Origin of the sequence: Chenggangzhangella methanolivorans (genome assembly GCF_042648545.1) — a bacterium.
In the GTDB taxonomy this organism is placed as follows: domain Bacteria; phylum Pseudomonadota; class Alphaproteobacteria; order Rhizobiales; family Methylopilaceae; genus Methylopila; species Methylopila methanolivorans.
Map to the genome: position 1 here is coordinate 1 of NZ_JBHRXS010000004.1, position 56,215 is coordinate 56,215.

Below are 56,215 nucleotides of genomic sequence, written 5' to 3' on the forward strand. Positions count from 1 at the left end.
TACATATCAGCGACTTCCGCACCAGCACGCCTCAGTTGCGAACAGCAGCCGGTCCATACATACGGGTCACGGGTGGCCAGTAGGCCTGATGCGCCAACCACCGCAACGTCTAGATCGCCTTCGTAGCTGCGGAACGTGTGCTCGATCCAGCGCGCCGATGTCGCTTGGCGCCGGCGATAGCTGCCTGGTGCGCGTTCCTCAGTTCAGGCGTAGCCGCGCCGATCGGTACAGGTCCTCTCCGAAGACCGGCATTTCAATCTCGTAGGCGTCGATAAACGCCCGGATCTCAGGCTTGGCCATCGGTTCGCGGAAGATCGAGCCGTTTCCATAGAGCTTCTGAAACGCCAAGCAAAAATCGTCGAGCCGCTCTTCAGCCAACGCCGCCTGAAAATTTTCCGCGCTCGGCTGCACGTACTGTCCCCAACCAACGCCGCGTTCTAGCTCAGCGCGAACGCGCCGAACGATTGCCTCGGGGGTGACTTCAATTCCGAGGACAGCGAGTTCCCTCGGCGCTTCTTCTACGATTCCGCAGAGCCCTCTCACGCTTAGTGGTTCGATAACGCCCGTCCTGCGCTGCTCGAGAATGCAGGGGGAGACAAGGAAATCATCATCGTCGATGCCAGCAAAGTCGGTCATTCGGGGATCTCTAGGTTTGCCAAACTGGAGCTACGCTCGAAATTCGTTGTTAGAAGGACTCATACAAACTCTTGAGTTTTTCAATTGGTGCGCAAATATTGCTGGCAGCTTGAGCAAAATAGGCCGCTCTAGAGCGATGTTTGCTGAGATTCCAAGGTCACCCGCCCGCCCTCACGGCGCCCGAAAATGCTTGGAGAGCTTCAACTTCTGGCCCTGGTAATTCGACGTCTTGAGCTCGCCGTAGAGCGTCGCCGGGCGCTCCAGCATGCGCTCGTAGACGAGGCGGCCGACCGTCTGGCCGTGTTCGAGGATGAACGGCACCTCGTGGGAGCGCACCTCGAGCACGGCGCGCGCGCCCGAGCCGCCGGCCTCGAAATGGCCGAAGCCGGGATCGAAGAAGCCCGCATAGTGCACGCGGAACTCGCCCACCAGCGGATCGAACGGCGTCATCTCGGCGGCGTGGTCGGGCGGCACCTGCACGGCCTCGCGCGAGGCGAGGATGTAGAACTGGCCCGGATCGAGGATGAGGCCGGAACGGCCGGCGCGGATCGGCTCCCAGAAATCCTCCACCGCGTTGGCGCCGGGCGCATCGACGTCCACGACGCCGGTGTGGCGCTTCGCCCGCCAGCCGACGAGGCCTTCGCCGTCGCCCTTGAGGTCCACGGTGACCGCGACGCCGCCCTTCACGTCGGCCGCGTCGTCGTCGACGAGGCGCGCGCGCGTCTGGAGGTCGGCGAGTTCGGCGTCGGTAAGGCGCGCCTCGCCGCGGCGCAGCCGAAGCTGGCTGAGGCGCGAGCCGGCGCGCGCCAGCACCGGGAAGGTGCGCGGGGAGATTTCAGCGAACAGCGGGCCGGAATAGCCGGCCGGGATCTGGTCGAAGGCCCGCGCGCCGTCGGCGATGACGCGGGTGAAGACGTCGAGGCGACCCGTCGAGCTTTTCGGATTGGTGGCGGCGGCGACGTCCGCCGGCAGGGCGAGCCGCTCCATCAGCGGCGCGATGTAGACGCAGCCGGTTTCGAGCACCGCGCCCTGTTCGAGGTCGATGGTGTGGAGCGTCAGCTCCTTCAGGCGCTCCGCGACCGAGGCCCCGCCCGGCAGGAAGCTCGCGCGCACGCGGTGGACGACCGGCCCGAGCCGCAGGTCGAGGCTCGCCGGCTGGATCTGGTCGGCGGCGACCGGGCGGTCGAGCGCGATCGCGCCCTCGGCGATCAGTCTTTCGATCGCCTGCGAAGGCAGAATGCCGCCGATTTGATCCGAACCGAGCAAGGCGCGCTCCCGAACTGTCGCCGTCATGCCCGAGCTTGTCTCGGGCATCCACGACTTTGCATCGCCTCGCTCTACGCCGAAGTCGTGGATACCCGGCTTCGCCGGGCATGACGGGCGTGGGGCGGTCGATATCCGGCTTTACCGACAAGCGGCGTTGACGCCAAGCGCCGCGGGGCGTAACTCCAGCGCTCTCCCGTGGTTCTTTGGGCCGGCCGGCTTGCAGCCACGTTAAACGAAACCGCTAAAAGGCCGGACGCGCGACGCCCAAGGGTTTTCTCACCCGTCGCGGCCCGGCCGATCCTTCTGAGGTCGCCCCCATGGCCCGCGCATCGCTCCCCAAAGACCGCCAGCTCCATGACGCCACCCGCCTCGTGCACGAGGCCGAGGCGCGGTCCGGCTACGGCGAGATGTCGGAGGCGATGTTCCTCACCTCCGGCTTCGCCTACGAGACCATGGAGGCGGCCGAGGCCCGCTTCGACGGGCGCGACCCGGGCTTCATCTATTCGCGCTTCTCGAACCCGACCGTCTCCACCTTCGAAAAGCGCATGATCGCGCTCGAAGGCGCCGAGGCCGGCCGCGCGACGGCCTCGGGCATGGCGGCGGTCACCGCAGCGATGCTCTGTCAGGTCAAGACCGGCGACCACGTGGTGGCGGCCAAAGCCCTGTTCGGCTCCTGCCGCTACGTCGTCGAGGACCTGCTGCCGCGCTTCGGCGTGCCCTCGACGCTCGTCGACGGCGGCGATCTCGACCAGTGGCGCGCGGCCGTGCGCCCGAACACCAAGGCGTTCTTCATCGAGACGCCCACCAACCCGACGCTCGAGGTCTACGACATCGAGGCGATCGCCAAGATCGCCCATGAGGCCGGGGCGCTGCTCGTCGTCGACAACGTGTTCGCGACGCCGATCCTGCAGAAGCCGCTGAAGCTCGGCGCTGACGTCGTGGTCTACTCGGCCACCAAGCACATCGACGGGCAGGGCCGCACGCTCGGCGGCATGGTGCTGGGGTCGGAGAAGTTCGTGATGGACCACCTCCACACCTTCCTGCGCCAGACCGGGCCGTCGCTCTCGCCGTTCAACGCCTGGACGCTCGCCAAGGGGCTGGAGACGCTGGCGCTGCGCGTGGAGCGCATGCAGGCGAGCGCGGCCGCCATCGCGGACTATCTCGCGGCCCATCCGAAGATCACGACCCTGTCCTATTGCGGGCGGCCCGACCATCCGCAGGCGGCGCTCGTGAAGAAGCAGATGTCGGGCGGCGGCACGCTGGTGGCGTTCCGCGTCGACGGCGGCAAACAGGAGGCGTTCCGGCTCGGCAACGCGCTCGAGGTCGTCAAGATCTCCAACAATCTCGGCGACGCCAAGTCGATTCTGACCCATCCCGCCACGACGACGCACCAGCGCCTGTCGCCCGCTGACCGCGAGGCGGTGGGGATCGTGGACGCCACGCTGCGGCTCTCGGTCGGGCTCGAGCATGTCGACGACCTGATCGAGGATCTCGACACCGCGCTGAAGGCCGTCTGAGACGCGTGTTAACGCCTGCTTCACCATGGTCCGTTTCGTGACGTAACCCGACGCGCAGTCGCCGCGTTCGCGGGGTAGAGATCGCTCGCCCGGGAGCCAGGACGGCTCCATGAACGGGGCTTGGAACAAGCGATCAGATCACCGAGGAGGACGACGGCCGGCACGCGGCCGTCTGAGGAGACGCGCGCATGGAGTATCGGGTGTTCCAGAACCGGGGCCGGAAGACCAACGACGACGACCGGCCCAAGACCTTCGGCCGGAGAGCTGTCTATACGCCCACGCCGGCCGAGGACGAGGTGAGCGCGGCGCAGCTGCTGAAGGCGCTCGCGCTCGGCCTCGGCATCGGCGCGCTCGCGGCGTTTTTTGCGCCCGCGCTGTGACCTGAGGGCCGCTTGACCCAGGGGGCTTCGGCGCGATGTCCGGCGCGGCCCGCCGGAACCGGGCTCGTTCGAGGGGATTTCGCATGACCATCCGTTTCGCCCGCATCGCGCCCGGCGCGAGCCTCGCGCTTGCGCTCGCCATCCCGGCGTCCGCGCTCGCCGAGCCGCTGAAGATCGAGGGCGTCGGCATCAGCCGCGAGGTTCCGTGCGGCGGCGAGGACGTCGGGATCTACGGTGCGGAGAACAAAATCGAGCTCACGGGCGCCTGCGGGAAAGTCATCGTCTACGGTTCGGCCCACGAGGTGACGTTCGAGGCGGCGAAGGAGATGCTGGTCTCGGGCGTCGGCCACAAGGTGCGGGGCGGCGAGACGGGCGCGCTCGGCGTCGACGTCACCCAGAACGAGGTTGCGGCGACGATCAAGCCGACCGAGGGCTCGGCCAGGGTCGAGATCGCGGGAGCGCAGCAGAAGGTGACGCTGATCCTGGCCGGCGCCTCGACGCTTCAGGTGAACGGCGCGGACAACGCCGTCGAGTGGAAGACCGCCGACGGCGCCCCGAAGCCGAAGATCTCGTCGATGGGCGCCGCCAACACGGTGAAGCAGGCGAAGTGAGGGGCTTCGGCGGGGGTTAGGGCAGTCCGGACCAGGCGGCGTCGCCTCGACCGTCATGCCGAGCTTTGCTCAGGCATCCACGACTTTGGCGTAGGGCTCTACGATCCCAGAAAGTCGTGGATGCCCGCGCTGCCGCGCGGGCATGACGGCGGTGAGCGAGATTGACCCCATCATACTCTTGGCGAGGCGCTTTCGATCGTCATGCCCGAGCTCTGCTCGGGTATCCACGACTTCGGCGGGCGCTCCGCGATCCCGGTAAGTCGTGGATGCCCGCTCTGCCGCGCGGGCATGACCGCGGTGTTGCGTCAGCGTCGAGCGAGAAAATGCGCCAGCACGCGCGGCGCCCTCACGCCCTCCCGCGCGCGCTCATGGCGGGGCCGACCTGATTCCTCAGCCAGTTGGTGAGCTCGGCGCGCCTCAACGCAGGCTCCAGCACCGAGGTCGAGACGCCGAGCCGCCAGGCGAGGTCCTTGCGGCCGGGCTCGGCGTCGAGCGCCACGAGATCGGCGATGTAGGTCGCGGCCTCCTGCTCGTCGCGGAAGAAGCCCTCCTGCATCATGATCGGCGTGTAGCGGGTGAGGATCCCGCCGAGCTCCGCGAAGGTGTATTCGGGGTGGAACTGGACGCCCCAGAACACGCCGCCGCCATGGCGGATCTCGGCCGCCTGCACGCTGCAGAGTTCGTTGGTGGCGGTGACGGTCGCGCCTTCGGGCAGGCTCGCCACCTCGTCGGAATGGATCGCGGGGGCGTCGAAGACCTCGAGGCGCCCCTCATGCATCGGATGGGCGCGGCCGGCTTCGGTCAGCCGGATCGAGCGCGCGATGCCGATCTCGCGGCCGGCGGGATTGAGCTTCACCTCTCCGCCGGCCGCCGCCGCGGCCACCTGCAGGCCCCAGCAGGAACCGAAGAACGGCAGCCCGCTCGCATAGACCGCGCGCGCGAACTCGACCTGCGCCAGCGACTCGCGCTCGGCCTTCCAGAGGTTGAGGCCGGAGCCGGTGATGGCGACGCCGTCATAGCCCGAAAGATCCTCGCCGGACGGCAGGTTCGCGCCCTCGTCGGCCGGGAAGCAGAGATCGATCTTGGCCTCGAAGCCGAGCTCCTTGGCGAGTCCGCCGAGGACGCCGGCGTAGAACGCGCTCGGGGTCTGGCCGGAGGTTTTCGCATGGCGCTCGCGGAGCGCCGGGGTGTTGCCCTCGGCGACGAGCAGGCGGACGGGGCGGGCGGTCACGAGGCTGCGCCCTTCGCCGCCTCGAGGTCGCCGCGGATGGCGGCGCGGAACAGCGTCTCGAAGTTCGCCGCCTTGAAGGGCAGGGGATTGCCGCCGGTCGACGGGTCGGCCTCGGCCTTCGCGGCGAGCTCGCCGATCCGGCTCTCGTCGACGCCGAGGTCCGCAAGCGTATTGGCCACGAACAGCTTTTCGCGGAACTCCAGCACCCAGCCGATGAAGCCGTCGAAACCGCCCTCGATGTCGAAGGATTTCGCGATCCGCGAGAACCGCTCCTCGATCGCGGGGCGGTTGGCGAGGAACACGTAGGGCATCACCACGCCGTTGGTCAGGCCGTGATGGGTGTCGTAGATCGCGCCGACGGGGTGCGACATCGAGTGGATCGCCCCCAGCCCCTTCTGGAACGCGGCCGCGCCCATGGAGGCGGCCGCCAGCATGTTGGCGCGCGCCTCGATGTCCGAGCCGTCCGCGACCGCGCGCGGCAGATAGGTCTTGATGAGCCGCGCGCCGTTGACCGCGATGCCGTCGGCCATCGGGTGGAAGCCGGGCGCCGAAAACGCCTCGAGGCAGTGCGCCAGCGCGTCGAAGCCGGTCCAGGCGGTGAGCTTCGGCGGCAGGCCGATGGTGAGCTCGGGGTCGGCGACCACCACGACGGGCTGCATCTTCGGATGGAAGATGATCTTCTTCTCGTGGGTCTCCTCATTGGTCACCACCGCCGCGCGGCCGACCTCCGAGCCGGTGCCGGCCGTGGTCGGAACGGCCACGATCGGCGCGATCTTCGCGGCGTCGGCCCTCGTCCACCAGTCGCCGACGTCCTCGAAATCCCACACGGGCCGCGTCTGCCCGACCATGAAGGCCACGAGCTTTCCGACGTCGAGCCCCGAGCCGCCGCCGAAGGCGACCACGCCGTCGGCCTCATGGGCGCGATAGGCCGCGACGCCCGCCTCGACGTTCGCGTTGGTGGGGTTTCCCTTCACGTCGGAAAAGAGCGCGACCTTCAGCCCCGCGCCGTCCAGCAGGTCGAGGGCGCGTTTGGTGATGTCGGCGTCCTTCAGCCCTGCGTCGGTGACGAAGAGCGGACGCGTGATCCCGGCGGTCCCGCAGGCGGCGGCGAGCTCCGAGATCCGGCCCGGGCCGAACAGAACGCGGGTGGGGTAGTTCCAGGAGGAGGTGAAGGTCATGGGCAAAACTCTTTGGGGCGCCGCGTCCGACGATCTCGCTCCGAAACGCTGCGTCATCCTCCGGCTTGTCCGGAGGATCCAGGCCAGAGCGCGGAGCTCTACGCCGACCGTGGATCCCCCGGACAAGGCGGGGGATGACGACTGAGGATCAGGTCAGGGTCACGACGCCTCGCGCAGGTGAAAACTCTTCGGCCGGGTCAGCTGATGGAAGCCGATCTCGGAGAGCGAGGCCCCGCGGCCGGTGTCCTTTACGCCCGTCCAGGCGAGCGCGGGGTCGAGATAGTCGCAGCGGTTCATGAAGACGGTGCCGGTCTCGATCCGGTCGCCGAGCGCTTCGGCCGCGGCGACGTCCTTGGTCCAGATCGACGCGGTCAGGCCGTAGACGCTGTCGTTCATCAGCTTCAGCGCCTCCTCGTCGGACGATACCTTCATGATCCCGACCACGGGCCCGAAGCTCTCCTCGGTCATGACGCGCATGGTGTGGTCGACATTGGTGAGGATCTGCGGCGCGAGATAGGCCGTGCCTTCCTTGTCCGCGGCGAAGGCTTGTCGGTCGAGATGCGCCTTCGCGCCGGCCGCGATCGCCTCCGCGGTCTGGGCGCGCACCACGTCGGCGAAGCGGCGGTTCGCCATCGGCCCAAGCGTCGTCGCGTCGTCGAGCGGGTTGCCGAGCACATATTTGCTCGTCAGCTCCACCGCGCCTTCCACGAAGCGGTCGTAATGGCTTTCGTGCACATACACGCGCTCGATGCCGCAGCAGCACTGGCCTGAGTTGAAGAAGGCGCCGTCGACGAGGTTCTCGATCGCGAAGTCGAGGTCGGCGTCCTCGCGCACATAGGCCGGGTCCTTGCCGCCGAGCTCGAGGCCGAGGCTCGCGAAGGTGCCGGCCGCGTCGCGCTCGACGGCCCTGCCGCCGGCGACGGAGCCGGTGAAGTTGATGTGGTCGATGACGCCGGAAGAGATCATCCGGCCGGACTGCTCGTGGTCGAGCACGATGTTGGCGAAGAGGCCCTTGGGCAGGTCCGCCTTGTCCATGGCCTGCTGGAAGCGCTCGCCGACCAGGATGGTCTGGGCGGCGTGCTTCAGCAGCACCGAGTTGCCGGCGATGAGCGCCGGGACGATCGAGTTCACCACGGTGAGAAACGGATAGTTCCACGGCGCGATGACGTAGACGGTTCCGAGCGGCGCGCGGCGGATGAAGCGCTTGAAGCCTTGCGTTTGCGGCGGGACCACGTCGGCGAGCGAGGCTTCCGCCGTCTCGACGCACCAGCGCACCCGCTCATCGACGCCTCGCATCTCGCCGCCGTAGCGGACGGGCCGGCCCATCTGCTGGGCGAGTTCCGGCACGATCTGCTGGTTGAGAGCGAGCAGCTCGCGCAGGAAGTCGAGCATCTTCGCGCCGCGCTCGGCGATCGGGACCGACGCCCATTCGGCCTGCGCGCGCTTGGCCCCGGAGATCGCGGCCTCGATCTCGGCCGGCGAGGCGACGGGCCTGCGGGCGAATTCGGTTCCGTCGATGGGCGAGATGCAGATCTGGTCGGTCATGTGTCTCACGTCGTCATCCCGGCCGGAGCCGAAGGCGCAGAGCCGGGATCGTTGTCAGGAAGAGGCGCTCATTTCGGAGAACGACCCCGGTTCGGCCTCGCGGCCGTCCGGGATGACGCTCTCCCGTGAGCGCGGCTCAGATGATCTCAAAGTACCGCGCGAGCTCCCAGTCGGTGATCGCCTTGTTGAACTCGCGCTGCTCCCAGTCGCGGGTCGCGGCCCAGTGCTCCACGAAGGCCTCGCCGAACAGCTCCTTGGCAGGCTTTGACGACGCGAATTTGGCCGCCGCCTCGCCGAGCGTGCGCGGCAGCGCGCGCTTGGCCTTGTGCTTCTGCTCATAGGCGTTGCCCTGGACGGGCGCGTCCGGCTCGATCCTGTTCTCCACCCCCCAGAGGCCTGAGCCGATGGCGGCTGCGAGCGCCACATAGGGGTTGATGTCGGCCGCGGCCACCCGGAATTCGACCCGCTGGCTCTTCGGCCCGCCCTCGATGACGCGGAGCGCGCAGGTGCGGTTCTCGACGCCCCATGTGGCGTCGGTCGGCGCCCAGAAGCCGGGGATGAGGCGGGTGTAGGCGTTGACCGTCGGCGAGACCATGGCGAGGACCTCCGGCATCAGCGCCTGCTGGCCGCCGATGAACCAGCGCATCACGTCGGACATCGAGCCCCTTTCGCCCTTGGCGTAGAAGGCCGACTCCCCGTCCTTCAGGAGCGAGACGTGGAGGTGTCCCGATTGCCCCGGCCAGTCGGGCGACCACTTCGCCATGAAGGTCGCCATCAGCCCGCGGCGCTCGGCCAGGATCTTGGTCATGGTCTTGAACAGCGCGCCGCGGTCGGCGGCCTCGAGCGCGTCCGAGACCTCGATCGCGGCCTCCAGAACGCCCGGCCCGGTCTCGGTGTGCAGCCCCTCGATCGGAAAACCCATGTCGTTCCCGAGCTTCAGCAGCTCGGCGTAGAACTCGGCGTGGACGCCCGAGCGCAGCACCGAATAGCCGAAGAAGCCCGGGGTCATGGATCTGAGGTTCTTGTAGCCCTTTTCGCGCACCGAATGCGGGGTCTCCTCGAAGAGGAAGAACTCGAACTCGACCGCGGACTTGACCTCGAAACCCATCGAGGCCGCGCGGTCGAGGACCCGGCGCAACGTTCCGCGCGGGCAGAGCGCCTCCGCCTCGCCGGCGAACTCGGCGAGCACGAACACCATGTCGCCCTCGAGCGGCAGGTCGCGGGCGGTCCCGGGCAGGAGACGGACGGCGGCGTCCGGAAAGGCGGTGTGCCAGCCGGTGAAGCGGGCGTTGTCATAGAGCTGGTCGTTCGAGTCCCAGCCGAAGATGACGTCGCAGAAGCCAAAACCCTTCTCGAGCGCCGAGGCGAACTTCTCGCGGCTCATATATTTGCCGCGCAGCACGCCGTCGGCGTCGGTGACGCCGACCTTCACATGGGTGAGGCCGCGGCCGTCGATCAGGTCGAGCAGATCCTTGGCGGACTTTTGTTGTTTTTTGCTCATCGGGTCCCGCTGGCTTGAACCCCTTGTCCCGGACGTGATCCGCAAACCTGAGAAAGGGGACGAACGGTTCTGCTCGTCTTGGAGCCGCCGCGTTTCCGGATCCCGGACCACGGTCCGGGACAAGAGCGCGGCGGCTCCGGATCTTACTCCATCAATGCGACTCGTAGGCGTCCTTGCCGCCCGACTGGGCGAACTTCTCTTCCGGCGACAGGACGAGCTTGTGACGGCCGACGAGGCCGAAATACGCGGTCATCACCGCAAACCAGACCAGCACCCAGAGCACGCCCTTGGTGAAGTTCGGGTCCTGCACCTGGTAGCCGAGCGTCACCACCGCGATCACGATGGTGGCGACCGCGCCGGGCACGCCGAGAGGGGAGCGGTAGGGCCGCTCGATGTGGGTCGCGTTCTTGCGCAGCAGGATGAACGAGGCCGCCTGCGCGATGTAGGAGAACATCGCGCCGGAGACCGCCATGTTGAGCAGCACCGAGCCGATGGTCGAGCCCGCCTGCTCCGCGCCGAGCGAGAACCAGATGATCAGCATGACGCTCAAGCCCACGGCCGCGCCGACGATCATCGCGACATGCGGGGTCTTGAACTTCGAGTGCGTGACCGAGAGCCCGCGCGGGAAGTAGCCGGCGCGCGACAGCGAATAGATCTGGCGGCCTTGCGCATAGATGATCGTGTGGAAGCTCGCGATGAGGCCGGTGAGGGCCACGACGCCGAGCAGCACCACGCCGGTGTCGCCGTAGATCGCCCGCAGGCCGTCGAGCAGCGGCTCGAGCGAGGTCGAGAGCTTGAACGAGCCGACCCCGATCACCGAGGGATTGAGCAGCACGATCATGAAGGCCGAGAGCATCAGCGTGCACATGCCGAGGATGATGCCCTTGGGCATGTCGCGCTTGGGGTCGACCGACTCCTCGGCCGCGAGCGGAAGCTGCTCGATGGCGAGGAACAGCCACACGGCGAAGGGCAGCGTGGCGAGCACGCCGGAGAAGCCGAACGGGAACCAGGAGCCGCCGCCGTCGGGGAGCTCGACCGCGGCTCCGTCGGGGCCGACGCCGATGTTCAGCGCGAACTTGTTGAAGTCCATGTGCGGGATGGCGCTGATCCAGAAGAAGATGAGCACCGCGAGCGAGATCAGCGTGATCACCATCGTGACCTTGAACGACAGTTCGAGGCCGAAGACGTTGAGCGCGACGAAGATCGCGAAGAACACGATCCATACGATCGGCGAATAGATCGGATCGATGCCGACGATCGAGTTTACGTAGGACGTGATGAAGGTGACGATGACCGCCGGCGTGATGACGTATTCGACGTTTTCGCAGAGGCCGGTGAAGAAGCCGCCCCAGCGGCCCATCGCGGTGCGCGCGAAGCTGTAGGCCGCGCCGGTGTGCGGCAGCGCCGCCGACATCTCGGCGATCGAGAAGGTGAGGCCGAGATACATGACCGCGATGATCATGCCCGCGACCAGCATGCCGCCCCAGCCGCCGGTGGCGAAGCCGAAGTTCCAGCCCGAGAAGTGCCCCGAAATCACCGCGCCGACGCCGAGCGCCCAGAGGCTCGCCACGCCAGCGTAGCGCGTCAGCCCGCGCTTGGCGAAATAGTCCGCGTCGACCTGCTGATAGGTCGCGCCCGTTCCCGTCGGTTCTGCCATTTGGTCCGCCCCGTTGCGGGCGACGGCGGCGCGGTTTCATGTGTCCCGAACATGCCGTCGCGATGCCCCCCGCCGGCCCGTCCCCCTGACGGCGGGTCGCGGTTGGAACGAACGTTCCGTTGACGAAACATTTCTGTCAAGATGTTGTGAAGAGGCCGTCGAGAGCCGAAGCAGGGAGCGTCGTGATGGGACCCAATCCGGAGGGCGCGACCCCGGCGACGGTCGCGCAGGCGCTCGGCGCGATCGCCTCGCAGCTGACGCCGCAGGAGCGCAGGGCCGCCGACCATCTGGCGACCCATTATCCGATCGCGGGCCTCGCCCCGATGGCGCGCTTCGCCCGGTCCGCGGGGGCGAGTTCGCAGACCGTGCTGCGGCTCCTTGCAAAACTCGGCATGGACAATTGGCGCTCGTTGCAGGACCGGCTGCGGAGCGAGCTCGCGGCCGAGCGCGCCTCTCCGCTCGGGCGCTGGACGGCGCATCGCGCCGAGCTCGCGCCGAAGGGCGGCGACAGCCTGCAGGCCTTCGGCGACCATCTCGCGCTCAACGTGCAGGCCGCGTTCCGCGACCTCGACCGCGCCCAGTTCGAGACCGCGGCCCAGCGCCTGGCGGATCCGCGCCGTCGCGTGCTCGTGGTCGGAGGGCGGCTCAGCCAGTCGCTGGCGCGGCTCAGCGTGCGCCATCTCGAAATCATCCGCGGCGGGGTGGAGGAGGTCGGCTCGCTGTCCTCGACCTGGCCCGACAGGCTGATCGACGTCGGCCGCCGCACCGCGGTGCTCGCCTATGACGTTCGCCGCTATCAGCCGGACGTGGTGCGGCTCTGCCGCTTCTGCGCCGAGCGCGGCGCCGCCGTGGTGCTCATGACGGACGCGCCGGAGGCCCCCGCGGCCGCCTTCGCGGAGGCGACGCTCGTCGGCCCGACCGCAAGCGCCGGCGCATGGGATTCCTTCACCGGCCTCGTGGCGCTGACCGAAGCTCTGCTAGCCCGGGTGACGGAGCTGTCCTCGCAGGAGGCGTCCGAACGGCTCGCCCGGCTCGAGCAGATCCGCGAGCGGGTGCTGGACGGGCGGTAGTCTTCTCGGCTCAGGCGGGCGGGCGCTGCATGAAGCCGAAGTAGATCGCGATCCCGACCACCACGACGATCGCGGCCACCAGCATGATGCGGCCGACCGAGCCGCTGCGCTCCTCGGGCTCCTTCGCCTCTTCCGCGGCCGCCACTTCGACGGGGTCGGGAACGTCGGGCACCGAGGTCGGCGCGATCGGCGTGGGCTCGAGCGGCGCGCGCGGCGCGTCCTCGACGGTGGGCGGCGCCTCGAGCGTCGGCGCGGGCTCGGCCGCCGGCTCCTCATGGACGAGCGGCGGGGCGTCGGTGAGCGCGGGGGGCTCGTCGGGCGCGGGCGCGGGCGATCCGCCCGGCAGCGCGCCGGCCGCCGCGAGCTCGGAGAAACGCGTGAAGAAGGCCTCGATCGACTGGCGCGCGACGCCGGTGACCAGGCGCCCGCCGAGCTGGCCGATCTTGCCGCTCGGCTCGATGCGGCCCGAATAGGCCACGAGCGTTTCGGCGCCGTCTTCGGAGAGGGTGATCTCGCCCTCGCCCTCGCCGCCGCCCGCGGCGGGATCGGCCGCGGTCGCCGCGATCGCGAGGCGATGCGGCTCCTCGGCCTGGCTGATCCTCACGCGGCCTTCGAGCGTCGACTTGAGCGGGCCGACCTTGATCTCCGCCGCGCCCTCGAAGCCGCCGCCGCCCGCCGGCGCGAGGTCGCGGCAGCCTGGGATGCAGGCCTTGAGCGTCTCCTGATCCTGCAGTCCCGCCCAGACGGACGCGCGCGGAGCGGGAATGCGGTGGGATCCGGAAATGTCCATCGGGGGTCCGTGCAGACGGTAAGCGGTTCGGGAGGATCTAGGGCGTCGCGACGAAGACGACGGCTGGCGGGGACAAAACTGGGCGAGCGTAGAAAACGGTCCGCCCATGGGCGGTTCGCGTCTTGCCACAGTTCCGGGCCGCTGTTTAGTCGCGGCAGGACTTGAGGCGGGGGCCGGTCATGACTTTTCGCGAAGCGTTGATGCGTGCGTTCGTGGTCGGGGCGCTCGCAGGCGCGCCGATATGCGGCGAAGCTTCGGCCGCCGATCCGCTGCCGGGGGATTGGGCGCAGCCGAAGTTCGACGCGGCCGGGGCGGCCTACAATCCGTTCGAGACCGCGATCTCGACGGACACGGCCAAGAAGCTGGTCCGTGGCTGGAGCTCGAACGCGCAGACGCGGGTCTCCGCCGGCCCGGTGACGGCCAACGGCTTGGTCTATTTCACGTCCGGCTCGCTTCTGTCGGCGCTCGACGTCGAGAGCGGGCGCAAGGTCTGGGTCCACGACTTCGACAACGCCCGCGTCCAGACGACGCCCGCGGTCAGCGGCGGGCGGCTCTATGTCGGCGACGGCGAGCAGGCGTTTTACGCCTTCGACGCCGCGACGGGTAAGCAGAAGTGGCGGGCCTCGCTCAGTTGCTCGGCCTACAGCGTCTCTCCGATCGTGGCCGGAGGCGCGGTCTATTTCGGCTGCGACGACAACCGCCTTTATTCGCTGACCGCCAAGACCGGCGCGCGCCGCTGGTCGACCGACATGAAGGGCCCGCTCGTCGCCGCGGCGGCCACGGACGGAAAGAACGTCTTCGCGACCAACAACTACGGCGTTCTGACGGCGCTCGCGGCCAAGACCGGCCAGGTAAAGTGGACGACGAAGCTCCAGATCCTCTCCGTGGCTACGCCCGCGGTGGTGGACGGGACGGTCTACGTCACCGACGCCGGCGCCGTCTGGGCCTTCAGCGCCAAAAACGGCAAGCGGCGCTGGAAGTCGGCGCCCTTGGGCGCGACCGGCGGTTCTCCTGCGGTCGGCGAGGGCGTCGTCGCGGTGACAGACTCCAACGGCGTCTATGCGTTCGACGCGCGAACCGGAAAAACGCGCTGGACGTTTCAGACCGCGACCAACCTCAACGCGACGCCCGCGATCGCGAACGGCCTCGTCTTCGTCGGCCTGACCGAGGGAAACGTCGCGGCTCTCAGGCTCACGGACGGCCGCGAGATGTGGCGCTCCAAGCCGGGCGTTCCGGCCTTCACGACCTCGCCGGCGATCGCGCGCGGCTCGCTCTTCTTCGGGACGAGCGAGTGGAGCGCCGGGGAGGGACAGGTCTTCCGCTATCTCCTGAAGGAGTAGGCGCGCGCGGCTCCGGCGGCGACAGGCGCGGCCCGGGGGTGCTAAGCAGCCGGGATCGCCGACGCATCAGGGAGCCCGCCATGTCCGACTTCGTCTTCGAGCCCGCGCCGCAGGCCGCTGTCGCGGTGCGCGGAACGTCGGCGCTCTTTCCGGCGCGGCGGGTCTATTGCGTCGGCCGCAACTACGCAGCCCACGCGGTCGAGATGGGCCACGACCCCAACCGCGAGCCGCCGTTCTTCTTCATGAAGACGCCGGACGCGCTGCTGCCCGACGGCGCGACCTTCCCCTATCCGCCCGCGACTTCGGACGTGCACCACGAGATCGAGATGGTGGTGGCGTTGTCGGGCGGCGGCGTCGACGTTGCGGAGGCCGACGCGCTCGGCCTCGTGTTCGGCTACGGGGTGGGGATCGACTTCACCCGCCGCGACCTCCAGGCCGAAGCCAAGAAGCTCGCCCGCCCCTGGGAGGTCGGCAAGGCCTTCGACCACGCCGCGCCCTGCGGCGCGCTCGCGCGCGCCTCCGAGATCGGCCATCCGACCAGCGGCGCGGTGACGCTCGACGTCAACGGCGCGCGCGTGCAGGAGGGCGACCTCAACCAGCTGATCTGGACCGTGCCGGAGATGATCTCCGGCCTCTCGCGGCTGTTCGAGCTGCGCCCCGGAGACCTGATCTTCACCGGCACGCCCTCCGGCGTCGGCCCGGTGCGGCCGGGCGACCGGCTCGAAGGCGCGGTCGCGGGCGTCGGAACGCTGTCGCTCGCCGTCGGCTGAGGACGGTCCGCCTCCATGTCCCTCACGCCGTCGTGAGGATAAACCGTTAACGGTTCACGAAAGCGTCATCGGCCGGAAATAACGTCCCCGTGATCGGCGGGGACGCCGGCGCGAGGTGCGCCGGGCGCCCCGTCACGCGTCCGGAACCCCTCCATGGCTGACACGACATCCCACCCCGCGCTCGCGGCCCCGGCCGGGCCGCGCGGCGGAGCGGCGCTTTTCGCCGGCGGCGCCTTCGTCGCCATCCTGCTCATCGGCCTGGTCTATTCCGGCGCGAGCCTGATCCACGACCTCCAGGTCGCGCCGCCCGCGGGCTCGCTCGTCTACGTGCTGCTGTTCCTGGCGCTGCTCATCGCGCTCGGCTTCGAGTTCGTGAACGGCTTCCACGACACCGCGAACGCGGTCGCGACGGTCATCTACACCCACTCGCTGAAGCCGAACGCCGCCGTGGTCTGGTCGGGCGCCTGGAACTTCCTCGGCGTGCTCACCTCCTCGGGCGCGGTCGCCTTCGGCATCGTGTCGCTGCTGCCGGTGGAGCTCATCCTCAAGGTCGGCACCGACGCGGGCTTCGCGATGGTGTTCGCGCTGCTGCTCGCCGCGATCATCTGGAACCTCGGCACCTGGTGGTTCGGCCTGCCGTCCTCCTCCTCCCACACGCTGATCGGCTCGATCATCGGCGTCGGCCTCATGAACCAGATGATGGCGCCGGCCGGCAGCGGAACATCGGGCGTCGACTGGAGCCAGGCGGCCGGCATCGGCAAGGCGCTGCTGCTCTCGCCGCTGATCGGCTTCTGCGCCGCCGCGCTGCTGCTGCTCGCCATGAAGGTGCTGGTGAAGCGCCCCGAGCTCTACGAGGCCCCCAAGGGCGACGCGCCGCCCCCGCTCTGGATCCGCGGCCTGCTGATCCTGACCTGCACGGGCGTCTCCTTCGCGCACGGCTCCAATGACGGCCAGAAGGGCATGGGCCTCATCATGCTCATCCTCATCGGCACCGTGCCGACGGCCTACGCGCTCAACCGCGCGGTCGAGCCGAGCCATGTCGCGGCCTATGAGATGAACGCCCAGGGCGCGGTTCATGCGCTCGCCGCCCATGCCAACGGCGCTCCGGCGTTCTCGGGCGATCCGCGCGCGGCCGTCACGGCCTTCGTCGGCTCCCGCACGCTCCAGCCGGAGACGGTCCCGGCGCTGCAGAGCCTCATCACGATCACGGCGAACGACGTGAAGGGCTACGGCTCGGTCGCGGCGGTCCCGGCGACCGAGGTCGGCAACGTCCGCAACGACATGTATCTCGCCTCCGAAGCCATCCGCATCATCGCCAAGTCCGGCCAGCCGGCCCTGTCGGCGACCGAGGCCAAGGCGCTGTCGACCTACAAGGGCTCGCTCGACGAGGCCACCAAGTTCATCCCGACCTGGGTGAAGGTGGCGGTCGCGATCGCGCTCGGCCTCGGCACGATGGTGGGCTGGAAGCGGATCGTGGTCACGGTCGGCGAGAAGATCGGCAAGACGCACCTCACCTACGCGCAGGGCGCCTCCGCCGAGCTCGTCGCGATGGCGACCATCGGCGCGGCCGACGTCTATGGCCTGCCGGTCTCGACCACCCACGTGCTGTCGTCGGGCGTCGCCGGAACGATGGCGGCGAACCGGTCGGGTCTTCAGGTCTCCACCATCCGCAACCTCGCGATGGCCTGGATCTTGACGCTGCCGGTCTCGATCGCGCTTTCTGGGGCGCTCTTCTGGATCCTGCGCCATATCTTCTGATGCATGTTCACCTTTCATGACCCGCGGCTGATCTGCGGGTTCCAGGCCTCGGAGACGGGCGACGTCAGGCGGCTCGACTGGGAAACGGTCGACGCCGCGCTGGCGTCGCCCGGCTCCTTTGTCTGGATCCACCTCGACGTCACGGATCTGCGCGTCCAGAAATGGCTCGAGGAGCAGCCGGACCTGCCGGTTCCGGCGCGCGACGCGCTGCTCGACGACGACGAACTCGTGCGGCTGCGCGAAGCCGGCGACGACGGCCTCGCGGGCGTGCTGAGCGACCTCCATCACGATTTCGAGGACGACCCTTCAGCGGTCGGGGCGTTGCGCATCTTCTTCGACGAACGCCGCGTCGTGACGGCCCGCCGCCATCCGCTGCAGGCGACCGACCGGCTGAGGCGCGAGATGGACCGGCCGACCGGCAAGGTCCGCTCGCTCAATCTCGTGGCCGACCTGCTGCAGCATCTCGCCGACGCCTTCCTCGGCCTCGTCAAGGAGGCGACCCACGACCTCGACGCGGTCGAGGCCGCGATCCTCGACGACGCCGCGCGCGGGGCGGCGGATCTCGGACGCGTCCGCCGCCTGCTCGCGCGGTTGCGCCGCCATCTCGGGCCGCAGCGGCTCGTGCTCGGACGGCTCGCGGCGCGCCCGCCCAAATGGGCCCCCGAGGACGACGTCGCGGCGCTGCGCGACGCGGTGGCGCGCATCGATTCGGTCGGCCACGACCTCGACCTCGCGCAGGAGCGCGCCCGCCAGCTTCAGGACGAGCGCGCCGCGATCCTCGCCGAGATCACGAACCGGAACCTCTACGTCCTGTCGATCGTGACCGCGGTGTTCCTGCCGATGACGCTCGTCACCGGCGTCTTCGGCATGAATGTCGGCGGCGTTCCGGGCGTGGAGAGCCCGCACGGCTTCCTCTGGACCATGGTCCTGATGGCCGGGACCGGCCTTGCGACCTACGTGTTCCTGAAGGTCACGCGCATCGTCTGAATCGGCGGGACTGCGCGCTTCGAGACGCCCGCCGCAGGCGGGCTCTTCAGCATGAGGATGGTCTCCGCTCGGCCCGAAACCAACGCGCCTCATGCTGAGGAGCGACGCGAAGCGGCGCGTCTCGAAGCACGCAGTTCGTCTCAATCGCGCGCCGGCCAGTTCCCAAGACGGCGCATGGGGTCTATGGCCACGGCCTCGAAATCAAACCAAGAAAACTGCCGTGTCCGACGCTTCCGCCGCCCCGAGGAACTCCCCCGCCCGCGTGCTGTTCGCGAGCCTGATCGGCACCACGATCGAGTTCTTCGACTTCTACATCTACGCGACCGCCGCGGTGCTTGTGTTCCCGAAACTGTTCTTCCCCGGCGGCGATCCCGCGACCGCGACGCTGCAGTCCTTCGCGACCTTCGCCATCGCGTTCTTCGCGCGGCCCGTCGGCGCGGCGCTGTTCGGGCATTTCGGCGACCGGGTCGGGCGCAAGGCGACGCTCGTCGCGGCGCTGATGACCATGGGCCTTTCGACCGTCGCCATCGGCCTGCTGCCGACCTACGAACAGGCCGGCCTGCTCGCGCCGCTGCTGCTGTGCCTCTTCCGCATCGGCCAGGGGCTGGGTCTCGGCGGTGAATGGGGCGGGGCGGTGCTGCTCGCCACCGAGAACGCGCCTCCCGGCAAGGAGGCCTGGTACGGCATGTTCCCGCAGCTCGGCGCGCCGATCGGGTTCCTGTGCTCGACGGGAAGCTTCCTCATCCTCACCGATACGCTGAGCGACGCTGACTTCCTGTCCTGGGGCTGGCGCATCCCCTTCATCGCGAGCGCGGCGCTCGTTCTCGTGGGGCTCTGGGTGCGGCTGAAGATCACCGAGACGCCCGCCTTCCAGAAGGCGATCGAGCGCGAGGAGAGGGTGCGGGTTCCGATGGCGGAGGTGTTCTCGAACCATTTCCCGACGCTCGCCATCGCGACCGTCGCCGCCGCCGCCACCTTCGCGATCTTCTATCTGATGACGGTGTTCACGCTGAGCTGGGGCACCTCCACGCTCGGCTACACGCGCGGGCAATTCCTGCCGATGCAAATGATCGGCGTGCTGTTCCTTGGCCTGATGATCCCGGTCTCGGCCAAGCTCGCCGACCGTTTCGGCCGCGCCGAGACGCTGATCGCCGCGAGCCTCGGAATCGTGGCCTACGGCTTCGCGTTCGAGCCGCTGTTCGTGGCCGGCGACGCGGTCTCCGTCACCGTCTTCCTGTCGATCGGCCTCGGGCTCATGGGGCTGACCTACGGCCCGTTGGGCGCGGCGCTCGCGGAGCTCTTCCCGACGGCGGTGCGCTACACCGGCGCGTCGGTCGCCTTCACGCTCGCCGGCATCCTCGGGGCCTCGCCCGCGCCCTACATCGCGACGTCGCTCGCCAAGAGCCACGGCGTCGCGGCGGTCGGCTGGTATCTTTCGGCGGTCGCAGGCGCCGCGGCGCTGTCGTTCCTGCTGATCGGCTGGAAGTTCCCGACGAGCCGCACGGTGCGCGCATGATCGCGGCGCGCCCATGATCCCCTGGGAGCAGCTCGACTCCGCCCCGGCGCCGGGCGGCAAGCACGACCTGCGCCTGTTCAGGCGCGGCCAGGAATTCTCCATCCGGCTCGGCCACAACGAGCTGATGAACAGCCGCCTGAGCGGCTCGGAAAAGGCGCTCGCGACGCTGTCCTGCGGGCGCATAGCCGCGCGCAAGAAGCCCAAGGTGCTGATCGGCGGGCTCGGCATGGGGTTCACGCTCGGCGCGGCGCTGAAAAGCCTGCCGGCCGACGCCACGGTGGTGGTGGCCGAACTCGTGCCGTCCGTCGTCGTCTGGGCGCGCGGACCGATGGCGGAGATCTTTGGCGGCAGTCTCGAGGATCCGCGCGTGGAGATCGTGGTCGAGGACGTGGCGCGCGTCATTGAGGCCGGCGGCTGGGACGCGATCATGCTCGACGTCGACAACGGCCCGGAGGCCATGACGTCCACGGGCAATGACGATCTCTACGGCGAGTATGGCCTCGGGATGGCGCGCGCGGCGCTCAAGGGCGGCGGCGTGCTGGCGGTCTGGTCGCAGGGCCCGGACAAGGCCTTCGCCAAGCGGCTGCATTTCGCGGGCTTCAAGGTGGAGGATCACCGCGTCTACGCCAGCGACAGCGGCAAGGGCGCCCGCCACGTGATCTGGCTCGCGACCAAGACCGACGTGCCCGAGCGCGGCCCGTCGCGGAAGCGGCGCTGAGCGAAGGGCGAAGATCCTCGCCGTCATGCCCGGCGAAGCCGGGCATCCACGACTGCGGGACAGAGCGCGGCGCTTCGAGAAGTCGTTGATACCCGCGCGAAGGCGCGGGCATGACGGCTGAAAGCGCTGCGCCTTAAACCACTGCCCGTGCGCCCTTTCCCGGCACGGACTTCGGCTCGAACGGGCACAGGTCCTCGATGATGCAGCGCCAGCATTCGGGCTTCCTCGCCTTGCACACGTAGCGGCCGTGCAGGATGAGCCAGTGGTGGGCGTGGCGGCGGTAGCGGTCGGGCACCACCTTCTCCATCCCGAGCTCCACCGCGAGCGGCGTCTTGCCCGGCGCGAGCTGCGTGCGGTTGCCGACGCGGAAGAGATGGGTGTCGACCGCGATGGTCGGCTCGCCGAAGGCGGTGTTCATCACGACGTTCGCGGTCTTGCGGCCGACGCCCGGCAGCAGCTCGAGCGCCGCGCGCGAGGGCGGAACCGAGCTTCCGTGCTCGGCGATCAGCCGCTCCGACAGCGCGACGACGTTCTTGGCCTTGTTGCGATAGAGGCCGATCGTCTTGATGTGTTCGCGCACCCGGTCCTCGCCGAGCGCCACCATCGCCTCGGGCGTCGCGGCCTCGGCGAAGAGGCGGCGCGTCGCCTTGTTCACGCCGACGTCGGTGGCCTGCGCGGAGAGCACGACGGCCACCAGCAGCGTATAGGGGTCGGTGTGCTCGAGCTCGCCCTTGGGCTCGGGGTCGCGCTCCTCGAAGCGGCGGAACATCTCCTCCACGGTCGCGGGCGGGAGCCTGCGCGGAGCCTTGGCCTTGCGCGGCGCTGATTTCTTCGGGGCGGGAGACTGACGGTCGGCCATCGCGCCCTTATACTGAGGCTATGAGCGAGCGCGCCAGCACCGACGACATCGTCGACCGGCCGGTCTTCGCGGCCGAGATCCGGCCGCACCGCTCGCTCGGCCCCAAGGGCTTTGCGATCGTCATCGGAAGCTTCGCGGCGCTCAACGCGCTCATCAGCCTGCCGTTCTTCCTGATGGGCGCCTGGCCGATCGTCGGCTTCCTCGGCCTCGACGTGCTCGCGCTCTGGCTCGCCTTCCGCTTCTCCTTTGCGCAGGCGCGCGCCTGCGAGCAGGTGGTGCTGACCTATGTCGAGCTGCTCGTGCGCAAGATCTCGCCGAGGGGCGCGGCCCGCGAATGGCGCTTCAACCCGCTCTGGGTCAGGCTCGAGACCGAGCGCGACGAGGATTTCGGCATGACGCGGGTCGCGGTCGCGGCGCGCGGCTCCTCGCTTGATCTCGCCGGCGCGCTCTCGCCCGACGAGCGCGCCGATTTCGCCGACGCCTTCGGCCGGGCGCTCGCAAGCGCCAAGGCCGGGCCGAGGCTCTCCGCGCCGGAACGCTGAGCGGCCCCGTCGATTGCGGCGAAAATCGTCGAATCAGGAAATTAGTCCGGAACAAGCGGGTCACGCGCGCGTTTTTACATGGCGACGGCGCGTAAAATCGGGAGCGAGCCGGCGCGATAACCGTTCCCGAGTGCGTTTCGCGAAAGGAATTTGAGGATGGGTCCGCTGATCGGCATTCTGATCACCGTCCTGGTGATCTTCCTCGTGCTCTATCTCGTCGGCATGCTGCCGATAGACGGCCGGGCGAAGCAGATCGTCCGGGTCATCGTCATCATCATCGGCATCATCTCGCTGCTGAAGTACCTCGCGGTCTTCTGATCGCGCTAAAGTTCAGCGCGGACTTGATCCGGGCATCCGTCAGGGGCGCGTGCGCGCCCGACGGATCGCCGGGTCAAGCCCGGCGACGACCGCCTGGGCTGATGTCTTGATACGCTATCCGGCGCGCCGTCTCGCTTTCGCGGGGCGGCGGGTTTCGTTCGCGCGCCAGCGCTGCTCGAAGCGCAGCGCGTCGCCCACGATCAGGTCGAGATCGGCGCGCTCGGGGCGCCAGCCGAGCGCCTCGCGGATCGCGCCGGCGTCGGCGATCGAGACATATGGGTCGCCCGGCCGGGCAGGCCGGGCGGTCACGGGGAAGTCGACGCCCGAGACGCGCTTCACCGAGGCGATCACGTCGCGCACCGAGTAGCCCCAGCCATAGCCGCAGTTGAGCGTGAGGCTCCGTCCGCCGGCCCGAAGATGGCCGAGCGCCGCCACATGGGCGTTCGCAAGGTCGCGGACATGGATGTAGTCGCGCACGCCGGTGCCGTCCGGCGTCGGAAGGTTCGTTCCGTAGACCTCCAGCCCGCGGTTGAGTCCGAGCGCGGCGCGGATCGCGACGGTGATCAGGTTGGTGGCGCCGGGCAGGCGCTGGCCGGTGCGCAGCAGCGGATCGGCGCCCGCGACGTTGAAGTAGCGCAGCGTGACGAACTCGATCCCGTGCGCGGCGGCGACGTCGGCGAGGATGCGCTCCGACATCATCTTCGAGGCGCCATAGGGCGAGGCGGGGGCGAGAGGCGCGTCCTCGCGCGTCGGCGTCGGCGGCGAGACGCCGTAGACGGCGGCGGTCGAGGAGAAGATGAAGCGGCGGACGCCTGCGTCCCGCACCGCGCCGAGCAGGGCGAGCGTCCGGCCGGTGTTCGCGACGTAGTAGCCGACCGGGTCGGCGACCGACTCCGGCGCGACGATGCGGGCGGCGAAATGCGCGACGGCGTCGACGCCGTAGGACGCCGCGAGCCGACGCACGAGCGCCTGGTCGCCGACGTCGCCGACGACGAGCGGCACGCCCTCGGGCAGGGCCTCGCGCGATCCGGTCGACAGGTCGTCGAGCACCACGCAGGCCTCGCCCGCGTCGCTGAGCGCGTGGACCATGTGGGAGCCGATGTAGCCGGCGCCGCCGGTGATGAGGACCGCCATGGGGACAGGCTCCTTGAGGCGGCCGCTTCCGCAACGTCGGCGCCGTTTCGACCGATATCCCAAGGCTCCTTTCGGTTTCGTTGAAAGTCCAAGCCGATCACACGCGATGGGGGTAGCTAAAAACCGTCTGTTCGAAGCATCAACCGTTCATTCACCCTTCCGAACGACAATCGCACCCTGTGGGAAAAGGCCTTTGCGTGCGGTTTTTGCGATGACAGGTGACGACAGCCGGACCGACGGCCAGCCGCTCAAGCGCTGGTGGCGGGGCCTTGCGGCGCGCGCGACGCTGCTCGTCGGCCTGCTGCTCACCGCGCTTTCGCTCGTCCTCATCCTGACCAACGCCGCCAACGTCCGCGACGCCGGCGAGCGCTCGATCGAGCGCAACGCCGTGGCCGAAGCCGAGCGCGCCGCGGCGGCGATCGAGCGCTCCCGCTTCGCCGAGGAGCGGTTCGGCGACCTCGTGCGGATCGCAGGCTTCGACTACGCCTATCTCGTCGACGCCGAAGGCGCAGTGATCGAAGGCCAGGCGCCCGCGCGGCCCGCGCCGCTGCTCTCCGAGACCGGCGTCGACGGCACCGAGCGCTCCGCCTTTGCGGTGATGGTCCGGCAGGACGGATACGCCCACGGCGCCAAGGCGCTGACGCTCTCCTCGGGCGTCCGCGCGACGCTGCGCTTCGGGGTGTCGCTCGCGCCTGCGGCTTCGGCCGGGTTCGACGCCGCCGTCCACGGGCTGATCACCACGCTCATCTTCCTCGCGCTCGCGCTTCCGGGCCTTGCGATCCTCGTCGACCGCGCCGCCTCGCCGCTGCGCGCGCTGACCCGCGCCGTCATGCGGCCGGGCGCCGGCGACGCCGCTGTCCGCGCCGCGGGCGAGCGCAGCGACGAGGTCGGGGCGCTTGCCCGCGCGCATCTCTCGATCGCCCGCGATCTCGCCGAGAACGCCGACGCGCTCCACCGCCTTACCTTCGACGACCCGATCACGCGGTTGCCCAACCATGCGAGCCTGACGAGCCGCCTCGCGGCCGCGCTTCAGCTCGGCCGCTCGCTCGCGCTGGTGCGCGTCGAGATCGCGGGCCTCAGCCGCATCGCGGCCGGTCTCGGGCAAAGCCATGGCGACGAGACGGTGCGCGCGGCCGCCCGGCGCCTGTCGTCGGCCGTCGAGGGCTGGGCGCGCGGCCGCGGCCTCGACCGCGACGACGGCGAGCCGTCGATGATGGTCGCCCGCGCCTCCGACAGCGGCTTCTCGATCCTCGCCCCCGACGCCGACGCCGACGCCGCCCGTTCGCTCGCCGAAAGCGCGGTGGCGGCCTTCGAGGCGCCGCTCGTCGTCGGCGAGCACCGCATGATGACGACGCTCTCGGTCGGCGTCGCGCTCGCGCCGGAAGACGGCGACGAGGCCGGCGCGCTGATCCGCAGCGCGGCCGCGGCCGTCTCCGCCGCCCGCGTGGCCGGCCCGCAGAGCGTGCGCTTCGCCGGCGCCGAGTTGAGCCGCATGGCCTATGGCCGCCTGCGGCTCGAGCAGGATCTTCGCCGCGCCATCGAGGCCGGCGAGCTCGAACTCCACTTCCAGCCGCAGATTTCGCTCAAGGGCGGCGTCGTCTCGGGCGCCGAGGCGCTCGCGCGCTGGCGGCACCCGACCCGCGGCATGGTTCCTCCGGGCGAGTTCGTGTCGGTCGCCGAGGAATGCGGCCTGGTCGAGCCGCTCGGGCAGTTCGTCATCGCCGAGGCAAGTCGGGTCGCGGCCGACTGGCACAGCCGCGGGATCGACGTGCGCGTCGCGGTCAACGTCTCGCCGCTGCAGTTCCGGCGCGCGGGATTCGCCGAGCGCACGCTTGAGATCACCGGAGCGGCGGGCGCCGATCCCTCCCAGCTCGAGCTCGAGATCACCGAAAGCGCCGCGATGGGCGATCCGCAGCACGCCGCCCGCGAGCTCGCGCCGCTGAAGGCTGCGGGCCTTCGCATCGCCATCGACGACTTCGGCACCGGCTATTCGAACCTCTCGGCGCTGACGCGGCTGCCCTTCGACGTGCTCAAGATCGACCGCGGCTTTGTGCGCGACGCGATCGACGAGGCCGGCGCGCGCGTGGTGGTCGGCACCGTCATCGGCATGGCCGAGAACCTCGGCTTCGAGACCATCGCCGAAGGCGTCGAGACCGAAGAGCAGCTCCGCTTCGTCACCGACCACGGCTGCACCTATGCGCAGGGCTATCTGTTCGGCCGCCCGATGTCGGTCGCGGCCTTCGAGGCGTGGTACGCGGAGCGGCGCGTCAGCGAGCTCCGCGCGGTCGGCGAGCGCCGCGGGAGCCTCCGGCTCGCGGTCGGCGGCCAGCGCGCCTGAAGAGGCTTCTTGCGCGACGTCATTGAGCCGTCGCGAATGACCGTCTAGAACCGCCGGCCAACCGCTTTCCACGCCGAAAGACGCGAGGCCGATGACCGCCGCTCCCAATCCGCACGACACCGCCCGCATCCTCGTCGAGGCGCTGCCCTACATGCAGCGCTACGACGACGCCACGATCGTGGTGAAATATGGCGGCCACGCCATGGGCGACGCGGACGCGGCGCGCTGGTTCGCGCAGGACGTCGCGATCCTCAAGGAGGTCGGCATCAACCCCGTAGTGGTCCACGGCGGCGGCCCGCAGATCGGCAAGATGCTCGACCGGCTCGGCATCAAGTCCGAGTTCAAGGCGGGGCTGCGCGTCACCGACCAGGCGACCGTCGAGGTCGTCGAGATGATCCTCGCCGGTTCGATCAACAAGAACATCGTGGCGTCGATCAACGCCGAGGGCGGCCGCGCCATCGGCCTCTCGGGCAAGGACGGCGGCATGGTGACGGCCCGCAAGGTCACCCGCTCGATGATCAACCCCGACACCAATGTCGAGGAGATCGTCGACCTCGGCTTCGTCGGAGATCCCGACAAGGTCGACCGCACGGTGCTCGACTGGGTGATCGCCTCCGACCAGATCCCGGTCGTGGCGCCGGTCGCGTCCGGCTCGGACGGGGCCACCACCTACAACGTCAACGCCGACACCTTCGCGGGCGCGATCGCCGGCGCGGTCGGGGCGAAGCGCCTGCTGCTGCTCACCGACGTTCCGGGCGTGCTCGACAAGAACAAGAACCTCATCGACCAGCTCTCGATCGAGGAGGCGCGCCGCCTCATCGCCGACGGCACCATCACGGCGGGCATGATCCCGAAGGTCGAGACCTGCATCTACGCGGTCGAGCGCGGCGTCGAGGGCGTCGTGATCCTCGACGGCAAGACGCCCCACGCGGTTCTGATCGAGCTGCTCACCGAAGGCGGCGCGGGCACGCTCATCACCCGCTGACGGGCGCGGACGATCCGCCGGCGGCGGCCGACATCGGGCCGTCGCCGGCAAAACTCATCAATCGACGATAAATATTCGCGCCCTTTCCTCAAGTCGATCTCCTCAACTTTACATGAGGCTCTTGAGCGTTTCGAAGTTCTCGGCGAGACTTGACCTTCCGGTCAACCATCGTCCGGGAGGACGCTATGAAATTGCTGGCGTTTTTGCTCTGCGTCGCGGCTCTGGCAGGCGCGGGGAGCGCGCTCGCCGAAGAAAGCGAAGCCCCGGCCAAGCCGCAGATCGACATGCGCGGCTCCTGGATCGGGACGATCAACCGCCTCAGCCAGCGGTTCTCCATCACGCAGCAGGTCGACGGAAAGCTGACCGGCTTCGGCGATTACGGCCTCTACAGCTGGGGACTCGACGGCGTCCTGAAGGGCCGCAAGGTCACGATGGCCTGGCCCTACAACGAGGTGAAATACACGGTGGCCCTCACCGGCAAGGTCGATCGCAAGGGCCGGAAGATCATCGAGGGCCTCTGGGAGGACACGAACGGCGTTTCGGGGACCTGGGTCGGGGCGCGCTCCGGCGGGACCGACAGCCTCGTGATCCGCGGCAAGGTCTCGAAGGCGCGCCGGGGCGGGGCGACCGTCACGCTCGCGATGCGCGAAGCCGGCGTCGTCTCCGCGGTGCAGCAGGTCAAGCCCGACGAGCAGGGCAAGTACGAGTTCTATCTCGACGGCCCGGGCGCCTATCAGGTGGAAGGCTCGCTCGGCTACTGCGTCGCGCAGTCGTCGCCCTGCGAGCGGCAGAGCGCGCTGTTTGAACTGGTGGACAGCGGCAAGCGCACAGAGCGCGTCGAGACGCTGAACTTCGTCCAGGAAGCGCGCTGAGCGGCGGCTTCGGCGGGCGCGCCTTCGCGGCCAAGCGTCGCTTCGCCTGAAGCCCTGATCTCGGCTAGAGTGCCGGGCATGAACGTCGTTCAGTTCAAGCGGCCCGAACCCAAGAACGCCAAGCTGGCCGTCGCGCGGCGCGGCCTTGCCGAATTCGCGGCCGCCATGGCGGTCATCGGGCTCGTGTTCTTCCTGCTGCCGACCGTGTGGTCGAGCGCGCCGCAGGAGATGCTGGTCGTGATCCATCTCCTCGTCGCGGTGGTCTATTTCCAGCAGGGCCCGCGCATCGCGGCGGGCCTCTGGATGGCGCTGACGCTCGTCTGCCTCGTCATGACGGGCGCGCCGTCGCCCGTCACCTACGGACTGTCGCGCGGGGCCGCGGCTCTTGACCAGGCGGCGACGCCCTGACGGCGCGGCCGCCCCGCCTTGGAAAAGCCGCGGCTCGCGGCGACAACGGCTCGTTCACCATGTCCGGGCGATCATCCGGATGTCGCGACGTCCCGTCGCGCGGGCTGAACGGTCTTCGATGAACAAACCTCCCGCCTCCAACTCCTTCACCGGCGCCACGACGTTGCGCGAGCATGTGCAGGAGGCCGAGGCCAAGGGCTTCGATCACGTCGACACCTGGGTGTTCGACCTCGACAACACGCTCTACCCCGCCTCGAGCCGGCTGTTCGACCAGATCGACGCCAAGATCACGGCCTATGTGATGCAGCGCTCCGGGCTCGACGGGCTCTCGGCGCGCGCGCTCCAGAAATACTACTACCGCCGCCACGGCACGACGCTCGCCGGCATGATGAGCGAGGACGGGCTCGACCCGCACCACTTCCTCGCTTTCGTCCACGACATCGACCATGCGGTGCTGGCGCCCGCGCCCGACCTCGCGGCCGCCATCGCGCGGCTGCCGGGGCGGCGTTTCGTGCTGACCAACGGCTCGCGCCGCCACGCCGAAAGCGTCATCGCAAGGCTCGGGATCTCCGAGCTGTTCGAGGACATCTTCGACATCGCGGCCGCGAGCTTCGTGCCCAAGCCCGACGCGGCCGCCTATGACGCCTTCCTGAAGCTCCACGGCATCGAGCCCTCCAAGGCCGCGATGTTCGAGGATCTGTCGAAGAACCTTGTGGTTCCCCATCGCCTCGGCATGCGCACCGTGCTGGTGACGCCGCGCGACGGCGAGCCCGAGGGCCTGGAGCGCCTGACCTCCGCCACGGACGCCCATGGCGGCCCGCATGTCGACCACATGACCGACGATCTCGCGGGCTTCCTCTCCGCGCTCGCGCTGGTGGCGGCCGACTGAGGCCGCGCGGCCGCGGAGCCGTTCAAGCTCAACCTAAGTGCGCACGGCCGGTCCCTTGCAGCCGGCGCCGCCAGCGGTCTACGGTCTTTCTAAAGAGGGCCGAAAAAGAGCCCCGACGTCCCACGGGAGGACTTCGGATTTGACAGAGGCGCGCGCCGTCAGCCACCGCTGCGGCATCAAGACCGCGTGGGTCGACGGCGCGGCCACGGCGGAAGGCGCCGTCGCGTCCGTCGCCGCAGCGCTGTCTGGCGAGCCTGTCGGCCAGCTTCTCGTGTTCTTCTCGTCAGCCTACGCCGCGGACGAGATCAACGTCGCGTTCTCCCGACGCTTCGCCGGCACGCCGATCGCCGCCTGTTCGAGCGCGGGAGAGCTCAGCCCCGCGGGCAATCTCGACCGCGGCGTCGTGGCGGTGGCGTTCCCGAAGTCGGGTTTCCGGATCGTGTCGGCCTCGCTCCCCAACGTCGACGAACTCGACGTCGAGCGCACCGCCGACATCGTGCGGTCGCTGCGCCGCCGGCTCGACGCCGCGCCCGACGCCAAGGCCGGGGCGAGCCGCTTCGCGCTCTCGCTCATCGACGGCCTCGCCAACGCCGAGGAGCGGGTCGTCTCGGTGATCGACCAGGCGCTCGACGGCATTCCGCTCGTCGGCGGCTCGGCCGGCGACGACCTCGCGTTCCGGCGGACCGCCTTGATCCATGACGGCGAGGTGAAGCTCACCGCCGCGATCCTGATGATCGTGGAGACCGACTACCCGGTCGAGATCTTCAAGACCGACAATTTCGAGCCGACAGACGTCAAGTTCGTGGTGACGGCCTCCGACGACGGCGCGCGCACGGTGCGGGAGCTCAACGCCGAGCCCGCCGCGACCGAATACGCCATGGCGGTGGGGCTCGACCCCGAGAACCTGTCGCCGATGAGCTTCGCCTCGCATCCGCTCGTGGTGCGGGTCGGCGGCGAGTATTTCTGCCGCTCGATCCGCCGGCTCAATCCGGACGGTTCGCTCTCCTTCTTCTGCGCGATCGACCGTGGGCTGGTGCTGACGCTCGCGCGCCCGCTCGACGTCGTCGAGGTGACGCGGGCCGAACTCGAACGCCTCGAGGCGCGGCTCGGCGGCGTCGACCTCGTGATCGGCTTCGACTGCGTGCTCCGACGCCTCGACGCCGAGATCCGCCAGAAGCGGCGGCCGATCTCGGATCTCTACCGCCAGTACAACGTCGTCGGCTTCGAGACCTATGGCGAGCAGTACCGCTCGATGCACCTGAACCAGACTTTTACGGGCGTCGCGATCGGCTATGCTGGGGCGGCCTGAGCCTCGCGGACGTCCAATGAGCCTTGCCGAAATCCCTGACGACACGGCGGAGCTGAAGCGGCGCATCGCCAAGCTCGAGCGCATGAACGCCGCGCTCATGGACCATGTCGAGCGCTCGACCGACCGCCAGGGCTCGGCCTATTCGCTGTTCCAGACCGCGATCACGCTCGACACGCGGGTGCGCGACCGCACCGAGGAGCTCACCAACCTGATGCTTAGCCTCGAGCGCTCCAACCGGGCGCTGGTCGAGGCCAAGGAAGAGGCGGAGTTCGCCAACCGCTCGAAGACGCGCTTTCTCGCGGCCGCGAGCCACGACCTGCTGCAGCCGCTGAACGCCGCGCGGCTCTCGATCTCGACGCTCGCCGACATGCCGCTCGGCGTCGAGGCGCTCGCGATCGCAGGCCAGGTGGAGCGCGGCCTCAAGACCATCGAGGACCTGATCAAGGCCCTCATCGACATCTCCAAGCTCGACGCCGGGGTCGTGCGCCCGAACGTGCGCTCGATCTCGCTCAACGACGTGCTGGAGGACGTGGTGGCGACCTTCGAGCCGGTCGCGAGCCGCAAGGGCCTGCGCTTCGTGGTCAAGACCGGCCAGCTCGCGGTCGAAAGCGACCCTGTGCTGCTGAAGCGCATCCTGCAGAACCTCGTCTCGAACGCGGTGCGCTATGCGCGGCGCGGCGGCGTGCTCGTGCGGGCGCGCTCGCGCGGCGGCTCCTGCCTCATCGACGTGGTGGACACCGGCCCCGGCATCACGCCGGCCGACCGCGCGCGCATCTTCGAGGAGTTTTATCGCGGTGAGGGCGCGAGCGGCGACGCCGAGATCGGACTCGGGCTTGGGCTCTCGATCGTGCGCCGCATGACGCTCGCGCTCGGCCACAGCCTCAAGGTCTCGTCGAAGGTCGGGCGCGGCTCGCGCTTTCGCCTGCGCCTCGCGCTGGCGCAAGGGGAGGTGCGCGAGCGCAACGAGACCGGCGCCTTCATGCCGCCGGTCTCGACCACGCTCTCGGGCTCGCGCATCGTCGTGGTCGAGAACGACGTCGGCGCGCGCGAGGCGCTCGTGCGGCTGCTGGTCTCCTGGGAGGCGACCGTCGTCTCCGCCCACGGGCTGGAGGAGCTGAAGCAGGCGCTCGCCGGACAGTCCGAGCCGCCGCACATCGCGCTCATCGACTACCACCTCGACGGCGGCGTCTATGGCCTCGAGGTCGCGGCCTGGCTGCGCGCGACCTACGGCGCCGACACGCCCGCGATCGTGACGACCGCCGACCATTCGGCCGAGGTCGCAGCGGAAGTGCGCGCGGCCGGCTGCGAACTGATCCACAAGCCGATCAAGCCGGCTTACGTGCGCGCGCTGATGTCCCACCTCGCGCCGTCGGTGCGGCGAGGGGAGTAAGGCGGGACGCTCAGTCGACCTTCGCCGGCCCGCTCAGGATCACGTCGAAGTCGAGCGCCGAGGTCTCGATCACGGCTTGGGTGCGGCTTGCGACCCCGAGCTTGCGCATGATCTCGGAGATGTGGGCCTTCACGGTGGATTCGCCGACGTTCAGCTCGTAGGCGATCTGCTTGTTGAGCTTGCCGCGCTTGACGAGCGAGAGCACGCGCATCTGGGCGGGCGTCAGCGTCTTCAGCCGATCCAGCATGTCGGCGCCGGCGCGCGAGGGCCGGGCGGTCTGGGTCCGGCGATATTCCTTCGGCAGGAACACCCCGCCGCCCAGCACCTCGGTGATGGCTTCGGTGAGAAGCGCCTTTCCGGATGCCTTGGGCACGAAGCCGGCCGCGCCGCAGCGCATCGCCTCATGGACGATCTGGGCGTCGTCGAGCCCTGAGACCACGAGGATCGGCACGCGCGGAAAGCGGCCGCGGATCTGGATGAGGCCGTCGAAGCCGGTGACGCCCTGCATCGAGAGATCGAGCAGGATGAGGTCGATGGCGTCGGAGCGGGCGAGCATGTCGCATGCGCTCGTCAGCGAGTCGGCCTCGTCGACCTGGGCGTCCGGAAACGCCACATGGACGGTCGACAGCAGCGCTTCCCGGAACAACGGATGGTCGTCGATGATGGCGAAATGCACGACCGATATCCCCCGAACGAACGCGTCCCTGACCGGAGGGTCAGGTCCGGCCTCCGGCGCTTGCGCTGTCGGGCTCGCATGCGCCGGAGGGGACGGAGCGGCCGACCGGAGATCCCGGCCGGCCGCGTCCGACTTCCGCTCTTCCCTTAGCGGGAGGCGACTTCCTTCGGAAGCTTGAAGGCCCAGAAAGACCCGCCCTGGTTGATGCCGGCGGTGGATTTCGCCACCTCGCCGCCCCAGAGCGGAACCGCGCCGCCCCAGCCGGCCGCGACGCCGACCCACTGCTCGCCGTCCTGCTCCCAGGTGATCGGAGAGGCGACGACGCCGGTGCCGACCTGGAACTTCCAGACTTCCTCGCCGGTCTTGGCGTCGAAGGCCTTGAGGAAGCCCTCGGGCGTGCCGGTGAAGGTGAGGCCGCCGCCGGTGTTCAGGACGCCGCCCCAGAGCGGAGCCTTGTTCTTGTACTCCCACACGACCTTGCCCGAGGTCGGGTCGATCGCCTTGAGCGAGCCGATGTGGTCCTCGAAGATCGGCTTGATGGTGAAGCCGGCGCCGAGATAGGCCGCGCCCTTCTTGTAGGAGACGGGCTCGTTGTGGATGTCCATGCCCCACTCATTGGAGGGGACGTAGAACAGCTTGGTGTCGGGGTTGTAGGAGATCGGCATCCAGTTCTTGCCGCCGAGGAAGCTCGGCACGGCGAAGACGCTGTCGCCCTTCTTGCCGTCGCCGGACTTCGAGGGGTCCTTCGGACGGAAGTTGTCGTCGTAGACCGGACGGCCGTCGGGTCCGATCTCCTTGGCCCAGTTGATCTTCGAGACGAACGGGGTCGCGGAGATGAACTTACCGTTGGTGCGGTCGAGGACGTAGAAGAAGCCGTTGCGGTCGGCGGTGGCGCCGGCCTTGATGGTCTTGCCGCCCTTCTGGAGGTCGAACGACACGAACTCGTTCACGCCGTCATAGTCCCAGCCGTCATGCGGGGTGGTCTGGAAGCCCCACTTGATCTCGCCGGTCTCCGGATCGAGCGCGATGCGCGAGGCCGACCACTTGTTGTCGCCCGGGCGCAGCCAGCTGTTCCACGGGCCGGGGTTGCCGGTGCCGTAGTAGATCAGGTTGGTCTCGGCGTCGTAGGTGCCGCCGTTCCAGGTGGCGCCGCCGCCGTATTTCCACATGTCGCCGGGCCAGCTTTCGTTCGTCTTGCCCGTCATGGTGGAGGGCTTGCCGTTGAGCTCGCCGACATGGCCTTCGATCACCGGCCGCTTCCAGACGATCTCGCCGGTCTTGGCGTCGCGCGCCTCGACGCGGCCCACGATGCCGAACTCGCCGCCCGACACGCCGGTGATGATCTTGCCCTTCACGATCATCGGGGCGGAGGTGAAGGAGAAGCCGGCCTTGAAGTCGTCGACGTCCTTCTTCCACACCACCTTGCCGGTCTTGGCGTCGAGCGCGACGAGCTTGGCGTCGAGCGTGCCGAAGATGAACAGGTTGTCGTAGAGCGCGCCGCCGCGGTTCACGACGTCGCAGCAGGGCAGGATGCCTTCGGGAAGACGGGCGTTGTACTCCCAGATCTTCTCGCCGGTGCGGCTGTTGATCGCCCAGGCGCGGCTGTAGGAGCCGGTGATGTAGAGCACGCCGTCCTTGACGAGCGGCTGGCTCTCCTGGCCGCGCTGCTTCTCGCCGCCGAAGGAGAACGAATAGGCCGGGATGAGGCCCTTGATGTTGTCGCGGGTCAGCGTCTTGATCGGGCTGTAGCGCTGGCCCTGGTTGCCGAGCCCGTAGGAGACGACGTCGTCGACCGTCTTGGCGTCGTTGGCGATGTCTTCGTCGGTGACCGCGAGCGACGGCGAGACCGCCCCCGCCAGAAGCGCCGCCGCGCCAGCGGCGGCAAGCAAGGTTGCGCGGAAGGTCATTGGTTTCTCCCCTGAGAGCGCGCCATCTCCCGGCGCTGCTGGACCGGCGCGCTTGTCACGCGCGCTTGATCCCAGTGGGGGGACGTTAGACGGGGCCGGGGACCTTGCTTATTGCCATTAAGTACACCCTAAGAAGAAACGTAAGTGACTGATTCTTATTAATATCCGGCCGGCGGAGTGAAGCTCGCGCCATGGGCCGCGAAGATCTTCTCCATCTCGCCCGAGGCGCGCATTTCGGCCAGCGCCTCGCCGATCCGATAGGCGAGATCGCGCGAGTCCGTCTTCACCGCTCCGCAGAGCTCCCAGCGCGGGCGGATGAGGTTCGAGCCGGCGAGATCCTTGAGTTCCGCGTCCTTCACGCCGGCCTTTGCGAGCGTCGACTCGATCGCCGAGCGCGCGCCCGCGAGAAACTGGGTCTCGCCGCTCCGGAACGCGTCGGCGGCGTCGCCAAAATTGCGGTAGTGGCGGATCGACTCGCGCAGCGTCCCGCCATTGGCGAACCCGATCAGCGCGTCCACGGGGCTCGTGCCCTCGACCGCTACCGATTTGCCGGCGATGTCCTGAAGATCCTGGAACCCGCCCTCCACCACGCCCGCCCGATAGGCGATCGCGAGCCGCTGCTCGACGTAAGGGGCGGTGAAGAACACCAGCTCGTTGCGCATCTGCAGCAGCTTGTCGGCCGGCACGCTCAGCATCAGGTCGGCGAGCGTCGAGCCCGCGAGGTCGCCGCGCCAGAGGTTGAGGCGGAAGTCGCCGTCGACGTTCTCGGACGCCTCGACGATCCGGATCTCGGGCTTCACGCCGATCGTCTGCGCGATCCGTTTCGCGACGTCGACGTCGATGCCGACCGGCTTTCCGCCGGCGTCGTCGGAGAAGGGCGCGTTGTCGCGATAGAGCGCGACCCGCAGGATCCCGGAGGCCGTCACCTCGTCGAGCGGACGCGCGACAGCGGGCGCGGCCAGGCCTGCGCCCGCGAGCGCCCCCAGGAAGAGGCGGCGGTCGATCCCTCGCATCACTCGTCGACGTGCACGGATTCGATGTAGCTCCGAATGGCCCAGAGGCCTTCCTGCGAGATCACCCCGGCGAAGGACGGCATCTTCGTCATGCCGTTGATGATCGCGCCGCCCTGGACGCGCTGCGAGAACCACTCGTCGCCTTCCTTGCCCTTCTCGAGATGGCGAAGGTCAGGCGCGAGGCCGCCCGAGATCACCTCGAGGCCGTGGCAGCGGGCGCAGTTCTGGTTATAGCCTGAGGCGCCGATCGCGATCGCCTTCGGGTCGCCGCGATAGGGGTTTTCTTCCTTCCACTCCTCGCCGAGCGGCGCGAGCCCGTCGGTGTTGACCGGCTGCGGCTGCACGTCGCCATGCGCCCAGGCGCGCGGCGCGAGCGCGGCCCCGGCGAAGAGCGCGGCGGCGCCGACGGCGAGCAGAACGAGGCGAGAGGCTTTCATGTCAGGCGTCCTTCCCATTGCGGCGCGGACGCTAGCAACGGGGCTGGGGCCCCCACATTGTTCTTAGGTACACCTTATAGCCGTTCCAGCAGCGGCCGATTTTTGAGGCGCCAATAAGTACAATCCCGCGCCCGGCGCCGCTCCCTATCCTCCGGGCGGTACGCAGGAGCAGCGGCGATGCGCGGCGACAGGACAGGCCTAGCGCACACCGCCGCGATCGTGGCGGCGACGATCGCGACCACCCTCGCGCCAGGCGCGGCGCCGGCCTTTCCCGCAGCTCCGCAGCAGACCGCGCAGACCGAAAGCGCCTCGCCCGCGCAGGCGCCGGCCCCGACGGTCCGCAAGCCGCGCGAGCTGAAGTTGGTTTCGATCCACTACTTCGAGCGCCGGGTCGAGCGCCACACGCCGCGCAACAACGAGGACCCGGTTCCCGACGACCAAGGCCTCAAGGGCGCCGAGCTCGGCATCGCTGACTCCAACGCCACCGGGCGCTTCGTCGGGCTGAAGTTCGACCTCAAGACCACGGTGGTCGAGCCCGACGGCGACCTCGAGGCGGCCTTCGCGGAGGTGATGGCCAAGGACGCGCCGCGTTTCGTGGTGGTGAACGCCCCGGCCGAGGATCTGCTGGCGCTCGCCGACGCGGCGGCGGCCAGGGACGTCGTGCTGTTCAACGTTTCGGCGCCGGACGTGCGCCTGCGCGACGCCGACTGCCGCGCGCGCGTGCTCCACGTTATCCCCTCGCGCGACATGCTGGCCGACGCGCTGATGCAGTTCCTCGCCTTCAAGCGCTGGACCCGCATCCTGCTGGTGGCGGGCCCGGGGGAGGGCGACCGGCTCTACGCCGACGCGATCCGCAAGAGCGCGCGCAAGTTCGGGCTCAGAATCGTCGAGGAGAAGCCCTTCGACGCCCGCGGCGCCGACATCCGCGACACCGCGACCGACGAGCTGACGCTCGCCTCCCGCGGGGCCGAACACGACGTCGTGGCGGTCGCCGACGAGGCCGACGAGTTCGGCGACAACCTTCCCTACAACACCGCAAGCCCGCGGCCCGTCGTCGGAACCCACGGCATGGTCCCGGCCGCCTGGGGCAAGCCCGTCGAGGCCTGGGCCGCGGTGCAATTGCAGGGGCGGTTCAGGAAGCTCGCGGGCCGCCGGATGGATCCGGTCGACTATTCGGGCTGGATGGCGGTCCACGCGGTCGGCGAGGCCGCGGTCCAGCTCAAGAGCGCCGATCCTGCGGCGATCTCCGCGCTGCTGCGGAGCGAGACGTTCGAGGTCGGCGGCTTCAAGGGCCGAGCGCTCAGCTTCCGCGCCTGGAACGGGCAGCTGCGCCAGCCGGTCTACCTGCTGTGGCCCGGCGCCGTGGTCGCGACCGCCCCGCTCGAGGGCTTCCTCCACCAGCGCACCGAGATGGACACGCTCGGCCTCGACCAGTCGGAAAGCGCCTGCAAGGCGATGAGGGGATGAGATGACGAAGACCCGCGCCTCCCGGCCGAATGGTGATCAGCCCGCTTTCTCCCCTCCCCCTTGCGGGGAGGGGTCGGGGGTGGGGGTGGTTCAGAATGAGGCGGAGAGGGCCACGCAGCTCTACGCCGACCAAGAGAGCTCTGTTCTGAACCACCCCCACCCTTACCCTCCCCGCAAGGGGGAGGGGGTGGATAGGTCGCGGCCTCCGCTCGTCGGCGACGCCGACGAGCGCGAGGCGCTCCGGCGCATGCGCGCGGCGCTGGCCGCGGTCAGCCTCGGCTTCGCGGCCTCGATCGCGGGCGCCGGCTCCGGCAACGCCCATGAGGTCTTCGTCACCAACGAGCGCGACAACACGGTGTCGGTGATCGACACCGAGCAGAAGGTCGTGACGCGCACCTTCCCGGTCGGCCGGCGGCCGCGCGGCCTCACCTTCTCGCCGGACGGCAAGATCCTCTATGTCTGCGCCTCGGACTCGAACGCCGTGCAGGCGATCGATCCCGACAGCGGCAAGATCCTGCACGACCTGCCTTCGGGCGAAGACCCCGAGCAGTTCTCGCTCTCGCCCGACGGGACCAAGCTCTTCATCGCCAACGAGGACGACGCGCTCACGACCGTGGTGGACGTCGAGACGCGCAAGGTGCTGGCCCAGATCGAGGTCGGGATCGAGCCCGAGGGCATGGCCGTGAGCCCCGACGGCAAGACCGCGGTGACGACGTCGGAGACCACCAACATGGTCCACTGGATCGACGTCGACAGCCTCACGTCCAACGACGCGACGCCGGTCGGCCAGCGGCCGCGCCACGCCGAGTTCGACCTCGACGGCAAGCGGCTTTGGGTCTCCTCGGAGGTCGGCGGCACGGTCGCGATCATCGACGTCGCCACCAAGCAGATCGTCCACACGATCGAGTTCGCGATTCCCGGCGTGGCGAGTGACCGCGTCCAGCCGGTCGGCGTGCAGCTGACGCGCGACGGCAAATACGCCTTCGTGGCGCTCGGCCCGTCGGACCGCGTCGCGGTGGTGGACGCGCAGACCTATGAGGTGAAGTCCTACATCCTCGTCGGCCGCCGCGTTTGGCACCTCGCGCTCACCCCCGACCAGTCCATGCTGTTCACCACTAACGGGGTTTCGGGCGACGTCACCATGGTGGACGTCGCGAGCCTCAAGCCCGTGAAGACCGTGAAGGTCGGCCGCTTCCCCTGGGGCGCGGCGGTGCGGCCCAGGGCGCAGCCCGTCGCCGACCGCAAGTAAAGGCGCGGCGTTTGGAGCGTTGGACAAGCCAGCTGCGTGCTTCGAGACGCCCGCCGACGCGGGCTCCTCAGCATGAGGTTTGTTGAGGATGCCAGCCGCGAAGGACTGGGGAGAAGCTGCGACGCGTCCGCATCGGAGTCCGTCATGCCCGGCGAAGCCGGGTATCCACGACTTCGCACGGCGCGGAGCCCTACGGTCCAGTCGTGGATACCCGCGCTGGCGCGCGGGCATGACGGCGCAGGCGATCGCAGCGGCAATTCTTCTGTTTTTGGCGTTGCTCGCCGCCTTCCCCGCTCAAGCCGGAACCCTCGATCGCGCCGGCATGGAGGCGGCGTTCCCGCTTCCCCTCGTCGTCGGCGAGAAGGACGACCGGCTGCCGATCTGGCCGATCATGAAGCAGCAGGCCGGCTCCTACGAGGTCCTGGCCTATGCGTTCGAATCCATCGACTTCGCCGCGATCCCGGGCTTCGGCGGCGCGCCCCCCAACCTGCTGATCGCGCTGAAGCCCGACGGGACGTTCCTCGACGCGAAAATCCTGTCGCATCACGAGCCAGTCTTCCTCGAGGGGCTTGGCTCCGCGCCGCTCGTCGCCTTCGTCGACCAGTACGCCGGCATGTCGGCCAAGCGCGCGATCAGCGTGGGGCGCGCCAACGCCCGCGCCAACGGCGCGCCGGCGTCATCGGTCGTCGACGGCGTCTCGATGGCGACCGCCTCCACCCGCGTCGTCAACGAGACCATGCTGCTCTCCGCGCTCGCCGTGGCGCGCGCCAAGCTCGGTTTCGGCGCGGGGCGAAGCGCGGGCCTCAGGGTCGAGGCTAGGCAAGACGGCTTCGAGCCGCTTGGCTGGGACGAACTTCTCAAGCGCGGCTACGTGAAGCGCTTCACGGCGACCAACCGCGAGGTCGACGCGGCCTTCGCCGACACCTCGACGCCGGACGGAGACGAGGAGGGCCGCGAGCGGCCCGACGAGCCCTTCATCGACGCCTATGTGACCTATCTCAACGTCCCCTCGATCGGCCGAAATCTCCTCGGCGACAGGGCGTTCGACAAGCTCGTCGCCGAGATCGGTCCCGACGCCCACGCGCTGCTGTTCCTCACCGCCGGCCGCTGGAACGCGCTCGGCGAGAGCTTCGTCATGGGCTCGCTGCCCGAAAACCTCGCGGTTATCCAGGACGGGCTCTCGATCAACGCCCGCGACCTCGCGATCGATCGTCGGGGCGCGGGACCAGACGGCATGCCGGCGGGGCCCTGGTCGATCATGAAGATCACGCCCGAGGCCGGTTTCGACCCGTCCTCGCCCTGGACGCTGCAGCTGACGGTGACGCGCGAGCGCGGGCAGATCCTGACCGAGCGGGTCTCGAAGAGCTTCGAGACCAAGTACGAGCTGCCCCAAGACCTCTTCACCAGGACGAAGCCGGACTTAGGGCCGACATGGGTCGACAGCTGGACGGCGCGCTGGCCGGAGCTCGGGCTGATCGGCGCCGCGCTCCTCCTGCTGACGCCGACGCTCGCGCGCGAGCGCGGGCTCGTCGCGGACGGGCCGCGCTTCGGCTGGTTCCGGCTCAGCTTCCTCGTCTTCACGCTCGGCTTCGTCGGCTGGTGGGCGCAGGCGCAGCTTTCGATCGTGACGGTGGTGGGCGCCGTGCGGGCCGCGATCTACACCCACGACGCCAGCTTCCTGCTCTACGACCCGCCCTCGCTGCTCATCTGGGCCTTCGCGCTCGCGGCGCTCGTTGTGTGGGGGCGCGGAACGTTCTGCGGCTGGCTCTGCCCCTTCGGCGCGTTGCAGGAGCTCGCGGCGTGGCTCGCCAAGCCCCTCGCAATCCGCCAGCGGCAGGTCTCGCCAGCGCTCGACCGATGGCTGCGCAAGCTCAAATATGCCGCGCTGGCCGGGATCGTCGCGGCGGCGGCGAGCGCGTCTCCGCTCGCCGACATGTTCTCCGAGGTCGAGCCGTTCAAGACCTCGATCACGCTCTACTTCGTGCGCTCATGGCCGTTCGTGGCCTACGCGGTCGGGCTCATCGTCCTCAACCTCTTCGTCTACAAGGCGTTCTGCCGATATCTCTGCCCGCTCGGCGCGTTTCTCGCGATCGGCGGGCGCCTGCGGATGCTCGACTGGATCCCGCGCCGCGCCGAATGCGGAAGCCCCTGCCAGCTCTGCAAGGTGCGCTGCCGCTACGGCGCGATCGATCAGGCGGGAAAGGTCGACTACGCCGAATGCTTCCAGTGCATGGACTGCGTGACCATTATCCACGATCCCAACCAGTGCGTTCCGCAGATCCTCGCGGCCAAACGCCCAAACGTGCGTCTCGCCACGGAGGCGGCCGAATGAGCGGTTTCAGCCGTCGCAAGCTTCTGGCCGGGGGCGCCGGGACGCTCGCCGCCGCCGCGGTCGGCGGCGCAGCGTTTCGGGAGCTCGCCCGTGCCCATGGCAAGCAGGTCGCGACCCGCGCAGGCGTCGCGTTCGGCACGACGGTCGCGCTCACTTTCGCGGGCCCCGACGCACAGGCGCTCGAGGCCTCAATCCACGACGGCTTCAGCGAGATCCGCGCGCTCGAGCGCGCCGCGAGCCTGATGCGGCCCGACAGCGAGCTGTCTCGCCTCAACCGCGCGGGCGCGCTCGATCGGCCGGACCCTCGGCTCGTCGCGCTCGCCTCCTACGCGCTCGCCCTCGCCGAGCGCTCCGGCGGCGCGTTCGACCCGACCGTCCAGCCGCTCTGGACGCTCTGGGAGCGCACGACGCGCGACGGCCGCCGGCCGGACGAGGCCGAGCGCGCCGAGGCGGTCGCCCGGGTCGGCTGGCGCGACGTCGAGGTTTCCGGCGAGCGGATCGCGTTCCGCCGCCCGGGCGTCGAGATGACGCTGAACGGGATCCTTCAGGGCTACGCCGCCGATCTCGTGATCGCGGCGGCGCGGCGCCACGGCGTCGCCGACGCCTTCGTCGACACCGGCGAGTTCGGCGCCTTCGGGCGTCACCCGGATGGCCGCCCGTGGCGGCTCGGCGGCCGCACGGCCAAGGAGGGCGGCGAGACCGACGTTCTGTCGAGCGATTTTCAAGGTTTCGCCGCGACGTCGGCGGGCGCCGGCACGCCGTTTTCGAAGGACGGCGCCGACAACCACATCTTCGACCCCGCCACCGGCCTCTCGCCGCAACTTCTCTCGCGCGTCGCCGTCTTCGCGCCGAGCGGGATCGAGGCCGACGGGCTGTCGACCGCGATCTATGTGATGGGGAAGGCGAGGGGCGAGGCGCTTCTCGCCGGGCGGCCGGGCTACGCGCTCGACCTCATGTGAGGTTCGCCGCCCGCATGGGCGTGCCCGTGCGGCAGCAGATGGCGGAACCGGCCGAACAGCGTCGAGCGCAGCCGCCGAAGCCGCCAGCGCGGGCTCTGGTCGAAGCGGATCGAGCGCGATTCGACGCTGATCTTCTCGGCGTTGGCGTCGCGCGCGCGCTTGGCCGGGTCGGCGTAGAAGCTCGCGAGCTTGGCGGCCGACATGCCGGGCGTCTTCAGCCATTCGGGGATGTGGTCGCGGGCGAGGATCACGGCGTCGTTCAGCGCCTTGTCCATGCCGGTGCCGGTGATCGGGCAGACGGTCATGAAGGCGTCGCCCACCGCCACCACGCCGTCGCGCTCGATGTCGAGCGTGCGGGCGAGGTCGATCGGGCGGATCATCACCGGGCCGGAGACCGCAAGCTCGCCGTATTCGCGCCGGAACGCCGGCATCATCTCGTTCAGCGTCCTGTTCGGGTCGTCGCGGAGCTCCCGCGTCCAGTCCTCGAAGGGCGAGCGGTAGACGAAGAGGTTGGCGCGCATCGCGTTCCCGATCGGGAACAGGGTGAGATAGGCGAGCTTGTCGCTCGGGCCGTCGCCGGCCCACACCAGCGAGGGGAACGGAAAGTCGGACGGCGGGCGCGACAGGTCGAAGCCTGCGGTCAGCGAATGGTGCCGGCTGTAGACGTCGCGGCTCATGCCGGCCTTCTTCAGCGCCGCTTCGCTGAGGCCGGTCGACATCACGAGCAGGCGCGAGCGGACCGATCGGCCGTCCGCGAGCCTCAGGAACTGCTGGTCGGGTCCGGTCTCGATCGTCTCCACCCGGCCGACGATCTGCGCCACGCCCGCCGGCAGCGCGCCGCGCATCGCGTCCACGACGGCGCCGTAGTCGCCGCCATATTCGCGCTTCGGGTCGCGTTCGACGATGTGGCCGAAGCGGCGCAGCCAGCAGCCGTCGAAAGCGGTGAAGACCGAGCGCGCCGCCGCGCCGAGGCCCGCCTCGTCGATCATCGCGATCTGGGCCTCGCCGATCTTCTCGGCGCGATATTCGGGCGGATGCCGGTGGTGGCTCGCGATCAGCGCGACCGAGATCCCGCGTTTGGCGAGCATGCCGGCGGCTGTCGCGCCGGCCGCGCCTGCGCCGATGATGGCGACGTCGACGGCGGTTTCGGTTTCGGCTGCGACGACGATTTCGCTCATGACTTGTCCTGCGCCCCTTCGGCGACAGGCTCCGTCTCGCGGCGGAGCTTGCGAAGCATGACCCACTTCAACGGCCGCAACTTCTGCCAGAGCGCGGACGCCCGCAGCCGCTTCAGACCTTCGGCGCGCGCGAGATAGAGCCTCCCCAGGAGACTCTGCGCCTCCGTCATCACGGAGAGCGCGATCGTCACGTCGCAATGGTCTTTCTTGTAGGCCTCGTCGCCCACCCCGAGGTCGGCGGTCTCCACGCCCGCCTCGTGAAGGCGCTTGATCAGCATGAGGTAGAGAACCTTGCCAGGCGAATAACGCCCGTAGACGCTGCCGTCGAAGCTGCCGACGAGCGCGTAGTAGCGGCGATCGTGGATCAGGCTCCATTGCGCCGCCACGATGTCGCCGCCGAACGACAGCGCCGAGAGGTGGAGCGCGCCGGACTCGGCCATCGCTTCGGTCGCGCGCTCGTAGAATTCGCGCTTTTCGGGCTGGGCGTCGAAGCCCGGCACCCGGGTCTCCTCGAACCGCTTCTGCTTCTGCTCGAGCAGCGCCGCGAGGATGCGGTCGCGGCCCGCCTTGTCCTCGGCGACGAGCATCTCGACCGGCACGGTCTCCTGCAGCGAGGCGATGCGGCGCAGGCGCTTGCCGTAGAAGACCTGACCCTTCTCGACCACGGCCCAGGGCTTCGTCAGGTCGGTGGCGTGGCAGGATTCGGGGTTCTCGCCGGTGGCGAGGAGGTGGAACGGATTGACGATTCCGCCGACCTCCGCCGGCATCTTGTCGAACAGCGCGACGTCGAAGGCCGGCAGCGCGGTCTTGATCGCGCTCCACGCCTCGTTGGCGTTGCGGGGCGACCATTCCCACGGCGTTTCGAACAGCACGGGGGCGTTGTAGTCGGCCGCGCCGCCGTCGACGAAGGAGAGCGCGCGCGCGCCGGCCCGGCGCGTGATCGCGAAGGGGACGAGCATCGCGAGCGCGCCGTCGGCGTCGCGCACCTCGACGAAATAGGTCCGGGCCCGGGCCGCGCGGCCGAAGGTCTCGACCCAGACCTTCAGGAATTCGACGGTCTGGAAGACGTGGCAGCGGCCTTCGTACTCCCGGCTGCTGCGCGGCCAGTGGGCGGGCAGGGCCGTGACGTCGTCATGGACGCGGATCGCGAAGCGTTGCGCGTCCGCGCCGAACACGCGGCGCGCCGGAAGGAGCCGTGCGGCCTGCCGCGCTGCGGGGCCGGAGCCCTGCAGTTGGAGAGCGTCATGCGTCATCGGTGCGCCTTGAGATGTCCCGCCAAGGCGGCGCTCTGCGCGTCGCCCCGTCGCCGCGCATCCTGTGCCTGTGGTCGGGGCGAGGCAAACGATCGTTCCGGGCCTAGTTGACCGACCATTAAATTTTGAAACGAATTGGACTGACATCGGCGCGGGGCTTTCGGGTTCGTTTCTCCCCCATGCGGTTTTCCCCCTCCAGCGTCGCGACCCTACCTAGGGCCGATCTGGAAAACGTGACCGGAACGCCTCGCAATTTATCGATCGGCTTCCACGCTTTCTAAAGCGGGCCGCGTCACGATGGGGGCGATCGCGGCCGCCTGCGGCCCGCCCACTCGGACCTTCGATCATGTCAGTCTCGGTCATCATGAAGACCCTGAACGAAGAGAAGCGCATCGCCGCCGCGATCGAGAGCGCGCTCGAGGCGCTTCAGGCGGTCGGCGGCGGCGAGGTCATCGTCGCCGACAGCGGCTCGCGCGACCGTACTGTCGAGATCGCGTCCGGCTACGACGCCAAGGTCGTCCAGATCGTCGCCCCGGCGCGGCCGAGCTGCGGTCTCGGCCCCCAGCTCGGGTTTCAGTACAGCGGCTGCGAGTTCGTGTGCCTGATGGACGGCGACATGATCCTCGATCCGGGCTTCCTGCAGGAGGCGCTCGGCTATCTCGCGGCCCATCCGGATTGCGCGGGCGTCACCGGCCATGTGGTCGAGATGAACGTCGAGAACCTCGAATTCACCCGCCGCGTGCGCCGCGCCTCGCCCGAGAACCGGACCGGCGCGATCGACCGGATGAACGGCGGCGGCCTTTATCGGCGCGAGGCGGTGGAGAAGGCCGGCTACTTCTCCGACCGCAACCTCCATGGCTACGAGGAGTTCGACCTCGGCGTCCGCCTGCGCGCGCTCGGCTTCACGCTGCACCGGCTCGACCGGCCGTTCGTCCAGCACTTCGGGCATACGCTCAACGCCTATGCGCTGCTGGTGCGGCGGTGGAAGTCCAAATATTTGCGCGGCGTCGGCGAGCTGCTGCGCGCGGCCTGGGGCAAGCCCTATTTCGGCATGCTCCTGAAGGAGCTGCCGGAACTCAGGCTCTGGGCGGTCGTCTACGGCTGGATCGCGGCCGTGCTCGTCGCGCCGCTGCTCGCGCCGAGCCTTGCGCTCGGACTTGCGGCGTCGCTCGCGATCCTGGCCCTGCCGGTCGCCGCGATGAGCCTCAAGCAGAAGAGCCTGTCGCTCGGCGTCTACGCCGTGGTCGCCTGGCTGTTCCACGCCGCGGCCCTGCCGCTCGGCTTCTTCCATCCGCGGCTGAAGCCCGAAGCCTGGATCGAGAGCAAGCAGCTCCCCGGCCGCGCCTGAGCACGCGTCAGGCGCCGGCGTCGATCCCGCGGCGGAACCGCGATCGCGACGGGCGAGGGGAGCGCGCTGGCGGCGTAAAACAACGTCGATCGCAAAAGATCCGCGCGAGGCCGGAACCTTCCGCCGGCTCGCGCGTCTATGATGTGAAACGCGCTCCCCCGACGCGTTTCGTCTGATAAGAAGCCCGGCGCGCCCCCCCGACGCGCCGGGCTTTTTCATGCGCCGACGGCGTCTTGAGACCGTTTGGAGCGTCAGGCCGGCTTCGCCGCCATGCCTTCGGCCTCGTCCTTGGCCTGTTCCTTGGCCTTGGCGGCCGCCTCGCTCTTGCGCGCCATGTGCATGAGCATCGCCCAGGTGGCGATCGTCACGCCGATCTCGGTCACGTAGAGCGAGATGAAGGTGCCGGTCGGCGGCCACCACCAGGTGCCGAAGGCCACGAGCCCTGCGCCCAAGATGCTCGCGGTGTTGACGATCAGCGCGCGCGCGCCCTGATGGCTCGAGGCGCCGAGCAGGTCCATGGCGACCGACCAGATCGCCACGAACACGATCAGCCAGCACATCGTGCGCACGAAGGGCACGAGCGAGACGTATTCGTGGCCGAAGAGATAAGGGAGCAGCGGCGCCATGATGAAGAGGCCGAGCCCCGTGCCGAGGCCGAGCACCACCGCGCCGGCCAGCACCTTCCAGAGCATCGGCAGCGCGTTGTGGACGCCGTGCTGGCTCGCGACCGCAAACCGCGGATAGACGAGGCGGTTCAGCGCGTCGATCGTCAGGTAGCTGGAGTCGAGGATGCGCCGGGCGACGCCGTAGCTGCCCACGACCTCGATCGAGGAGACGAGGCCGAGGATGAACAGGTCGCAGTTCTGGCGGATCGCGCGGAAGATGAACTGCGAGCTGAAGAACACGCCGGGCTTCACCTCATCGCGCACGATCCCGAATTTCGGGCGGCCGAGCTCGCGCGTCTTCCAGGCGAAATAGGCCGCCACCACGACATGGCCGCCGAACTGCCAGGCGGTCCAGCCTTCGAGCGTCGTGACGCCGAAGATCGGGCAGGCGAGCGCCGCGGTCGCGGTGCGGGCGAGCGCGAAGAAGATCACCGAGCGGTTGGCTTCGGCGAACATCGAGTGGCTGATATAGGCCTGCTCGGTGAGCAGGATGACGCGCACCAGCACGATGTTGGTGACGAGCAGGAACGCGATCGCCACGACGTTGCGGACCGGATCCTCGTCGACCGTGATGATGAAGGGCAGCGCGCCCATGCCGATCGCGACGAGCGCGGCCCCGGTGATCGCGACCAAGGTCAGCGTGTGGCCGAGCATCGTCGGATACATCGCGCGGTCGCGCGCGACGCGGCGGATCAGGCAGTCGTTCGCGCCGAGCCCGCAGAGATGGACCGCGACCGTCGTGATGGCGGTGACCTGCACGTAGAGGCCGAACTGCGAGGGCCCGAGCCAGCGCGCCAGCAGCGCGAAGGTGAGAAGCTGCGCGGCGTTCGCCGCCACCAGCGAACCGCTCGAGGCCATGTAGGAAAGCCCGATCGGAGCGAGCCGGCGCACGCGGGCGATATGGGTCTGGATCTGAGGCACGCCGCGGTTCTACTCCCGGAGGCGTTATGGTTTGATAAAGCGCCGGCGGCGACGCCTGCGTTATTGTTAACCAAATGTTCTGGCTGCCTCTTTTAGGATCATGTCTCGATGACGGCGGGCAGGCCCCTTGGGCTGCGCCTTCCGAGGGTCTGGAGAGCGCGTCGGGATGTATACGCTGCGGGACGCCGCAAGGGCCGCGAAGCGGGATGCGTTCGAGCACGCGCCCGCGCCGGAGCCGCGCGCCCCGGCGCCGGAACCGCTCCCCGTCGCTCCGCGCGAGGCCGCTCGCGGCTGGAGCTTCGCCGGCCGCTCCCAGCGCTATGCGCCCAAGCCTTATCCCGCCCGCCCCGGCGTCCGTGAGTTCGAGGACGAGGCGCGGTCCGACACGGCCTGGCGCGAGGCCGAGACGCCTGCGCCCGCGCCTGCGGCGAGAGCGGCTCCTGCGCCTGCCGCGGCCCCGGCTCCTGCGATGGCTCCCGCCGCCGCGCCCGCCCGTACGAAGTTCGTGCGCCTGCCGCAGATCGAGCCCGACGACGTCGTCGACTGGCTCCTGGCGGGCAAGCGCTGGATCGTGCTCGGCGGCCTTGCGGGCCTCGCTGCGGGCGTGGCCTTCGGCATGCTCGCCCAGCCCCGCTACACGGTCTACACCGACATCCTGGTTCCGCCCTCGAACCTGCAGGTCGTGAGCAACGACCTTTACGCCCAGGGCATGCAGAGCGACGCGCAGATCCTCGAGGTCGAGAGCCGCATGCGCGTGATGACGTCGGGCAATGTGCTGCGCCGCGTCGCCGAGAAGCTCGACCTCGTCCATGACGACGAATTCAACGCCCCGCCGAAATGGTGGGACATCCGCGCCGCGCTCGCGCCGAAGAAGGAGGCCGAGGACCCGATCGTTCCGGTGATGCGCGAGCTCTCCGACCGCATCAAGGTCGGGCGGCAGGACCGCTCCTATCTCGTGACCGCCGCGGTCTGGACCTGGGATCCGAACAAGTCGGTGCGCGTCGCCGACGCGCTCGCCGAAGCGTTCCGCCAGGAGCTCGCCCGCGGCGAGGCGAGCGGCGCGGCGCAGGCGGCCGAGACGCTGAACGACCGTCTCGCGGGCCTGAAGGCCGCGGTGTCGGCGGCCGAGGACAAGGTCCAGGCCTTCCGCCGCCAGAACAACCTGCAGCAGAGCGCCGCCAACACGCTCGTCAGCACCCAGTCGATGCAGCAGATCAACGCCAAGCTCATCGACGCCCAGGCGCGCGAGACCGAGGCCGCCTCGCGCTATCGCCAGCTCACCGAGGCCGCGCGCGCAGGCGCGCTCGATCCGTCGAGCTCGCTGCAGTCTCCGACGCTCACGCAGCTGCGCGTGCAATACGCCGAGCTGAAGCGCCAGGTTGAGTCGATGTCGCTGACCTACGGGCCGCGGCACCCGGCGCTCACCACGATCCGCACCCAGCTCAAGGCCATCGAGCGCGAGGTCTACAACGAGACCCAGCGCATGATGACGGCGGCCAAGGTCGACCTCGACCAGTCGCGCCAGACGCTCCAGATCCTGACCAAGGACACCGAGAAGGCCCGCAGCTCGGTCTCGGTCGACGACGAGGCGCAGGTGAAGCTGCGCGAGCTCGAGCGCGACGCGCAGGCCAAGGGCTCGATCTATCAGGCCTTCCTCACCCGCGCCGGCGAGGCGACGCAGCGCGAGCAGGTCGACGCCACGAACACGCGCGTGATCTCGACCGCGGTTCCGCCGGAGCGCCGCAGCTACCCGCCGCGCACGCTCTATCTCGCGGCCGGCGGCGCGATCTTCGGGATCGGCTTCGGCGTCGCGCTGGCGCTCGCCTTCGGCTTCCTCGGCGCCTATCGGCGGATGCTGCGACAGTCCTGACGCGTCAGCGCGATAGCGACGATTTTAACGGTCTGTCGGCGATCGCAAGGCGACAATCTTAACTTGCAGGCGCGATAACGCTTGGCCCGGGCCGCCGTCCTCTCATCCGAGGGGCCGAGGCGGTTCGGCCGCTCGAACTGGGCCCGACGCCGTGGGGATGATTGAAAAGCTCGACGATCTCTACGGCCGCGCGACCAACAAGGCGCTGCGGCTCAGGGCCTATCGGCCGGCGATCGTCGCGACCGCGACCCCCATCGTCTCCTTCACCTTCGACGACGTGCCCGACACCGCGCTGACGGCCGGCGCCCGCATTCTCGAGGCGCACGGCGTGCGCGGCTCGTTCTACATCGCCGGCGGTCTCGCCGGCCGCGTCGAGCCGGGCCGGACGCTGATCGACCTCGACGGCTGCCGAGAGCTCGCCGCGCGCGGCCACGAGATCGGCTGCCACACCTACGCGCATGACGCCGTCCGCCGGCTCGGTCCTTCGGCGCTCGCCGCCGACCTCGACCGCAACGCCGCCTATCTCGCGGAGATCGAGGGCGCGCGGGCGCGGCGCAACTTCGCGTTCCCTTACAATGCGGGCTCGATCCCGGCGCTTCCCGAACTCGGCCGGCGATACCGCACCTGCCGCGCGGCGGGCGACAGGATCAACCGCGGGCCGACCGACCTCAATTTCCTGAACGCCGTCGAGATCCGCCAGCCGGAAGAGAGCGCGCTCGCGCTGACCGCGCGCATCGAGGAGGTCGCGCGCGAGCCGGGCTGGCTGATCTTCTTCACCCACGACGTCGCCGAGACTCCGACCGACTACGGTTGCCGCCCCGAGACGCTCGACCGCCTCGTCGGCCATGCCGTGGCCAAGGGCTGCGTCGTCGAGACCGTGGACGCCGCGCTTAACCGGCTGGGGCTCGCCGCGTGAGCGCGCCGCGGCTCCTCGCCATCAACAACTACTTCTATCGCCGGGGCGGGGCCGAGGCCGTGTTCCTCGACCAGATGAGGATGTTTTCGGAGATCGGCTGGGACGTCGTGCCCTTCGCGATGCAGCACCCCGAAAACGACAACAGCGCCTACGCCCGCTATTTCGTGTCCGAGATCGAATACGGGCGCGAGAGCGGGCCGCTGACCAAGGCCGCGCAAGCCGCCAAGATCATCTATTCGTTCGAGGCGCGCCGGAAGCTGAAGGCGCTGATCGAGAGCGCCCCGCCGGCGCTCGCCCACGCCCACAACGTCTATCACCACATCTCGCCGTCGATCTTCGACACGCTCAAGCGCGCCGGCGTGCCGACGGTGATGACGGCGCACGACCTCAAGCTCGCCTGCCCGGCCTACAAGATGCTGTCGCATGACGGCGTCTGCGAGCGCTGCAAGGGCGGGCGCGTGCACAACGTGCTGGTCAACCGCTGCATCAAGGGCTCGGTCGCGCTGAGCGGCCTCGTGATGGTCGAGACCATGACGCATCGCGCGCTTGGCCTCTACCGCGACAAGGTCGACCGCGTTGTGGCGCCGAGCCGCTTCTACCGCGAGAAGCTCGCCGAATGGGGCTGGGATCCGGCCCGCATCGCCTATGTGCCGAACTTCGTCGACGCCGCCGCCATGCGCTCAGACTGGGACGAGGGCGACCATTTCGTCTTCGCCGGCCGTCTCGGCCATGAGAAGGGCCTTTCGACGCTCGTGCGCGCCGCCGCGATGTCCGGTGAACGCGTCATGATCGCAGGGACGGGACCGGAGGAGGCGGCGCTGAAGCGCCTCGCCGCCGAACTCGACGCGCCCGTCACGTTCCTCGGCTACGTCTCGGGACAACCCCTTCTGCAACTCATAGGTGAATCGAGGGCGCTTGTGCTTCCCTCCGAATGGTACGAGAACGCGCCGATGAGCGTGCTCGAAGCCTACGGACTCGGAACGCCGATTCTGGGCGCCCGCATCGGCGGCATCCCCGAGCTCGTCCGCGAGGGCGAGACGGGATTGCTCGCGCGCTCCGGCGACGTCGAGGATCTCGCGGGCGCGATGTCGCGCATGGCCGCGCTCCGCTCCGGAGAGCGCCGGCGCATGGGCGCGGCGGGCCGCGAATGGGTGCTCGCCGACTTCTCGCAGAACGCGCATCGCGACCGGCTTCTCGCGCTTTACCGCGACCTCGGTGTCGCGGCGTGAGCGGCTCGCGGCCCAAGGTCGTCTTCCTCGGGCTGCGCGGCCTGCCGAACGTCCAGGGCGGGGTCGAGACCCATGTCCAGGCGCTCAGCGTGCGGCTGGTCGAGCGCGGCTGGGACGTCGAGGTGCTGGGTCGCGCGCCCTATCTGCCGGCCGGCGGCCCGCGCGTCTGGAAGGGCGTCAAGGTCACGCCGCTCTGGGCCCCCAAGCGCACGAGCCTCGAGGCCATCTGCCACACGCTCGTCGGGCTGGTGGCGGCGCGGCGGCTCAATCCGGACGTCGTCCACATCCACGCCATCGGCCCCTCGCTCGCCGCGCCCGTCGCGCGCGCGCTCGGGTTGAAGCTCGTCGTCACCCATCACGGCTTCGACTACAACCGGCAGAAATGGGGACGGTTCGCTAAGACGGCGCTCCGCCTCGGCGAGCGGCTCGGCATGCGCTTCGCAAACCGCCGCATCGCGATCTCGCAGGAAGTCGCGACCTATGCGGAGCGACGCTACGGCAAGCCGGTCAGCTTCATCCCGAACGGCGTCGACGTCGCGGGCAAGCCCAACGACGTCTCGGCGCTTCAGGCCTTCGGCCTCGAGTCCGGGCGCTATGTCGTGATGGTGGCGCGCATCGTCCCGGAGAAGCGCCAGCTCGACCTGATCGCGGCCTTCGCCAAGCTCGGCGACCTCGGTTTCAAGCTCGCGCTCGTCGGCTACGCCGAGCATGGCGGCGACTATTTGCGCCGGGTCGAGGCCGCGGCGAAGACGACGCCCGGCGTCGTGATGACGGGCTTCAAGGTGGACGAGGAGCTCGCGCAGCTCTTCGGCCATGCGGCGCTGTTCGTGCTGCCTTCGAGCCATGAGGGCATGCCGATCGCGCTGCTCGAGGCGCTGGCGCTCGGCGTGCCGGTGCTGGCGAGCGACATCTCGCCCAATCTTGCGCTGCGCCTGCCGCCCGACGACTATTTCCCGCTCGGCGACGTCGACCGGCTCGCCGCCGCGATGCGCGAGAAGCTCACCACCCCGCCCGATCCCGCCGCGGTCGCCGCTCGGATCGTCGAGACCGAGCAGGCCTATGGCTGGGGGCCGGTGGTCGACGCCACGATCGCGGTCTACGACGAAGCGCGGGCGAGCTAGCCTCACGCCCGCTCACATGGCGCCGACCGGAGCTCAAGGATGATCCGCTGGCTGGCCTTCGTCGTGGTCGCAGGGGGGCTCGTCGCGCTCGCGGCGTTCGACGTCGCGCCGCCCGCGACGTCGGCCTCCAACGACTGGGTTCCTGTCCGCGAAACCAATCTCGAGGTCGCGGCCGGCAGCCCGCTGGATTTCTCCCGCATCCTGAAGAGCCCGCCGGTCGAGGCCTCGAACCGCATCCTCGTAAACGCCCAAGGCCGGTTCGCGCGCGCCGACGCGCCGGAGGCGCCCGCCCGGATGATGTGCGCCTCGCTCGCCTGGAGCCCGGCCTCCGGAGGCTTTCCCGACAAGCCGACCGCCGACCGCTACGCGCTCCAGCTGAAGCGCCACGGCTATGATCTCGCGCGCTTCCACTTCGTCGACGCCGCGCTGATGTTCGGCCGCAAGCGCGACTTCGATTTCGACCCGGACACGCTCGACCGCGTCAACTACCTGATGGCGGCGCTGAAGAAGAACGGGATCAGCTGGATCCTCGACGGCCTCACCTCCTGGCGCGGCGGCTATGGCGGCTTCGACGACCGCTGGGATCCGTCCTCGGACCTCAAGCTGCGCGTTCTCGTCGACGACGACGCCTTCGAGCACTGGCGCCGGCTCGTCACGATGACGCTCGGGAGCCTCAATCCTTACACCGGCAAGCGTCCGATTGACGATCCGGCGCTGACCCTGGTGGTGCCGGTCAACGAGGGCGGCGTCGAGTTCGACAGCATCCTGCGCGAAAAAGCCGGCGTCCCGCATTATTCCCCGCTGCTCGAGCCGAAATGGAACGGCTGGCTGCGCGCGCGTTACCGGACCACGGATGCGCTGTCGACCGCGTGGGGCGGGCTCGGCGCCGGCCAGAAGCTGGAGACGGGCGCGATCGACCTGCCGACGAGCCGCTACGAGAAGAGCGCGCGCATGCGCGACTTCCAGGCGTTTCTGGTCGACGTCGAGACCAAGGCCGCGGCGCGCATGACCCGCGTGATCCGGGACCTCGGCTATTCCGGCCCGATCGCGCCTTACAACAACTGGCCGAGCCTGCAGACCGCGCTCTCGCGCCGGAACCAGGACGCCGTCGCGCTCAACGCCTATCAGGACTGGGTCGGGGGCTATCAGCCGGGCTCGAAGATCGGTCAGGTGAGCTCGATCGGCGACGGCGCGTTCTATGTCCGCGCCATGGCGGGCGGGCGCTGGCTCGACCGGCCCTTCGTCATCACCGAGTACGACCACCTGTTCTGGAGCCGCTCGCGCTATGAGGCGGGCCTCGTGTTCCCGGCCTACGCCGCGCTCCAGGGCTGGGACGCGATCTGCCGCCACGCCCACGGGCCGATCATCCTGGCCTATGGCGAGCCCTATCTCCACAAGCGCCAGATGCTGCCCTACGCGATCGCGCTCGACCCGGTGGCGCGCGCCGGCGAGACGCTGGCGGCGCTGCTGTTTCGCCGCGGCGACGTGGCGGAGGCCAAGACCGTCGTGCCCTTCGCGGCGCGCGGCGAGCAGGATCTGACCGACTCCATGCAGTCGCGCGAGGCCGATCCGCTGACGCGCCTCGCGCTCGTCGCGAAGATCGGCCTGAAGGACGCCGACAGGATCGCCCCCGGCGAGCTCGCGGTGCGCCAGCCGCGCGACCCGCGGCAGGCGCTCGAAATCTTCGGCGAGCTAAAGGCCAAGGGGCTGCTGCCGAAGGACGCCGGCGATCCCGCCGCCGGCCGGACCGTCAGTCAGACCGGCGAGATCGTGCTGAACGAGGGCCGCGGCCGCATCACGCTCGACGCGCCGAACACCAAGGCGATCGCGTTCGGGACGCTCGACGAGCCGGTCTCCATCGGGCCGCTGACGGTGGCGAGGGCCGATGTCGGCGCGCTGTTCTCGGTCTCCTCGCTCGACGGCGAGCCCGTCGCGAAAAGCCGGAAGCTGCTCGTGATCTTCGCCACCGACGCCCGCAACTCCGGCATGCGCTTCCGCGACGCGGCGGAGAAGACGATCGAGGATTTCGGCCGCCTGCCGGTGCTGATCCGCCGCGGCGAGATCGACGTGAGGCTCGCGGGCAAGGGCGCATGGCTGCTTTCGCCCGTCGGGCTCGACGGCGCGGTGGGCGCGCCCGTGGCCGCCGGCGACGGCGAGCTGTCGACCCGGCTCTCCAACGTCACGCAAGACGGCCCGACGACCTACTTCCTGATCGAGCGGCCCGAAGGGGCGTGACCCGGCCCCCGTCCGTCACGACAGCCAAAAGCGATCGTCTGCGTTTCGAAGCAAGCTGTTAACCAAGCTTTCTTCGCCGGGCCCTAAAGTCACGCCGTCGGGCGCTTCGCGCCGCCCCCGGACCTGAAGCAATGTCGCTCGCCGCCAGCCCGCCGATCTCGCCGCCGGCCGCCGCCAGCACGGAAGGCTTCGGCTTCGGCGCGTTCCTGTTCGCCGCGACGCTGCTATTCTATCTCATCACCACCACGCCCTTCGCCGACCTCACGGCGCTCGCCTCGGTGGACGCCGCGGCCGAGAAGTCGAACCGCATCAACCAGCTGGTGTTTCTCGGCCTGACCGGCGCAACCTGGATCGCGGGCCTCATGTCGCCGATGCGCGGCGAGATCATGCGCCCGCGCATCCTCATCTTCATGATGCTGCTGTGGTTCGTCGGGATCTCGGTGATCTCGTCGAACGCGGGCCTCGCGGTCAAACAGGTCATCCTCGCGACGCTCACCATCGTCAACGCCAGCGTGTTCCTGCTGTTGCCGCGCACCGACGGCCAGTTCGCGCGGTTGATGGCCTTCGGGTTCCTGGCGATGCTCGCGCTGTCCTACTGGGGCGTCGCGTTCATGCCGCGCTACGCCATCCACCAGGCCGACGAGATCCGCGAGCCGATCAACGCCGGCCTCTGGCGCGGCCACTTCATGCACAAGAACGTCGCGGCCGCCATGATGGTGCTGGCGGCCTTCGTCGGCATGTTCACATGGCGGATGGGCATGAAGATCCGCGGCGCGATCCTCGTGGTCGGCGCGCTGTTCTTCCTCGCCCACACCGGCGGCAAGGCTGCGACCGGCTCGCTGCCCGCGGTGCTGATCATCGCCTGGATCTTCGAGCGCTTCCCGATCGCGCGCGCGCCGATCGTGCTCGGCGGCGCGGCGTTGTTCAACTTCATCGCCATCGGCTCGGCCGGCTATCCGTCGATCAACGAGTTCGTCACGAGCCTCGGGATCGACCCGACCTTCACCAACCGATCCGACGTCTGGCGCGTGGGCTTCGCGGCGTTGTCGGAGCAGCCGTGGACGGGCCACGGCTTCCAGAGCTTCTGGCAGACCGACGAGATGTTGGCCAAGGCCGGCCGCGGCCGCGACTGGGCCTATGCGGCCTTCAACGGCCACAACGGCTTTCTTGACCTCGCGCTCACGACCGGCATCCCCGGCTTCATCCTCGCGCTGACCTGGATCCTGGTCCTGCCGCTGCGCGACGTCTCCCGCGCCAAGCGCACCGACAACAATCCGGCCGTCACCACGCTGTTCATCCGCATCTGGCTCTACGGCATCTTCCAGGCCTGTCTGGAGAGCGTGTTCTTCCAGTCGGGCAGCCCGCTCTGGGTGATGATGATGGTGGCGGTGTTCGGCCTCAGGTTGCAGGCGCGCGCCGATGTCGTGAGCGACCGACCCGAGACGCCGCCGCTCCCCGCATGATTGCGCCAGCGTGCTGTAATTCCGATCGATCTTATAGGTATTCGTTGAACGCAAAGGCTGCGGAGACGAATGCGCGCTTGTGTTCAGTTAGGTAATTCCAATTATAACTGCTGAATGCCTCGCCGTTTGATTGTTCCCTCCGCCGACGCCTCCGTTCGGCCCGCGCCGGTCGGCTTGCTCCCATGGGGCTGACGTCCGGCTGGTGGCGGGCCGTGACGCCGCGCACCGCCCGCGCCGACGCGCTCGCGGGCCTGCTCGGCGCGTTTCTCGTGCTGCCGCAGGGGCTCGCCTTCGCGACGCTCGCCGGGCTCCCGCCGCACTACGGCGTCTTCAGCGCGATCGTGCCGACGATCGTCGCGGCGGTGTTCGGCTCGAGCCTCCACGTCGTGTCGGGCCCCACCAACGCGAATTCGCTCGCGATCGTCGCGGCGCTCAGTCCGCTCGCGCTCGTCGGAACCCCG

General features: G+C 69.3%; 48 protein-coding genes and 1 riboswitch (1 of these 49 cut by a window edge). Of the genes, 31 read left to right on the forward strand and 17 right to left on the reverse strand.

Annotated features, from left to right (window positions below; all coding sequences use genetic code 11):
* Nucleotides 1-198: 198 nt before the first annotated feature.
* Nucleotides 199-636, reverse strand: coding sequence for a hypothetical protein (locus ACFOWB_RS05295; protein WP_261404282.1), 438 nt, complete (start codon nt 634-636; stop codon nt 199-201).
* A 171-nt stretch (nt 637-807) separates the two neighbouring features.
* Nucleotides 808-1,929, reverse strand: a complete 1,122-nt coding sequence (locus ACFOWB_RS05300; protein WP_261404281.1) for a 2'-deoxycytidine 5'-triphosphate deaminase — start codon at nt 1,927-1,929, stop codon at nt 808-810.
* A gap of 158 nt (nt 1,930-2,087) precedes the next feature.
* A riboswitch (SAM riboswitch) is annotated at nt 2,088-2,167 on the forward strand.
* A gap of 52 nt (nt 2,168-2,219) precedes the next feature.
* Between ACFOWB_RS05300 and ACFOWB_RS05305 the strand changes: the two genes are divergently transcribed.
* The 3 genes from ACFOWB_RS05305 to ACFOWB_RS05315 all read left to right on the forward strand — a co-directional run bounded on the left by ACFOWB_RS05305 (nt 2,220) and on the right by ACFOWB_RS05315 (nt 4,410).
* Nucleotides 2,220-3,419 (forward strand): O-succinylhomoserine sulfhydrylase, encoded by a 1,200-nt coding sequence (locus tag ACFOWB_RS05305; protein WP_261404280.1) that lies wholly within the window; start codon nt 2,220-2,222, stop codon nt 3,417-3,419.
* Nucleotides 3,420-3,607: 188 nt separating this feature from the next.
* On the forward strand, nt 3,608-3,799 hold the full coding sequence (locus ACFOWB_RS05310) for a hypothetical protein (RefSeq protein WP_261404279.1): 192 nt from the start codon (nt 3,608-3,610) through the stop codon (nt 3,797-3,799).
* Between the two features lie 83 nt (nt 3,800-3,882).
* Nucleotides 3,883-4,410, forward strand: a complete 528-nt coding sequence (locus ACFOWB_RS05315) for a DUF3060 domain-containing protein (protein WP_261404278.1) — start codon at nt 3,883-3,885, stop codon at nt 4,408-4,410.
* 346 nt (nt 4,411-4,756) lie between these two features.
* On the opposite strand, the gene ACFOWB_RS05320 is transcribed toward ACFOWB_RS05315, so the two are convergent.
* The 5 genes from ACFOWB_RS05320 to ACFOWB_RS05340 all read right to left on the reverse strand — a co-directional run bounded on the left by ACFOWB_RS05320 (nt 4,757) and on the right by ACFOWB_RS05340 (nt 11,522).
* Nucleotides 4,757-5,641 (reverse strand): type 1 glutamine amidotransferase, encoded by an 885-nt coding sequence (locus tag ACFOWB_RS05320; RefSeq protein ID WP_378146104.1) that lies wholly within the window; start codon nt 5,639-5,641, stop codon nt 4,757-4,759.
* Entirely contained in the window at nt 5,638-6,819 is a 1,182-nt protein-coding gene (locus tag ACFOWB_RS05325) for an iron-containing alcohol dehydrogenase (RefSeq protein ID WP_261404277.1), read from the reverse strand. The genes ACFOWB_RS05320 and ACFOWB_RS05325 overlap by 4 nt, the downstream gene beginning before the upstream one ends.
* A 159-nt stretch (nt 6,820-6,978) precedes the next feature.
* Complete coding sequence (locus tag ACFOWB_RS05330) at nt 6,979-8,364, reverse strand: aldehyde dehydrogenase family protein (protein ID WP_261404276.1); 1,386 nt, start codon at nt 8,362-8,364, stop codon at nt 6,979-6,981.
* A gap of 136 nt (nt 8,365-8,500) precedes the next feature.
* Nucleotides 8,501-9,865, reverse strand: a complete 1,365-nt coding sequence (locus ACFOWB_RS05335; RefSeq protein WP_261404275.1) for a glutamine synthetase family protein — start codon at nt 9,863-9,865, stop codon at nt 8,501-8,503.
* Nucleotides 9,866-10,016: 151 nt separating this feature from the next.
* Nucleotides 10,017-11,522, reverse strand: a complete 1,506-nt coding sequence (locus ACFOWB_RS05340) for an amino acid permease (protein WP_261404274.1) — start codon at nt 11,520-11,522, stop codon at nt 10,017-10,019.
* A 185-nt stretch (nt 11,523-11,707) separates the two neighbouring features.
* On the opposite strand from ACFOWB_RS05340, the gene ACFOWB_RS05345 reads away from it, so the two are divergent.
* Nucleotides 11,708-12,592 (forward strand): MurR/RpiR family transcriptional regulator, encoded by an 885-nt coding sequence (locus ACFOWB_RS05345; protein ID WP_261404273.1) that lies wholly within the window; start codon nt 11,708-11,710, stop codon nt 12,590-12,592.
* 10 nt (nt 12,593-12,602) lie between these two features.
* On the opposite strand, the gene ACFOWB_RS05350 is transcribed toward ACFOWB_RS05345, so the two are convergent.
* Nucleotides 12,603-13,382 carry a CoxG family protein gene (locus tag ACFOWB_RS05350; protein ID WP_378146108.1) on the reverse strand — a complete coding sequence of 260 codons (780 nt, stop codon included), beginning with the start codon at nt 13,380-13,382 and terminating at the stop codon, nt 12,603-12,605.
* 179 nt (nt 13,383-13,561) lie between these two features.
* On the opposite strand from ACFOWB_RS05350, the gene ACFOWB_RS05355 reads away from it, so the two are divergent.
* The 6 genes from ACFOWB_RS05355 (at nt 13,562) to ACFOWB_RS05380 (ending at nt 20,471) form a co-directional block, all read left to right on the forward strand.
* On the forward strand, nt 13,562-14,722 hold the full coding sequence (locus tag ACFOWB_RS05355) for an outer membrane protein assembly factor BamB family protein (protein WP_378146110.1): 1,161 nt from the start codon (nt 13,562-13,564) through the stop codon (nt 14,720-14,722).
* Nucleotides 14,723-14,802: 80 nt separating this feature from the next.
* Nucleotides 14,803-15,492, forward strand: a complete 690-nt coding sequence (locus tag ACFOWB_RS05360; RefSeq protein ID WP_261404269.1) for a fumarylacetoacetate hydrolase family protein — start codon at nt 14,803-14,805, stop codon at nt 15,490-15,492.
* A 153-nt stretch (nt 15,493-15,645) separates the two neighbouring features.
* Nucleotides 15,646-17,250, forward strand: a complete 1,605-nt coding sequence (locus tag ACFOWB_RS05365; protein WP_378146112.1) for an inorganic phosphate transporter — start codon at nt 15,646-15,648, stop codon at nt 17,248-17,250.
* A 3-nt stretch (nt 17,251-17,253) separates the two neighbouring features.
* On the forward strand, nt 17,254-18,237 hold the full coding sequence (locus ACFOWB_RS05370; protein ID WP_378146114.1) for a CorA family divalent cation transporter: 984 nt from the start codon (nt 17,254-17,256) through the stop codon (nt 18,235-18,237).
* A 220-nt stretch (nt 18,238-18,457) separates the two neighbouring features.
* Nucleotides 18,458-19,753 carry an MFS transporter gene (locus ACFOWB_RS05375; RefSeq protein WP_261404267.1) on the forward strand — a complete coding sequence of 432 codons (1,296 nt, stop codon included), beginning with the start codon at nt 18,458-18,460 and terminating at the stop codon, nt 19,751-19,753.
* A 13-nt stretch (nt 19,754-19,766) separates the two neighbouring features.
* Complete coding sequence (locus tag ACFOWB_RS05380) at nt 19,767-20,471, forward strand: spermidine synthase (RefSeq protein ID WP_261404266.1); 705 nt, start codon at nt 19,767-19,769, stop codon at nt 20,469-20,471.
* Nucleotides 20,472-20,604: 133 nt separating this feature from the next.
* On the opposite strand, the gene nth is transcribed toward ACFOWB_RS05380, so the two are convergent.
* Nucleotides 20,605-21,330, reverse strand: a complete 726-nt coding sequence (gene nth / locus ACFOWB_RS05385) for an endonuclease III (protein WP_261404265.1) — start codon at nt 21,328-21,330, stop codon at nt 20,605-20,607.
* A gap of 20 nt (nt 21,331-21,350) precedes the next feature.
* Between nth and ACFOWB_RS05390 the strand changes: the two genes are divergently transcribed.
* Nucleotides 21,351-21,872: a DUF2244 domain-containing protein gene (locus tag ACFOWB_RS05390; RefSeq protein ID WP_378146116.1), complete on the forward strand. Its 522-nt coding sequence runs from the start codon at nt 21,351-21,353 to the stop codon at nt 21,870-21,872.
* Between the two features lie 156 nt (nt 21,873-22,028).
* Nucleotides 22,029-22,190, forward strand: a complete 162-nt coding sequence (locus ACFOWB_RS05395; RefSeq protein ID WP_261404264.1) for a Thivi_2564 family membrane protein — start codon at nt 22,029-22,031, stop codon at nt 22,188-22,190.
* Nucleotides 22,191-22,304: 114 nt separating this feature from the next.
* Here the strand turns inward: ACFOWB_RS05395 and galE are convergent, their stop codons facing one another.
* The gene (galE, locus tag ACFOWB_RS05400; RefSeq protein WP_261404263.1) at nt 22,305-23,324 is read right to left on the reverse strand and encodes a UDP-glucose 4-epimerase GalE; all 1,020 of its coding nucleotides are present in this window, start codon (nt 23,322-23,324) and stop codon (nt 22,305-22,307) included.
* Between the two features lie 211 nt (nt 23,325-23,535).
* On the opposite strand from galE, the gene ACFOWB_RS05405 reads away from it, so the two are divergent.
* The 7 genes from ACFOWB_RS05405 to ACFOWB_RS05435 all read left to right on the forward strand — a co-directional run bounded on the left by ACFOWB_RS05405 (nt 23,536) and on the right by ACFOWB_RS05435 (nt 31,515).
* Nucleotides 23,536-25,662 carry a putative bifunctional diguanylate cyclase/phosphodiesterase gene (locus tag ACFOWB_RS05405; protein WP_261404262.1) on the forward strand — a complete coding sequence of 709 codons (2,127 nt, stop codon included), beginning with the start codon at nt 23,536-23,538 and terminating at the stop codon, nt 25,660-25,662.
* A 91-nt stretch (nt 25,663-25,753) separates the two neighbouring features.
* On the forward strand, nt 25,754-26,647 hold the full coding sequence (gene argB / locus ACFOWB_RS05410; RefSeq protein WP_378146120.1) for an acetylglutamate kinase: 894 nt from the start codon (nt 25,754-25,756) through the stop codon (nt 26,645-26,647).
* 185 nt (nt 26,648-26,832) lie between these two features.
* Nucleotides 26,833-27,519 (forward strand): hypothetical protein, encoded by a 687-nt coding sequence (locus ACFOWB_RS05415; RefSeq protein ID WP_261404261.1) that lies wholly within the window; start codon nt 26,833-26,835, stop codon nt 27,517-27,519.
* A 78-nt stretch (nt 27,520-27,597) separates the two neighbouring features.
* A complete protein-coding gene (locus tag ACFOWB_RS05420; RefSeq protein WP_261404260.1) occupies nt 27,598-27,927 on the forward strand; it encodes a hypothetical protein in 330 nt (109 codons plus the stop codon).
* A 118-nt stretch (nt 27,928-28,045) separates the two neighbouring features.
* Nucleotides 28,046-28,816 (forward strand): pyrimidine 5'-nucleotidase, encoded by a 771-nt coding sequence (locus ACFOWB_RS05425; RefSeq protein ID WP_261404259.1) that lies wholly within the window; start codon nt 28,046-28,048, stop codon nt 28,814-28,816.
* Between the two features lie 139 nt (nt 28,817-28,955).
* A complete protein-coding gene (locus tag ACFOWB_RS05430; protein ID WP_261404258.1) occupies nt 28,956-30,125 on the forward strand; it encodes an FIST N-terminal domain-containing protein in 1,170 nt (389 codons plus the stop codon).
* 16 nt (nt 30,126-30,141) lie between these two features.
* A complete protein-coding gene (locus ACFOWB_RS05435; protein ID WP_261404257.1) occupies nt 30,142-31,515 on the forward strand; it encodes an ATP-binding response regulator in 1,374 nt (457 codons plus the stop codon).
* 10 nt (nt 31,516-31,525) lie between these two features.
* Here ACFOWB_RS05435 and ACFOWB_RS05440 read toward each other — a convergent pair whose 3' ends face one another.
* From ACFOWB_RS05440 to pedF, 4 genes are all read right to left on the reverse strand, one after another.
* On the reverse strand, nt 31,526-32,200 hold the full coding sequence (locus ACFOWB_RS05440; RefSeq protein ID WP_378146877.1) for a response regulator transcription factor: 675 nt from the start codon (nt 32,198-32,200) through the stop codon (nt 31,526-31,528).
* Nucleotides 32,201-32,337: 137 nt separating this feature from the next.
* Entirely contained in the window at nt 32,338-34,098 is a 1,761-nt protein-coding gene (locus ACFOWB_RS05445; RefSeq protein ID WP_261404255.1) for a PQQ-dependent methanol/ethanol family dehydrogenase, read from the reverse strand.
* 158 nt (nt 34,099-34,256) lie between these two features.
* Entirely contained in the window at nt 34,257-35,111 is an 855-nt protein-coding gene (locus tag ACFOWB_RS05450; RefSeq protein WP_261404254.1) for a substrate-binding periplasmic protein, read from the reverse strand.
* The gene (gene pedF, locus ACFOWB_RS05455) at nt 35,111-35,548 is read right to left on the reverse strand and encodes a cytochrome c-550 PedF (protein ID WP_261404253.1); all 438 of its coding nucleotides are present in this window, start codon (nt 35,546-35,548) and stop codon (nt 35,111-35,113) included. The genes ACFOWB_RS05450 and pedF overlap by 1 nt, the downstream gene beginning before the upstream one ends.
* A 177-nt stretch (nt 35,549-35,725) precedes the next feature.
* Here pedF and ACFOWB_RS05460 point away from each other — a divergent pair, with 177 nt between their 5' ends.
* The 4 genes from ACFOWB_RS05460 (at nt 35,726) to ACFOWB_RS05475 (ending at nt 41,555) form a co-directional block, all read left to right on the forward strand.
* Entirely contained in the window at nt 35,726-37,015 is a 1,290-nt protein-coding gene (locus ACFOWB_RS05460; RefSeq protein ID WP_378146126.1) for an ABC transporter substrate-binding protein, read from the forward strand.
* Between the two features lie 247 nt (nt 37,016-37,262).
* Nucleotides 37,263-38,264 (forward strand): YVTN family beta-propeller repeat protein, encoded by a 1,002-nt coding sequence (locus ACFOWB_RS05465; protein WP_378146878.1) that lies wholly within the window; start codon nt 37,263-37,265, stop codon nt 38,262-38,264.
* A gap of 229 nt (nt 38,265-38,493) precedes the next feature.
* Entirely contained in the window at nt 38,494-40,596 is a 2,103-nt protein-coding gene (locus ACFOWB_RS05470) for a 4Fe-4S binding protein (RefSeq protein ID WP_378146128.1), read from the forward strand.
* Nucleotides 40,593-41,555: an FAD:protein FMN transferase gene (locus tag ACFOWB_RS05475; RefSeq protein WP_378146130.1), complete on the forward strand. Its 963-nt coding sequence runs from the start codon at nt 40,593-40,595 to the stop codon at nt 41,553-41,555. The genes ACFOWB_RS05470 and ACFOWB_RS05475 overlap by 4 nt, the downstream gene beginning before the upstream one ends.
* Here ACFOWB_RS05475 and ACFOWB_RS05480 read toward each other — a convergent pair.
* Nucleotides 41,534-42,733 carry an FAD-dependent oxidoreductase gene (locus ACFOWB_RS05480; protein WP_378146132.1) on the reverse strand — a complete coding sequence of 400 codons (1,200 nt, stop codon included), beginning with the start codon at nt 42,731-42,733 and terminating at the stop codon, nt 41,534-41,536. The two genes, ACFOWB_RS05475 and ACFOWB_RS05480, sit on opposite strands and share 22 nt — an antisense overlap.
* Complete coding sequence (locus tag ACFOWB_RS05485; RefSeq protein WP_378146134.1) at nt 42,730-43,986, reverse strand: GNAT family N-acetyltransferase; 1,257 nt, start codon at nt 43,984-43,986, stop codon at nt 42,730-42,732. The genes ACFOWB_RS05480 and ACFOWB_RS05485 overlap by 4 nt, the downstream gene beginning before the upstream one ends.
* Nucleotides 43,987-44,332: 346 nt before the next feature.
* Here ACFOWB_RS05485 and ACFOWB_RS05490 point away from each other — a divergent pair, with 346 nt between their 5' ends.
* Entirely contained in the window at nt 44,333-45,334 is a 1,002-nt protein-coding gene (locus tag ACFOWB_RS05490) for a glycosyltransferase family 2 protein (RefSeq protein ID WP_378146136.1), read from the forward strand.
* 251 nt (nt 45,335-45,585) lie between these two features.
* Here the strand turns inward: ACFOWB_RS05490 and ACFOWB_RS05495 are convergent, their stop codons facing one another.
* On the reverse strand, nt 45,586-46,857 hold the full coding sequence (locus ACFOWB_RS05495) for a lipopolysaccharide biosynthesis protein (RefSeq protein ID WP_378146880.1): 1,272 nt from the start codon (nt 46,855-46,857) through the stop codon (nt 45,586-45,588).
* 229 nt (nt 46,858-47,086) lie between these two features.
* Between ACFOWB_RS05495 and ACFOWB_RS05500 the strand changes: the two genes are divergently transcribed.
* The 7 genes from ACFOWB_RS05500 to ACFOWB_RS05530 form a co-directional block, all read left to right on the forward strand.
* Complete coding sequence (locus ACFOWB_RS05500; RefSeq protein WP_378146138.1) at nt 47,087-48,790, forward strand: GumC family protein; 1,704 nt, start codon at nt 47,087-47,089, stop codon at nt 48,788-48,790.
* 157 nt (nt 48,791-48,947) lie between these two features.
* Nucleotides 48,948-49,706, forward strand: a complete 759-nt coding sequence (locus tag ACFOWB_RS05505) for a polysaccharide deacetylase family protein (protein WP_378146140.1) — start codon at nt 48,948-48,950, stop codon at nt 49,704-49,706.
* A complete protein-coding gene (locus ACFOWB_RS05510; RefSeq protein ID WP_261404247.1) occupies nt 49,703-50,935 on the forward strand; it encodes a glycosyltransferase family 4 protein in 1,233 nt (410 codons plus the stop codon). The genes ACFOWB_RS05505 and ACFOWB_RS05510 overlap by 4 nt, the downstream gene beginning before the upstream one ends.
* Nucleotides 50,932-52,056 carry a glycosyltransferase family 4 protein gene (locus ACFOWB_RS05515; protein WP_378146142.1) on the forward strand — a complete coding sequence of 375 codons (1,125 nt, stop codon included), beginning with the start codon at nt 50,932-50,934 and terminating at the stop codon, nt 52,054-52,056. Before ACFOWB_RS05510 ends, ACFOWB_RS05515 begins: the two co-directional genes overlap by 4 nt.
* A 39-nt stretch (nt 52,057-52,095) precedes the next feature.
* Nucleotides 52,096-54,291: a glycoside hydrolase gene (locus ACFOWB_RS05520; protein WP_261404246.1), complete on the forward strand. Its 2,196-nt coding sequence runs from the start codon at nt 52,096-52,098 to the stop codon at nt 54,289-54,291.
* Nucleotides 54,292-54,422: 131 nt separating this feature from the next.
* The gene (locus ACFOWB_RS05525) at nt 54,423-55,754 is read left to right on the forward strand and encodes an O-antigen ligase family protein (protein ID WP_261404245.1); all 1,332 of its coding nucleotides are present in this window, start codon (nt 54,423-54,425) and stop codon (nt 55,752-55,754) included.
* A gap of 182 nt (nt 55,755-55,936) precedes the next feature.
* On the forward strand, nt 55,937-56,215 hold the 5' end (the start) of the coding sequence (locus ACFOWB_RS05530; RefSeq protein WP_378146145.1) for a SulP family inorganic anion transporter. It continues 1,491 nt past the right edge of the window; 279 of the gene's 1,770 nt are visible here — the first part of the coding sequence; the start codon lies at nt 55,937-55,939; its stop codon lies beyond the right edge, outside the window.

Bases quoted from the DNA above. Each gene is read 5' to 3' on its own strand.
- ACFOWB_RS05295 (WP_261404282.1), bottom strand. From the start codon at position 636: ATGACCGACTTTGCTGGCATCGACGATGATGATTTCCTTGTCTCCCCC.
- ACFOWB_RS05300 (WP_261404281.1), bottom strand. From the start codon at position 1,929: ATGACGGCGACAGTTCGGGAGCGCGCCTTGCTCGGTTCGGATCAAATC.
- ACFOWB_RS05305 (WP_261404280.1), top strand. From the start codon at position 2,220: ATGGCCCGCGCATCGCTCCCCAAAGACCGCCAGCTCCATGACGCCACC.
- ACFOWB_RS05310 (WP_261404279.1), top strand. From the start codon at position 3,608: ATGGAGTATCGGGTGTTCCAGAACCGGGGCCGGAAGACCAACGACGAC.
- ACFOWB_RS05315 (WP_261404278.1), top strand. From the start codon at position 3,883: ATGACCATCCGTTTCGCCCGCATCGCGCCCGGCGCGAGCCTCGCGCTT.
- ACFOWB_RS05325 (WP_261404277.1), bottom strand. From the start codon at position 6,819: ATGACCTTCACCTCCTCCTGGAACTACCCCACCCGCGTTCTGTTCGGC.
- ACFOWB_RS05330 (WP_261404276.1), bottom strand. From the start codon at position 8,364: ATGACCGACCAGATCTGCATCTCGCCCATCGACGGAACCGAATTCGCC.
- ACFOWB_RS05335 (WP_261404275.1), bottom strand. From the start codon at position 9,865: ATGAGCAAAAAACAACAAAAGTCCGCCAAGGATCTGCTCGACCTGATC.
- ACFOWB_RS05340 (WP_261404274.1), bottom strand. From the start codon at position 11,522: ATGGCAGAACCGACGGGAACGGGCGCGACCTATCAGCAGGTCGACGCG.
- ACFOWB_RS05345 (WP_261404273.1), top strand. From the start codon at position 11,708: ATGGGACCCAATCCGGAGGGCGCGACCCCGGCGACGGTCGCGCAGGCG.
- ACFOWB_RS05350 (WP_378146108.1), bottom strand. From the start codon at position 13,382: ATGGACATTTCCGGATCCCACCGCATTCCCGCTCCGCGCGCGTCCGTC.
- ACFOWB_RS05355 (WP_378146110.1), top strand. From the start codon at position 13,562: ATGACTTTTCGCGAAGCGTTGATGCGTGCGTTCGTGGTCGGGGCGCTC.
- ACFOWB_RS05360 (WP_261404269.1), top strand. From the start codon at position 14,803: ATGTCCGACTTCGTCTTCGAGCCCGCGCCGCAGGCCGCTGTCGCGGTG.
- ACFOWB_RS05365 (WP_378146112.1), top strand. From the start codon at position 15,646: ATGGCTGACACGACATCCCACCCCGCGCTCGCGGCCCCGGCCGGGCCG.
- ACFOWB_RS05370 (WP_378146114.1), top strand. From the start codon at position 17,254: ATGTTCACCTTTCATGACCCGCGGCTGATCTGCGGGTTCCAGGCCTCG.
- ACFOWB_RS05380 (WP_261404266.1), top strand. From the start codon at position 19,767: ATGATCCCCTGGGAGCAGCTCGACTCCGCCCCGGCGCCGGGCGGCAAG.
- nth (WP_261404265.1), bottom strand. From the start codon at position 21,330: ATGGCCGACCGTCAGTCTCCCGCCCCGAAGAAATCAGCGCCGCGCAAG.
- ACFOWB_RS05390 (WP_378146116.1), top strand. From the start codon at position 21,351: ATGAGCGAGCGCGCCAGCACCGACGACATCGTCGACCGGCCGGTCTTC.
- ACFOWB_RS05395 (WP_261404264.1), top strand. From the start codon at position 22,029: ATGGGTCCGCTGATCGGCATTCTGATCACCGTCCTGGTGATCTTCCTC.
- galE (WP_261404263.1), bottom strand. From the start codon at position 23,324: ATGGCGGTCCTCATCACCGGCGGCGCCGGCTACATCGGCTCCCACATG.
- ACFOWB_RS05405 (WP_261404262.1), top strand. From the start codon at position 23,536: ATGACAGGTGACGACAGCCGGACCGACGGCCAGCCGCTCAAGCGCTGG.
- argB (WP_378146120.1), top strand. From the start codon at position 25,754: ATGACCGCCGCTCCCAATCCGCACGACACCGCCCGCATCCTCGTCGAG.
- ACFOWB_RS05415 (WP_261404261.1), top strand. From the start codon at position 26,833: ATGAAATTGCTGGCGTTTTTGCTCTGCGTCGCGGCTCTGGCAGGCGCG.
- ACFOWB_RS05420 (WP_261404260.1), top strand. From the start codon at position 27,598: ATGAACGTCGTTCAGTTCAAGCGGCCCGAACCCAAGAACGCCAAGCTG.
- ACFOWB_RS05425 (WP_261404259.1), top strand. From the start codon at position 28,046: ATGAACAAACCTCCCGCCTCCAACTCCTTCACCGGCGCCACGACGTTG.
- ACFOWB_RS05435 (WP_261404257.1), top strand. From the start codon at position 30,142: ATGAGCCTTGCCGAAATCCCTGACGACACGGCGGAGCTGAAGCGGCGC.
- ACFOWB_RS05445 (WP_261404255.1), bottom strand. From the start codon at position 34,098: ATGACCTTCCGCGCAACCTTGCTTGCCGCCGCTGGCGCGGCGGCGCTT.
- ACFOWB_RS05450 (WP_261404254.1), bottom strand. From the start codon at position 35,111: ATGCGAGGGATCGACCGCCGCCTCTTCCTGGGGGCGCTCGCGGGCGCA.
- pedF (WP_261404253.1), bottom strand. From the start codon at position 35,548: ATGAAAGCCTCTCGCCTCGTTCTGCTCGCCGTCGGCGCCGCCGCGCTC.
- ACFOWB_RS05460 (WP_378146126.1), top strand. From the start codon at position 35,726: ATGCGCGGCGACAGGACAGGCCTAGCGCACACCGCCGCGATCGTGGCG.
- ACFOWB_RS05465 (WP_378146878.1), top strand. From the start codon at position 37,263: ATGCGCGCGGCGCTGGCCGCGGTCAGCCTCGGCTTCGCGGCCTCGATC.
- ACFOWB_RS05470 (WP_378146128.1), top strand. From the start codon at position 38,494: ATGACGGCGCAGGCGATCGCAGCGGCAATTCTTCTGTTTTTGGCGTTG.
- ACFOWB_RS05475 (WP_378146130.1), top strand. From the start codon at position 40,593: ATGAGCGGTTTCAGCCGTCGCAAGCTTCTGGCCGGGGGCGCCGGGACG.
- ACFOWB_RS05480 (WP_378146132.1), bottom strand. From the start codon at position 42,733: ATGAGCGAAATCGTCGTCGCAGCCGAAACCGAAACCGCCGTCGACGTC.
- ACFOWB_RS05485 (WP_378146134.1), bottom strand. From the start codon at position 43,986: ATGACGCATGACGCTCTCCAACTGCAGGGCTCCGGCCCCGCAGCGCGG.
- ACFOWB_RS05490 (WP_378146136.1), top strand. From the start codon at position 44,333: ATGTCAGTCTCGGTCATCATGAAGACCCTGAACGAAGAGAAGCGCATC.
- ACFOWB_RS05495 (WP_378146880.1), bottom strand. From the start codon at position 46,857: ATGGCCTCGAGCGGTTCGCTGGTGGCGGCGAACGCCGCGCAGCTTCTC.
- ACFOWB_RS05500 (WP_378146138.1), top strand. From the start codon at position 47,087: ATGTATACGCTGCGGGACGCCGCAAGGGCCGCGAAGCGGGATGCGTTC.
- ACFOWB_RS05505 (WP_378146140.1), top strand. From the start codon at position 48,948: ATGATTGAAAAGCTCGACGATCTCTACGGCCGCGCGACCAACAAGGCG.
- ACFOWB_RS05520 (WP_261404246.1), top strand. From the start codon at position 52,096: ATGATCCGCTGGCTGGCCTTCGTCGTGGTCGCAGGGGGGCTCGTCGCG.
- ACFOWB_RS05525 (WP_261404245.1), top strand. From the start codon at position 54,423: ATGTCGCTCGCCGCCAGCCCGCCGATCTCGCCGCCGGCCGCCGCCAGC.